This window comes from Polynucleobacter alcilacus (assembly GCF_018881545.1).
Taxonomy (GTDB): Bacteria; Pseudomonadota; Gammaproteobacteria; order Burkholderiales; family Burkholderiaceae; genus Polynucleobacter; species Polynucleobacter alcilacus.
Genome location: NZ_JACVQD010000001.1, coordinates 729478 through 784108, shown reverse-complemented (window position 1 = coordinate 784108; position 54631 = coordinate 729478). Strand labels below are relative to the sequence as shown.

Below are 54631 nucleotides of genomic sequence, written 5' to 3'. Positions count from 1 at the left end.
CCAGCTTTGTATGCAAAATTAATCTATGACCCTGGAACAGACTTTATACCGATCGGTATGGTGACAGATGTACCCATGGTATTGGTTGCACGAAAAGACTTTCCCGCAGAGACGTTACAGGGATTTATCGATTACGTCAGGGCGAACCCTGGCAAGATCAACTTCGCCAACGCCGGTATTGGCTCAACAACCAATTTGTGCGAATCCTTAATGAAGTCCACGCTGTCAGCCTCCTGGACCTCTGTGTCATACAAGGGCACTGGACCGGCTTTGAATGATTTATTAGCAGGTCAAGTGGATGTGATCTGCGATCAACCAGCGAGTACTTTGCAACATATTCGTGCTGGTAATTTAAAAGCCCTTGCGGTGGCTAGTAAAGACAGAATTAGCTCTATGCCTACTACTCCTACCTTTAGTCAGTCCGGAATTCCTGGCTTTCAATTAACTGTATGGCACGCTTTATACGCACCTAAGGATACCCCGAAGGCGACCGTTGATCGATTGACGAAATCATTAAATAATGCCCTTAAGGATCCTTTATTGATTCGCCGTTATAGCGAGATGGATGCCTCTGTTGCAGGCCCTGAAACCGCAAATCCTACTTACACTTCCAAATTCCTACTGTCGGATATAGAGAGGTGGAAGGTAGCGATGAAAAATGCCGGTATTAAGCCCCAATAAAATGGCTATGGTCGGCCTATGCGATCAATTTAGTGCAACTACCCCAGAAATAATATTGATTGCCATTGCCAGTAAGGTTGCGTTGAAGATAAATGCAATCATGCCTTGGACCATCACTAAATAGCGCATTCTAGAGCTGGCAATATTCACATCAGCCGTTTGGCAGGTCATACCAATCACCATCGAGAAATACAGAAAATCTACATAGGTTGGTTTTAATTTCTCTGGAAAAATTAAAGCAGGTTTTTTTGTTTTCTCGAGGTCTTGATAATAAGCTTGTGCATAGTGCAGCGCGAATGCTGTGTGAACTAATAACCAAGAAATAATATAGGTGAGCAAAACCAAGGCGATGCTTCTAATAGGCTCTGTCATCGTTGGCGATTTAATGTTAGAAAGAATGATCACAATCGCTACTAAGCTGGCAACTGAAGCTAGTACGGTGATCAGTAGGATGATGGGTGCGCCATCATCTTCTTTTTGAGAAAGACTAAAGATGTTTTCTTCATTTGAGAAATACATCATGGAATAAGACAGTAGGAGATATAAGCTACCTGCAATACTCCAGGAGAGGGTCAGGCGAACTGGAAGTGAGGGGGCGGTTGAGAACAAGAAAAAAGCGGCAGTACCTGCAATACAGATAATCAGGAGTCGAAAGCTAGCGCTAATGTGATGCCAGTGCTGGGTCCAGTGAATGGTTTTCATAGGCATAATCATAGACGCTTAAGGATGTTCAGGGGGTGTTCACCTGTGATCAAAGAAAAATACGTGAAGTAAACCAATAGGAGAAAGTATTGCGAACGAATATACGGAATTGGGGGCTGGTAGTTGGTCTTTTATTGATCGCCGCAGCTTGTGTTGCCGCATATCTAATGACAATTCCCCCTGAAGCTAATGTTTCAGTATTGGGTGCAATTTCATACTGGGCTTAGTGAGGCGGTTCCTGTGCTGAGTGATTTTGGTGACTGACCCTGAAATCTACTGGTTTTCCTCTATAGAAACCCCCTAAAACGAGAGTAGATTGGAAGGTGTCTTCACTATCTGAGAGGGTCTACATGAGTAAGAATCCATTTAATGTTAGTTCTATGCCCAATCAGCAGAGGGCCATAGATGCGACGAAGGTAGCGGGGCGTATCGCTGCAGAGAGCGCACAAGCGATTGCGCAGATTAATCAACAGGCTACCCAAGAATTGGCTACGCTGATTCAGAAGCGGGTTTCTGATCTCATGAAAACCCAAGATCCCCGTTCGGCCTTTGAATACGTTCATGCCGAAGTATTGCAAGATGCTGCAAAAGAAGTAACGCATTACCATCATCAGTTACTTGAGGTTCTCAAAACGGGTAATAAGGAGCTTGCAGATATTGCTGAGGCGATGATTCAGGAATCTAAGGCGGACCTCATCCACTTTGTGAATGATGCCACTAATAACGCACCCATCGGTAGTGAAGCCTATGTCTCTGTGTTCAAGACTTCATTTAATAATGCGCTCCAAAATTTCGAATTGATCCGCGCTACGATGGTGGACTCATTTGCGAATTTTGAAAAAAGCGTTGAGAACGTCAATAATCTTGCTAATCCTAAAGGGGTTAGCAAAAAGTAGCCTTAGTATTTCTTTTGGAAATCCAGGGCGGTTTGAATGGTTTGAAAATGGATATCAACTGTGGATCCAATTTCCTTGCCGTAGCCGCCCGCCATGGAGACAGCTACCGGCAACTTTCTGTCCAGTGCGTACTTAAATACTATTTCATCTCTCAGACGCATACCTTCTTTGCTGAGCTTCAGCCTACCCAATCGATCGCCCTCATGAGGGTCGGCGCCAGCAAGATAAATCACAAAGTCAGCCTTAAATCGTTCGTGTAGGGTATTTAAGGACTCGGTAAGGGCCCTTAAATAAGCATGATCATCACACCCATCTGCAAGCCCCAAGTCTAGGTCGCTCACTTCTTTTTTAAAGGGAAAGTTATTTTCTCCATGGATCGATAGGGTAAAAATCGAAGCATCATTTTGCAGAATAGATGCCGTACCGTTACCCTGGTGAACATCCAAATCGATGATGGCAAGCTGCAGTTTTGAGCTAATTTCTTTTTGCAGTGCTCTAGCTGCAATCGCAGAGTCATTAAAAACACAAAACCCGCTACCCATGTCACGATAAGCGTGATGGGTGCCACCCGCCAGGTTTATGGCAAGCCCTTCTTCAAAGGCGATCTTTGCAGCAGCGACAGTTGCGCCTGCGGAGCGTCTCGAGCGTTCCACCATTTTTTCGCTCCAGGGAAAGCCGATCTCTTTTTGTTCTTGAGAAGACAGTTTTCCTTCGATCACTTTGATGAGATAGCTGGGATCATGCGCATAAAGAATCTGGGTGTCGCTTGCAGCGGGTGCTTCAATTAGTTCTACCCCATTTAAATCACTGACTAAATCCCGCAAGCGAGAATATTTCTCCATCGGGAAGCGATGTCCTGCTGGTAAAGGTAAAACAAAGTGGTCTGTATAAAATGCTTTCAAACTTCACTCGAATATTGCTTCAAAACATCTAATGCGACAGTTTCTAAAGCGTGGATATGAGTACTTTCTAATTTAATCAGTGGCGCACAATTCGCGCTGGCAGCTTCGACCCAGCGATTAATGCACAGACACCATTGATCGCCAGCAACTAGCCCCGGAAATTGATATTCAGGTCTAGGGGTAATGAGGTCATTTCCTTTTTCTAGGCTAAATTGCAAAAATTGCTTTGTCACTACCGCACACACGAGATGACTACCGACATCTTCCTCATTTGTTTTGCAGCAGCCGTCCCTAAAGAAGCCGGTGAGGGGGTCAAAGGAACAGGGGATTAGGGGTTCACCAAAGACATTTAAAGCCACTTCTTTTTGCATAAAAACCTTTAATAGAGTTGTCATCAGCCAGTTTATTCAATAAGGCTTAAACTTGCACGGCAATGAGCCAGCTTGAAAAATTAACTCTGTTCTACGACGGAACTTGTCCTTTGTGTCAGGCGGAGATTCTGTTTTTGTCCCGCAGAAGCCAGGCTGATCAACTCGCCTTCGTAGATATTCATTCTGCGCTCTTTGATCCCGAAAAAATTGGGGTTTCCTGTGATCAAGCCTTGGCAGCAATGTATGGACAATTTGCCGATGGCACCCTCATACAAGGGGTTAGCGTCTTCCCGGAGGCTTATCGTCGCGCTGGGCTACCTTATCTAGCATGGGTCTTTTCTCGAAAAGCCTTACAACCTTTATTGCAGGTAGCCTATCGGTTTTTTGCAAAAAATAGACATGCGATTTCGAGACTATTTGGCCCGACAGCTTTAGGATTAGTTAAAGCTACATCATCTAAGGGTAGTAAATGACCTTTCTCAAGATGCCGATGGCAGTGCTTGCCATGTTTTATCTCACCACAACGATTGGCTTTGCTCGTGACTTTGCCAGTATGGACCCCGCAATGAATTCTGCGAAGCTACAGGGTAGCGGCAAATTAACTTGGTGGGGTTTTCATATTTATGATGCTTCCTTTTATCGATCGGGCAATTTATCTTCTTCTGAATTTGCATTAGATATGCGATATCACAAATCGTTTACTGGTGTTTCTATTGCCAATCGCACTGCCGATGAGATGAAGAGAATTGGCACATCTGATATGCAAGCGGCCCTATGGGGCAAGGAGCTTGCTAGCTTTTTGCCTGATGTCGAATCTGGCCAGACGCTGACTGCCATTTATGCTCCCAAACAAGGGACTACCTTCTATTATGAAGGCAAGAAAATTGCTCTTATACCGGGGGTAGATTTTTCAAAAGCCTTTTTTGGGATTTGGCTTGATCCTAAAACGAGCGCCCCAAAACTCCGGGCTGAATTATTAGGGCAAAGTTGCCCGCCACCCCTTTTTAATGAGGCTTGTTAAGTGAATAGATATTTTTCAACTAGATTGATCGCGACTATTTTTTGTGGCGCTTTGTTATTGGCTTGTTCTGGTCCTCAAGTTCAACAATATGCTAACGAAAAGCCGAATTTGGATTTGAGTGAGTATTTCTCAGGAACCATTGATGCCTATGGCATATTTACTGACCGTAATGGTGAGGTTAAAAAACGCTTTACGGTACTCATTAAAGCCAATTGGGAAGTAGTGAATGGCAAGAAAGTGGGTACCTTAGATGAGCGCTTTGATTACTCAGACGGTAGCAAGCAAAAGCGCATATGGAAGCTCACAGAACAATCCCCTGGAAAATATATTGGCACCGCAGATGATGTCGTGGGCGAAGCCCAGGGCGACTCCGCAGGAAATGCCCTGAATTGGACCTATACCCTAGCGCTGCCAGTGGACGGCACCATTTACCATGTCCAATTCAATGATTGGATGTACCTGGTAACCCCCAAAGTGATGATAAATAAAGCCAGGATGAGTAAGTTCGGGTTTGACCTAGGGGAGGTCACTTTGAGCTTCTATAAGCGCTAAGCATAAGTCTGTATTTTGTGTCACACTTTCTCTCAAGGCGCCTGAGACCGCCACAACAACCTAGGAGATCAATGTGAATACAAATTTAAAGAGAATATCGATTGGACTATCCGCGCTTGGATTGCTTTCATTAGTGGCTTGTCAATCTATGGAGCAAGGCACAGGTCAAAAAGCCAGTGCCAATCTAGAACCAAGATCTGGTTCGCAAACCAAGGGTGAAGTTATTTTTGTTTGGCAAGGCAGCGACGTTTTGATTAATGGCAAATTTTCTGGTTTGAAGCCAAATGCTGAGCAAGGATTCCATGTGCATGAAAAAGGCGATTGTTCTGCTCCAGATGCGATGAGTGCAGGTGGACATTTCAATCCTGAGACTAAAGCACACGGTATGCCAAATAGTGGCATGAATCATGCCGGAGATTTACCGAACATCAAGTCAGACGCCAATGGTAATGCCACTTATACGGCAAAGTTACATGATTTTGCTGTAAATACTGGGCCAACCGGAATCGTTGGACGTTCAGTGGTGATTCATAGAGATCCAGATGACTATAAATCTCAGCCAGCAGGGAATTCAGGTCCGCGTATTGCGTGCGGCCTAATCAAGTAAATTAAATAAGGGCATGCAGGGACATCAATGAGAATAGAAGATAGCGATCCAGCAAGACACGCTGGAATTGAATATCCAATGGAAGTTGGAGCCCCTGTATTTGCCCCTATTAAGGTAGTTGAGGAAAAAGATAAGGCAGTTAATGTTGCGCGCCAGAATGCAAAGCAAGAATATGAACGCATCATGGAGCAGGCCGAAGTATTAATGAAGCAAGCGCGTGCTCTGCAAGCTAGACTAGATGCAACAGAGATGGTGCATAGCGCAAAATTTAGTTTCAATCCCATTCATGGCAAGATCTACCATCTGTATTACGACAGCAGAAATGCAGTGAACGTATTAATCCAGAACGGGCCTCAAGAGTGGAGTTGTGGCGTACCCGATGCCTGGACTTACTCTATGGCGGTCAAGAAGTTGGGCGACAGCACATGGGCAGTCATAGAAGAAGAAAACGCCCTTACGGTATGATGATTTTTCCCATTAAAACAAATATAGGTGAACTGTGACAAAAGCTCGAGTAGTCAGTCTTTCCGAACTGGGAAGCGCGGATGTAATTAAATTAATTGATAAAGAGCTAGCTGCTCCAGGCAAGGGGGAAGTCCAAATTCGTCAAACCGCGGTGGGATTCAATTTCATTGATGTGTACCAGCGTTCAGGAGTTTATCCCCTAGAGATGCCTACCGGCTTAGGCCATGAAGCTGCTGGTGTGGTTGAGGCTGTGGGTGAGGGTGTCAGCAATCTAAAAGTAGGCGATCGCGTTGTCTATATGAATGCCGGTATCGGTGCTTATGCGAGCGCCCGCAATGTTTCTGCTGAAAAAGTAGTGCCATTACCTAGCGATGTTTCTGATGAGGTAGCTGCTGCTGTTTTCTTTAAGGCGATGACTGCGCAGTACTTGGTACAAAAAACTTACAAAGTAAAAGCGGGCGATATAGTCCTGGTTCATGCGGCCGCGGGTGGCGTTGGTCAAATTTTGGCTGGCTGGGCAAAAGCCTTAGGTGCATTTGTGGTTGGTACTGTCGGATCGCAAGCAAAAGTTGTTGCTGCTAAAGAAGCGGGATGTGATGCGGTAGTAGATTATTCAAAACCCAATTGGGTTGAAGAGGTGATTAAAGCCACTGGCGGTAAGAAAGCAAACGTAGTTTATGACTCGGTTGCCAAAGATACTTTCCTCGGATCATTAGACTGCGCTGCGCCATTTGCTACGGTTGCGCTATTTGGTGCTGCTTCTGGGCCTGCCCCAGAAATCCAACCTGAGATCCTGAATAAAAAAGGATGTTTATTTTTAACTAGACCCTCAGTATTTCCGCATAACGCCACATCTGCACTCTTGCAAGAAAATGCCCGCGCGGTATTTGATGCTATCGCAAAAGGCTATGTCAAGGTGCAAATTGGAGCGAAGTTCCCACTAGAGCAAGCTGCAGAGGCACATCGTGCAGCTGAAGGCAGAAAAGTTTCTGGTGCAATTGTGATGATTCCTTAAATCACAATATTAAGTTGCCAAAATCATTTATTACTAGATATCCTTTTTGAATCCTATTTCGCCCATAGTGAGGGAGCAACTTGCTCCTCATGGCGTTCTTTCTGCCGCAGTGTATCTTGGCAACTTTTTGTTAGTTACTGGTCGCTCTCCAACTGGCGAGCCTACTGGTATCGCACCAGATATTTGCCGCGCAGTTGCTGAGCGTTTAGGTGTAGAGCTAAATCTACTGGGGTGTGACGCGCAGGAAGAGGTTGTTGATTCTGCTGCTAGCGAGAGATGCGGCATCGCCTTGGTGGGGTCGGATCCAGCACGCGCTCAAAAGGTGACATTCACCCCGGCCTATGTTGAGCTTGAGGCAAGCTATTTGGTTCCTGCAGATTCACCTATACAAGAAGTATCCCAAGTAGACCAGCCTGGAATCCGGATTGCCTCCTTCCATAAGAGTGCCTACGATCATTGGCTACAACGTAACCTGAAGCATGCCACTTTAGTGCATGCGGATAGCGTTCGTGCGAGCAATGAATTATTTGTGACAGAGAAATTAGATGCTTTGGCCGGTTTAAAAACGGGCCTTGTCACTGTCTCTCAAAATATTCCTGGATCACGTGTACTGGATGGTCAATTTACTGGGATTCAACAAGCCATTGCCACCAAAAAATCCCATTTGGAAGCCATTGCATTTTTAAGTGAATGTGTCGAATATTTCATTGCTACAGGTCTAGTTGCTGCATTAATCAAAAAATATCAGGTACAGGGTTTATCTCCTGCACCTCTCCATAAAAAACCTTAGAAATCAAATATGAATCCATTTGTACTAACGTTTATTTTAGGCTTTGGACTTCTAGGTCATCAAGATGTATTTGCTCAGACGAACAATTACCCCAACCACCAAATCAAGATCATCTCTCCATTTGCCACTGGTGGTATTGCAGATGGTTTTTCTCGGATCATTGCGCAGGGCCTAAGTGAATCTTTTGGTCAGCCAGTCATTGTTGAGAACAAAACTGGCGGCGGTGGCAATATTGGCGCCGATTTTGTTGCTAAATCACCTGCTGATGGTTACACGCTCATTATGGGCAGTATTGGTACCCATGCAGTCAATCCCTTTCTTGTAAAGAACATGCCTTATGACCCGCTCAAGGACTTTGTGCCGGTTGTATTTGTATTAGATGCAGAGGGTTTATTGGCTGTGAATCCGAGCCTTCCAGTGAAAAATGTCAGTGAGCTTATTACCTATTTAAAAGCCAATCCTGGCAAAGTTTCTTATGGCTCAGGAGGTATTGGAACTGCAAGTCATTTGGCGGGTGAGCTCTTTGTGATGACCACTAAGGTCGATATGGTCCATATTCCATACAAAGGGAATGCATTGGCAATTACGGATTTAATTGGTGGGCAAACTCAGGTGATGTTTGCCACGATGCCAACGATTCTTCCCTATGTGAAGAGTGATAAGTTAAGGGGTCTTGCGGTGACAGGTGCAGGTAGGGATCCATCCATGCCAGATCTGCCGAGCATCAGCGAAACACTTCCTGGATTTGATGTCAAAAACTGGATTGGCTTATTTGCGCCAGCTGGAACACCGCCAGCTGTGGTGAAGAAGTTGCATGCTGAAGTGAGCAAAATCATGCAGCAACCCTCAGTGCAAAAAAAGCTAGAGTCAGAAGGAGCCAAGTATTACGCTATGAGTCCTGAAGCGTTTGGTAGCTTCCAAAAGAAAGAAGCAGTCCGTTGGGGCAAAATTATTAAAAGCGCTGGTATTCAGCCGGATTAGACAGTGCCACTGGAAAAGGGCGCGATTGCCTTCTCCGCTTATAATTAGCTAAGCAATTGAATTAAAAGAGAATATTCCTTAAATACCCCTTTTTTGACGTTTGACAGCCCCTAAGGGCTCTTGGACAATGCCTGAGGTGGTTTGATTCAAGCCATTAGCCTTCATGACAGACAATATTTCCTCGGCCTCCAGAAACTCAGACTATGCGCTTGAAGCGCGTGGGCTTACTTGTGTTCGGGGTGAAAGACAGTTATTTGCAGATCTTCATTTGCGGCTTAGTTCCGGCAATTGTCTGCATGTTCGTGGCGAGAATGGCGTCGGCAAAACCAGTCTATTGCGCCTCTTAACTGGCCTATCCAAACCAGAAGCCGGTCAAGTCTTATGGTGTAAGGAGTTGATTACATCGAATCCATTGGCCTATCAACGGGCTCTTTTATTCTCAGGTCATCGAGATGCCCTGAAAGATGATCTCACTGCCCTAGAAAATTTGCAGATGTATGCTGCACTCGATGATGTGCCTTTGACTCAAGATAAAGCCTTATCAGCGCTTTGGCGTTTTGGTCTTCGTGGTCGAGAGGATTTACCGGTGCATTGCTTATCGGCTGGACAAAAGCGTAGAGTCATCATGGCGCGTATGCTTACCCGCCAAGCTAATTTGTGGATATTAGACGAGCCTTTCAATGCGCTTGATACCCAGGCTGTAGAGGAGCTACAAAATTTAATTATTGAACATCTGCAATATGGAGGGCTAGTTGTTCTAACCAGCCATCAAGAGATCAATATTCCCAATGTACAGGTCTTAGATTTATGAGCGCCATGCTTGCCATTGTCCGCAGGGATTTGCTTTTAGTGATGCGCCGAAAGAGTGAGGTATTGACTGCACTCTTTTTCTTTGTAGTTGTGACGAGCTTATTTCCTTTGGGGATTGGGTCTGATGCGGCTTTATTACGAAAAATTGCGCCTGGAGTCATTTGGGTTGCTGCCTTGTTATCGACTTTATTGGGCTTGCATCGTATGTTTGCTGCAGACTATCTAGATGGTACTTTGGAGCAATTAGCCTTATCACCACGGCCAATGGTGTTATTAGTGGCCGGCAAGATCGTTGCGCATTGGATAGTATGTGGTTTGCCTCTAGTGTTATTAGCCCCGATTATTGGGATTCAGTTTGATTTAGACGCCAATTCTTTATATGTATTAATGGGAACGCTGTTGTTAGGTACGCCTGTACTTTCTTTATTGGGCTCTATTGGAGCCGCGCTCACCCTTGGAGTTCGGGGGGCTAGCGTATTGTTGAGTTTATTGATTTTGCCTTTATATATTCCCGTGCTGATTTTCGGTACGGGGGCGGTGTATGCCAATAGTGTGGGTCTAGATACATCCGGACACTTTTCTTTGTTAGGGGCCTTATTGATTTTGTCCTTAGCATTTGTACCTTGGGTAAGTAGTGCTGCTGTAAAGATTGCGATTGAATGAGCCAAACAAATAATTCCTCCTTTTCGAATAACCGCTTGATCAACTGGTTCAGACTTTCAAGTCCGAGTACTTTTTACCCGCTTGCTGGAAAGTTAATTCCTCTTTTTTGGGCGCTCTCCTTAGTTTTTGGCGCTGCTGGTTTATGGGTGAGTTTTTTTGTGGCACCTGTTGATGCAGTTCAGGGTCAGGGCTATCGCATTATTTTTATCCATGTGCCCACTTCCTGGATGTCGATGTTTATTTATCTCATGATGGCGGCATGGGCTGGCCTAGGCCTCATCTTTAATACCCGTCTATCGGCAATGATGGCACAAGCCCTAGCGCCAGTAGGTGCTTGGATGGCGTTTCTGTCTTTGTGGACTGGAGCCTTTTGGGGCAAGCCGATGTGGGGTGCATGGTGGGTTTGGGATGCGCGCTTAACTTCAGAGTTAATTTTGCTATTCCTGTACTTAGGATTTATTTCTTTACAGGCTTCGATTGATAACCCCAGAAGGGCAGATAAAGCAGGTGCCATTTTGGCTTTAGTCGGTGTAATTAACGTGCCTATTATTTATTTCTCAGTTAAATGGTGGAATACCTTGCATCAAGGGGCGTCAGTTTCTTTAACCAAAGCTCCGGCAATGGCTCAAACCATGCTTTGGGGAATGCTTTTGATGACTTTGTGCTTGTGGATGTATTCCATTGCAGTTGCCTTAATGCGGGTTCGTACCCTCATTCTTGAGCGTGAATCTCATGCTGATTGGGTGCGACAATTAAGCGAGGTAAAAAACTAATGTGGAATAGCCCGGCTGAATTTTTTGCAATGGGAGGCTACGCACTTTATGTGTGGAGTAGCTTTGGAGTTTGTGCTTTGATTTTGCTCTTGGAACCTTTAACTATTCGTGCTCGCTTTAAGGCAATTGTGCGTAGGCTCAAGCAAGAGCAGTTAGCAGAGCAGTTTGATAAAGAAAGTGGTAAGTGAAGCCTAGACATAAACGCGCCTTAATTATTATTGCTGCCTTAGCGGCGATTGGGATTGCTGCGCTATTAATTTTGAATGCATTGAATAGCAATATTGCTTTGTATGTCACGCCTAGTGAGGTTGCTGCTGGTAAAGCTCCGCAAGGTCAGGCTTTTCGCATAGGCGGGATGGTAAAGGATGGATCCTTAAGGCGTGATGGCCTAACAGTCCATTTTGTGATTACTGATCTTGTTAAGGATATTCCAGTTGCGTATACAGGTATTCTTCCGGATCTATTTAAAGAGGGTAAGGGCGCTGTGATTCAAGGTCGTATGGATGCTCAGGGAGAATTTATTGCAAGCGAAGTCCTTGCTAAGCATGATGAAAACTATATGCCTCCTGAGGCAAAGCATGCATTAGATCAAGCAAAAAAAAATGGAAGTAACAATGGAAGTAACAAATGATTCCTGAGTTTGGGCAATACGCATTAATTTTGGCGCTCTGTGTTGCGTGCATTCAGGGAGTGCTTCCGCTAATTGGCGCTCATCAGGGTCGTCGTGAATGGCTGGTATTAGCCAGACCCGCTGCCCAAACAGTTTTCTTCTTGCTCGCAATCGCTTTCGGAATCTTAGCGTGGAGTTTTTACATCAATGATTTTTCGGTACTTTATGTGGCCGAGCATTCTAATTCGCAGTTACCATTCATTTATCGACTGGGTGCAGTCTGGGGCGGACATGAAGGTTCGCTTCTATTATGGATTTTCTTATTAAGCACTTGGACGATTTTGGTGGCACAACTCTCTAAAGCATTAGATGAGTTTATGGTTGCTAGGGTGATTGGGGTTCTGGGGCTAGTCAGCAGTGGACTCCTCCTCTTTGTAATAACAACCTCCAATCCATTTACGCGCTTATTGCCTGCAGCGCAAGATGGTCGTTCGCTAAACCCGCTTTTACAAGACCCTGGTTTGGTATTCCATCCACCAATGCTTTACATGGGTTACGTAGGCTTCTCAGTGGCATTTGCCTTTGCAATTGCATCTTTACTTTCCGGCAGATTAGATGCTGCTTGGGCGCGCTGGTCACGCCCCTGGACCACTGCGGCCTGGGTATTTTTGACGCTCGGTATTGCTCTAGGTTCTTGGTGGGCCTATTACGAATTAGGTTGGGGTGGTTGGTGGTTCTGGGACCCCGTTGAGAATGCCTCCTTTATTCCATGGCTTGTTGGAACGGCTTTACTGCATTCTCTAGCAGTAACTGAAAAACGTGGCGGCTTTAAGAGCTGGACCGTATTGTTAGCCATTACAGCATTTTCTTTATCCCTGCTGGGAACTTTCTTAGTACGCTCAGGCGTTTTAACCTCTGTTCATGCATTTGCCACTGACCCTAGGCGCGGGGTTTTTATTTTGGTTTTCTTGGTATTAGTAGTTGGCTCTTCATTGGCCTTATACGCATGGCGTGCTCCTAAGAGTACGATGGGCGGAAAATTTAGCTTGAGCTCAAGGGAAACGTTGATTCTTTTGGGCAATGTCTTCCTAGTAGTCTCGGCTGGTTCGGTATTACTGGGGACTTTGTACCCTTTATTAATCGATGCGCTTCACCTTGGAAAAATTTCTGTAGGCCCACCGTATTTCAATAGCGTATTTGTGCCCATCATGATTCCTTTATTGGTGTTAATGGGCATTGGCCCTTGGACGAATTGGAAAAATACCAATCTACTTGCTGTCATCAAACGCTTGTGGTTAGCTGGTCTAGTGGCCTTGCTTGCTGGTATTTCAATTCCATTAGTTATGGGTGAATTTACTTGGCTAGCTGGAATGGGTTTCTTGCTGGCTTGCTGGGTCATTGCTTCTGGTTGCTTACAGCTTGTTCGTCAGGCTAAAGTTGGAAAACCTACCCGTTCATTTATTGGTATGCAATTGGCGCATCTTGGTATTGCTGTCTTTGTGATTGGCGTCACCATGGTTGGTGCTTACCAAGAAGAAAAAGATGTACGTATGTTGGCGGGTGAAACAGTTTCTGTAGGTGGGTATCAGATTCAACTGCAAAGTGTCAACAAAGTACCTGGGCCAAATTATGAGGCTATGCGTGGGACGTTCTTATTATCAAAAAATGGCCAACTAGAAGCAACAATGTATCCAGAAAAGCGGAGTTACTTTTCTTCTACGATGCCGATGACTGAGGCAGCTATTAATGCCAGCTTAACTCGGGATATCTATGTTTCTCTTGGTGAGGAATTGGGTGATACATCGTGGGCCGTGCGCGTGTACTACAAACCGTTTGTAGATTGGATCTGGGGCGGCTGCCTCTTGATGGCATTGGGTGGCATTTTCGCTATTTCCGATAAACGTTATCGTATTAAGTTAAAAAAACAGGCCACATGAAAGCCAAATTTTTAATTCCTCTACTTCTGTTTATTGTGCTCGTTGTCTTTTTGGCAATTGGCTTAAACCGCGATCCTCATGAAGTGCCATCACCATTGATTGGTAAGGCAGCCCCCGTGTTTGAGATTTCGCAGTTGGGGGAGATAAATAAGTCTTTTTCTCCGGCCAGTATGAAAGGCCAAGTCTGGATCTTGAATGTCTGGGCCTCTTGGTGCGTCGCTTGTCGTGAAGAGCATCCGGTGCTCGTGGAGTTGGCTAAGTCACAAGTGGCGCCACTGATAGGATTAGATTACAAAGATAAGCGTGAAGATGCTCTAGCGATGTTGGCAAAACAGGGCAATCCGTATTTACTTTCTGCGTTTGATGCCGATGGTCGGGTTGGCATCAATTACGGTGTTTATGGAGTACCAGAGACCTATGTTATCGATCAGCTTGGCGTGATTCGTTTTAAGCATATTGGGCCTATTACTATTGATCTTCTGAATCAAAAAATATTTCCCCTGATAAGTGAGCTTAAGAAATCATGAAACAGATTTACTTAATTATCCTTTGTCTTTTGAGTTTAGGGGTGTCTGCAAAAGATGCCGCTCCTTTAGCTGATGATCCACAAACGGAGCAACGCTTAATCAGTATTTCTGAAGAAATGCGTTGTTTAGTTTGTCAGAATGAATCTCTTGCAGGTTCTCGCTCTGACTTGGCTAATGATCTGCGTCGAGAAATTAGAACTCTTATTAAAGAGGGTAAGAGTGATGATCAAATTAGGGCATTTATGGTTGAGCGCTATGGCGATTTTGTCTTGTACCGCCCACCCGTTAAACCGATCACTTGGCTGTTGTGGATTGGGCCTTTTGTAATTCTTCTGATTGGCATAGCAGGCTTGTTAATGTATCTGCGTCGGAGAAATAGCCTTATTCCAACTACCGCTCTATCTGATGCTGATAACAAAAAAATTGACACCTTACTAAGGAATAGTAGCGTTGAGGAAGAGGGTAATACATGACCATGTTTCTAGTCCCGGCAGTCCTCTTGTTAATCTTGGTGATGGTATTGCTTTTACGCCCGTTTATTTTTCCAGCAAAAGTTGAGGCTACTTCCAGACGTCAAATGAACGCTGCTATTTATCGTGAAGAGCTCGATAAATTAGAGGTAGAGCGTGCTTCCGGCTTAATTCAGGCAGATGACTATGAGATTTCTCATGCGGAGATGCGTCAACGACTTTTCCAAGATACCAATGAGGAAGATGATCGCTCTGTAATGGGGTCTACTAAAAAAACGATTATTGGTCTCTGTGTATTTATTGTGTTGCTGTCTTCAGGGTTGTATTTTTATTTGGGTGAAGCCCCTGGGGTCATTGCAAGCAATGCCGAGCAACCATTGTCACGCGAAGGTGTTGACAAAATGGTTGCTGAGTTTGCGGCCAAAATGGAAAAAGACCCAAGTAATTTTAAGGGGTGGGCCATGTTGGCTCGTTCGTATCGGATCTTAGGTCGGAACGAAGATGCTGCTAAAGCCTATGAACGTGCAGGCAGCTTTATAGACACAGATCCACAGCTCTTAAGTGATTACGCAGATGTCCTTGCCGCCAATGCCAATGGCAACTTTGCCGGTAAACCGCTTGAACTTATTAATCAAGCCTTAAAGCTAGACCCAAATAATTTGATGGCGCTCTGGCTATCAGGCACTGCCTCATACACTTCTGGCAATTACAAGGCTGCGGTACAGACTTGGGAGAAACTTGCAAAACAAATCCCGCCAGGAACTGATGAGGCCCGCTCATTAGAAGGCTCAATTGCGGAAGCGCGGATTAAAGCGGGTCTGCCATCAGTCAGTCCAAGTGTAGTTAGCGGTCAAAGTATTAGCGGCAAGATCGAGTTATCTTCTGATTTGAAGTCGAGGATTAAGTCAGGAGATATCGTGATGGTAATTGCTCGTAAACCTGGTGAACGGATGCCAGTAGCAGTCCTCAAAACTACCATTACTGATTTCCCGATGAGCTTCTCACTGAATGACTCCTTAGCGATGAATCCCAGTGCACCGCTTTCGCAGTTAGCGGAGGTATCTATTGAAGTCAGAATCTCCAAAACGGGAATGGCAAAACCTGAAGCAGGGGATTTAATTTCAAATCCGCAAATAGTTAAAGTCGGCGCGAATAATGTTCGACTCTTGATTGATCAAGTTCGCCAGTAAGCTGTTTCTTTTTTAGCCTCTACCAACAAAAGGCATATTGGTTGCCATGATGGTCATCGAAAGAATATTACTCTCGAGAGGTAGTTGCGCCATATGGAGCACGGCTTCACCAACATGGTCTACGTCCATACGAGGCTCTACCTTAATCGATTGATCTGCTTGTAGGATGCCAGCAGCCATCCGTTCAGTCATCTCAGTAGCAGCGTTGCCAATATCAATTTGACCGCATGCAATATTAAATGGGCGACCATCCAATGCAATGGTTTTGGTTAAACCGCTAATGGCATGTTTAGTTGCCGTGTAAGGCGCGGACATGGGTCGTGGTGCATGTGCGGAGATCGAGCCGTTATTGATTATTCTGCCGCCTTGAGGGGACTGCGCTTTCATCATGCGAATCGCTTCTTGCGAACATAAGAATGCACCACATAAATTAGCGTTTACTACATTCATCCACTGCTCATATGTCAGATCTTCCATTGGAATGGCTGGAGCGCCCATGCCAGCATTATTGAAGAGCACGTCGATACGAGCAAATTTAGTAGTCAATGCTGCAAAGAGTTTTTTTACTTCCTCTGGTTTACCCACGTCGCAGGCAACAGCAAGACAGTTTTCATCTGTACCGCCAATGACAGAAATTGCCAATTTGAGTCGGTCAAGATTTCGGCCAGTTAAAACGACCTTGTAACCACCTTTGAGTAGCGCTTTAGCAGCTGCTTTGCCGATGCCAGTTCCTGCGCCCGTTACTAGGGCTACTTTAGTGTCTGCTGTGTTCATAGTCATTTTTGGGGTTAGAAAGGCTTTATCTTATCTTGGTTTATTCGGCGGGATTTGAATCTACGCCGATTGCTAGCCTGGGGGCATAATGCATTAAATAAACGCGACAATTATGGGTGTTTAAATTGGTTGAATCAATGTAGGGATGGAACTTAATATGAGAATCACTCAATATATCCTCGGAGTCATTTGCGCCTTAGCTGCTTTTCAATTGGCTGCGCAACCTTATCCCAATAAACCGATTGCTTTAGTGGTGCCACAAGCTGCTGGCGGAACAAATGATATTGTTGCCCGTCTAATCGCACCTGCTTTTGGGGAGTCGATCGGCACAGCCATTATTGTTGAGAATAGACCTGGAGCGGGTGGCAATATTGGTACACAAAGTGTGGCGCGTGCACCTAAGGATGGTTATACCTTGCTTCTCACTATTAATAGTGCTCAGGCAATTAATCCCGCTTTGTATAAGAACCCGGGATTTGATCCGATCAATGATTTTGTGCCCTTGTATTACATTGGCGCAACGCCTTATGTTTTGGTTTCTCCGCCGGGATCACCTTATAAAACTTTGGCTGATGTTGTTGCAGCTGCCAAGAAAAAACCCGGCGAGCTGTCCTATGCTTCCGCTGGTAATGGCACCATCAGTCACTTGCTTGGCGCCATGCTAAATACCAGCGCTGGAATTGAGATGCAACATATTCCTTACAAGGGTGTAGCTCCTGCGATCAATGATGTATTGGGAGGCCAAGTTCCTCTCGCTTTCGCTAGCCTGCCTTCGGCATTAACTTACATTAAGGCTGGCAAGTTACAAGCCATTGCGATTAGCTCTGCTAAGCGATCTAGTGCAGCACCAGAAATTCCAACCATTGCTGAAACCTACCCTGATTGTGTGGGAGAGGTTTGGGTCGCCACATTTGCTCCTATGGGGGTGAGCGCAGACGTCATTAAGAAGAACCAGGTAGCAATGGATAAAACCATGAGCCGGGCAGATGTGCGAGAAAAGCTGATTGCACAGGGTTTAGATCTGAGTCCGGTCCCACCCGCTAAGCTCGGCACTCTTCTCAAGGATGAATTGGCTAAATGGGTAAAAATTGTGAAGGCTTCGGGCGCTCAGCTAGATTAATGCTAGTAAGCGTATTGCCCTAAAATACCGCTATGCCTAATGCCCTTTTAGCACCTCCACTCACTCCGGTCAAAGAGCTCGCTGGAGCTTTGCGTACCGATGGTTATGTAGTGGCTTCTGCTGAATCGGTTGCCGAGATTAGCGGACTCTCTCTTGGCGATTTACAAGGCTTAACCCCGTTTTGGGAAGGCTTGCCTCGCGACCCTTATTTGAAAGATGGGGGACGTTACCGTTTTCGCCGTCATGCGAGTTATGAGATTAAGGGTGAGCAACTCCATTTAGTACCGCATCGTGCGCATTGGCAATCAGTGAATTACAACGCATTGCATGGTGGTATTGAGCGCTGGTTTGAACCCGTTCAAGAAAAATTATTGAATGACCCTGCGTGGCAAGCTGTATTGATGGGTATTGCACATTTACTAAATAGTTTGAAGCCAGTCACCACTTGGTTTGTAGAAGCGCATCAGTTCCGTATTGATACAACCGATGGTATAGGTCGACCAACCCCTGAAGGTGCGCATCGTGATGGTGTCGATTTTGTGGCAGTGTTCTTATTGAATCGCGTTGGCATGAAAGGCGGCGAGACCAGAATTTTTAATGCCGCTGGCTCAGCTGGCTTGCGCTTTACTTTGGCACAGCCATGGTCTTTATTGCTCATGAATGATGAGCGTATGATTCATGAATCCACACCGATTCAGCCGCTGGGTGATTATGGTTATCGCGATACTCTCGTGCTCACTTATCGGTCGAGTGGTTTTCAGGACTCACCCAACCGCAGCCAACAATAAGATGGCTCATTGAGACGGCTTATTCTGGTTCGATACCAGCTTCTTTAATAGCCTTTGCCCATTTTGCAGTCTCTAATTTAATTTTTTGACCTAGCGCCTCTGGTGTACCGGGTTGGGTTTCAAAACCCATTGCAGAAAAGCGCTCAATCACGTCTTTTGATTTTGCTGCGTCATTGATTGCTTTATTGAGTTTGAGAATCGCCTCTTTTGGCATATCAGCAGGACCAAATGCGGCAAAGAAAGCAATCAGCTCATATCCCTTGATACCAAGTGCTTCATTAACAGTAGGTAATTCTGGAATGGCGGGAGAACGTTTTAATGAAGTGACTGCTAGCCCGCGGATTTTGCCAGCCTGCACTTGGGGTAAGGTCACTCCAAAATCGGCTGTAAACATATTGACTTGACCGCCAATCACATCGGTCATGGCATTGGGCCCACTCTTATAAGAAACGCCCGTCATTTTGATATCTGCAGCACTGGCTAGCATTTCTGAGGAAACTCGTTGCGATGTACTCGCATAAGCAAAAGTCATTTTTCCAGGATTTGCTTTCGCTAAGGAGACAAATCCATTGAGTGATTTTGCCGGCACCTCATTATTGATGGTAATGATGAGCGGTGCAGAACCAAAGTAGCCAATCGGAGTAAAGGCAGTATCTTGGTTATAGGGCAGATTTTTTACTAAACTTTTGAGAGCAGCATTCGTACTATTGGTACCAAATAAAATGGTGTAGCCATCTGCTGGAGCTTTAGCAACAAAATCAGCACCAATGAGCCCATTGGCGCCGGGCCGATTTTCAATCACCACTGGTTGACCTAAGAGCTCAGACATCTTGACAGCAAAGGCACGACCAATTTGATCTGTCGTGCTTCCAGGCGCAAAAGGAACGATCGCTTTGATGGGTTTGGATGGGTAGTTATCGGCCATAGTCAATGTACTACCAAGGCCGAATAGAAGAGCGGCACAAGCTTGTACAAAGTACCTTGGAATCTGTTGATTTTTCATACTGTCTCCGCCTTGTTTTTGTTAGTGTAGCGGGTCTTGAGGCTTTAGGGCGAGTAGAATGGGCTCACGTTTTAAATGACACCTTATGCGCTTTCGTTCGGCTGCTTACACCCCTCTGATGCTCATGGCACAAACCTGTGCTTTATTGGGCTTTGCTTGCTATGCTGTCGTGCTGACAGTGCTGCAGGAAGAATGGCATTTAAGTAATCTCCAGTCTGGTTTAATTGCCAGCGCATTTTTCTTTGGCTATATGTTAGCTGTCCCTTTAGCGACCGCTTTGACTGATCGAGTAGACGCTCGCAAGGTATATTTGATCGGTGGGCTATCGGCGACTTTCGGCCTTCTAGGGATGGGAGTCTTTGCTAATAACTTTTGGACTGCCTTAGTTTTTATGGCGATCAACGGAGCAGGGCTAGCGGGTACCTATATGCCTGGTCTCAAAATACTATCGGATCGTATTCAGTCTGGAGAGCTTACTCGACACATTGCTTTTTATACCGCCTTCTTCGGTATTGGTACGGGCTTCTCTTATTTATGCTCTGGCTGGATCTTGGAGGCCTTGGGTTGGCGTTATGTATTTGGTTTGATTGCCTTAGGGCCGTTTACTGCTTTTTTGATTGTTTGGTTATTCATCGCACCTCTACAACATGACAAGTGGCAGGGGCCAATCCGCATTCGCTTGCATGATCTATTTCCAGTAAATAAATGGAAATTGGTATTGCAAGATAAAAAAGCCTCTGGATTTATCTTTGGTTATACCGCCCATACCCTTGAGTTATTTGCCTCTCGAAGTTGGATCGTAGCCTTCTTTGCATTTTGTACGATCACTACTGGCGAAACATTTTTCTTGGCAGCAACGACTTTATCTGGCGTGATTAATTTCTTTGGTGTGCCTGCTTCAATTTTAGGAAATGAAATTGCCCTGCGAGTAGGGCGTCAAAAGTGGGTATGTATAGCAATGCTGACTAGTGCAGTCATGGGTATCGCGCTAGCTAGCTCTACTGGTCAATCCTGGTGGCTGATTGTTGCTCTAGCCGTTGGGCATGCTATTTTTATCATGGCGGATTCTGCAACCTTAACTGCAGGCTTGGTGATTAGTGCACAAGAAAATATGAAGGGTGCAGCAATGGGCTTGCATTCTTTAATGGGCTTTGGCGGCGGTTTATTAGGCCCAGCAATTTTTGGTTTTGTATTAGATATTTCTGGTTCACGCTCTTCCCAAGTTGCCTGGATATGGGCGTATGCTGCCATAGTCATATGGGGCGTGCTGTTTGTGATGTATGAACGGCGTAATGGTTGGATGCGTAAAGCTAGGACATGATCTCTGCTATGAACAAGAAAATCACTTTATCTTGTTACCATTGCTTCAGTGAGATCGCCCCAGATGAACTGATTGAGTCTAAACTCAATGGCGTTAGTCGCCCATTTTGCTGCTCTGGTTGTATGGCGATTGCGCAAACGATTCATGGTGAAGGTCTAGAGGTCTTTTATACGCGCCGAGTGCAATCTGGTGAGAAGCCTGCAGCCTACTTGGCCCTGAATGAAATCCCAGACAAGCTAAAGCCTTATGACGACCCTTCACTGCGAGGCCGTTTTACTCGCCCCCATGGAGATTCTGGTGATCTAGAAACCACTTTGCGTTTAGAAAGAATTCGGTGTGCTGCCTGTGTGTGGCTATGCGAACAACACTTACGCCGCATCGCTGGCGTAAAAGATGTGCAAATCAATTACGTGACACAAAAAGTCATTGTGCGGTTTTCTCCAGATAGTACGAGCCTAGCAAGATTGCTTTTTGAGATTGAGCGCATTGGTTATGAGGCTTGGCCCTTTGAGCCTTCCTTAGCGCTAGATAGAGCCAAGAAAGAAAGACGGCAGTTACTCACCAGATTGGGAGTAGCGCTGCTCGGCATGATGCAGGTCATGATGTATGCGTGGCCTTCCTATACGGGTGCAGATATTACGCCAGAGTTTGATCGCTTGTTAGGCTGGACAAGCTGGGTACTCACAGTCCCGGTAATGGTGTATTCAGCAGGACCCATCTTTCAAGCTGCTTGGCGTAGCGTAGCGTCCTTCAAGAAAACCCATCTGTTGGGGATGGATGTTCCGATTGCTCTCGCTCTCGCATTGGCTTTTATTGCCGGAACGATTAATTTAATCACTGGCTCAGGCCCCAGCTATTTTGATTCCATCACGATGTTCGTCGCATTCATCTTGGCAGCACGGTATGTGGAGTTATTGGCAAGGCAAGATGCGCAGGGCGGGGCAGAGGCGCTCGTAAAACAATTGCCCGCTACCTGTGAGCGTGCCTTTAATTACCCAGCTTCGCAAGAAATTGAAGTAGTGCCAGTCGTCAATTGCAAACCAGGTGAAATACTTCGCGTATCTCCTGGAGAAGTCGTTCCTGCCGATGGCATCGTGATTGAAAATGCTAGCGCCTTAGATGAATCTTTGCTAACCGGTGAATCAAAACCGGTTGAGAAAAAAATTGGCGATCGCGTTTATGCAGGTACGCATAACATTCTGAATCCGTTGTTCATGAGAATTGACGCAGTGGGGCAATCTACCCGCATTGCCGGAATTGCTTCCTTGTTAGATCAAGCACTACTTGCAAAACCAGTGATGGTGAGCCTAGCAGAGAAGTGGGCTGCCTATTTTGTTGCATTCTTATTGCTAAGTGCATTTATTTCCGCAGTAGTTTGGTGGTACTTTGATCCAAGTCGAGCTTGGACAGTGTTAGTTTCGGTATTGGTGGCGAGTTGTCCTTGCGCTTTATCGCTCGCAGTGCCAACAGCGATGGCAGCCGCACAAGGTGCAGTAACCAAATTAGGCTTACTGATTGTGCGTGGCCATGTGATGGAAGGTTTAGTGAAGGCTACGGATCTGGTATTGGATAAGACTGGCACTTTAACGATGGGTCAACCAGAGTTACAAGAAATCATCCATTTGCGATCAGGCTATCACCGTGAAGATGCGCTTGCCTTGGCTGTGGCGTTGGAAGCTGGTCAAAGGCATCCATTAGCCCTTTCTTTATTACGCGCATCACAGTCAGAGAATTTAGTTATTCCAGAATTACTTGAGCCAGTCATCAATCAATTGGGGAAAGGCTTATCTTCAGGGGTATATCGCTTGGGGAGTGCAGCTTGGGTTGGCGTTCAGCAAGATGCGCAGGTGGGGCAATATGGCCAAGTCCATTTAGCAGATGAGCAAGGACTGATCGCGAGCTTTATTTTCTTAGACACACCACGACCAGGCTTAGAGCAATTATTAAAGACCGCAAGATCAAGAAACATCACTGTACATGTAGTTTCTGGTGATGATCCCGCAACGGTGGCTTGGTGGGCTCACCACGTTGGTATTCAAAGTTATCAAGGGGGCTGCACTCCTGAAGATAAATATGAATATATCCAGGCCTTACAAAAACAAGGTCGTGTGGTCTGGGCAATTGGTGATGGCGTGAACGATGCTCCCTTATTAGCGCGCGCAGATATTTCTATTGCGGTTGGTGCTGGTGCCCCACTAGCAGCTGCAGGTGCGGATGCTATTCTGACTGCAGTGTCATTGGAGCCTTTAGCCAGAACATTGGCTCTGGCAGATAAGACTCAAACCATCATTAAAGAAAATTTATTATGGGCTTTGGTATATAACCTACTGGCGATTCCGGCTGCCATGATAGGTTTGGTAAATCCATGGGTAGCCGGTATTGGGATGTCTTTATCCTCGCTTGCAGTGACTTTAAATGCATGGCGTTTGCGAAAAGCTTAGACTATAGCGATGGAAAGCTTATTTCTACTTATCCCTATCTCCCTAGTTTTGGTGGGCCTCCTCGTTTGGATTTTTAGCTGGTCCATCAAAAGTGGCCAGTTTGACGACTTAGAGGGCCCAGGCCAGGCAATTTTGATGGATGACGACGTACCTAAGCCCCATATAGTTAGCGAACACCCTCAAAAGTAGATCTATTTCTACTGAGTTCATCAGAGGTAGTAATTCTTCTTCCGGTTGAGCCCTATTTTGGCCTTCCCTTTTTGATATAGATCAAATCCCCCTCAAAGCCTTACTTTGATAATCAATCCAGTCATTTGGATTATGTCGTTTGGTCACAAAAAAGGAGAAACCATGGGACTTACCGTGGGGAGTAATCAAGATACCTTCAATTACAAGGTTGTCAGTCAATTTGCCATCGTCACTGTGCTCTGGGGAATTGTTGGCATGCTCGTGGGAGTTATTCTTGCAGCCCAGCTCATCTGGCCAGAAATCACTTTTAATATTCCTTGGCTGAGCTACGGTCGCTTACGTCCCTTACATACCAACGCGGTGATATTTGCGTTTGGTGGCTCAGCGCTGTTTGCAACATCCTATTACATTGTTCAGCGCACGTGTCAGGCACGACTTTTTTGCGACAAATTAGCCGCATTCACCTTCTGGGGTTGGCAAGCGGTAATCGTATTAGCAGCGGTAACCTTGCCATTGGGTATTTCTACTTCCAAAGAGTATGCAGAGTTAGAGTGGCCAATTGATCTTCTCATTACTGTTGTATGGGTTGCATATGCTGTAGTTTTCTTTGGCACCATCATGAAGCGCAAGACGAAACATATTTATGTTTCTAACTGGTTCTTCGGCGCATACATTCTGACGATCGCCATTCTCCATATCTTTAATAACTTAGAGATGCCTGCTAGCCTATGGAAATCCTACTCTGCTTATGCTGGTGTACAAGATGCGATGGTTCAATGGTGGTATGGCCATAACGCTGTAGGCTTCTTCTTGACTACCAGCTTCCTAGGCATGATGTACTACTTCATTCCTAAGCAAGCAGAGCGTCCAATCTATTCCTATCGCTTATCTATCGTCCACTTCTGGGCTTTAAACTTTACCTATATGTGGGCAGGCCCACATCACTTACAACACACTTCCTTGCCAGACTGGACCCAGTCTTTGGGTATGGTGTTCTCATTGATTCTGCTCGCTCCATCATGGGGCGGCATGATCAACGGCATCATGACTTTATCTGGTGCTTGGTATAAATTGCGCCGTGATCCTATCTTGAAGTTCTTAGTCGTTGCATTGTCCTTCTACGGTATGTCAACCTTCGAAGGTTCCATGATGTCGATTAAGACTGTGAACAGCTTGTCTCACTACACAGACTGGACTATTGGTCACGTGCATTCAGGTGCCTTGGGTTGGGTTGCCATGATTACGATTGGTTCTCTCTACTACCTGATCCCACGTTTAGTTGGTCAACGGGATATGTACAGCACGAAGTTAATCGAAGTCCATTTCTGGATCGCAACCATCGGTGTCGTGATTTACATCGCTGCAATGTGGATTGCGGGTGTGATGCAAGGTTTGATGTGGAGGGCATTTGAGCCTGATGGAACTTTGACTTACAGCTTTGTTGAGTCAGTTAAAGCGACTTATCCTTTCTATGTGATTCGTTTATTAGGCGGACTGTGCTATTTAGGCGGTATGTTGTTGATGGCTTACAACGTATACAAGACAGTTATTGGTAAAAAATTCATTGACGCTGCTATTCCACAAGCGTCTATAGCGGCTCACTAAGGAGAAGAAAATGTCTAGTGAAAATAAATTCTTTTCCCATGGAACACTTGAGAAGAACGTTGGCTGGCTAATTATTGCAACGATAGTAGTGGTATCCATTGCCGGTTTGGTTCAAATTGTTCCCTTGTTTTTCCAACATACCACCACTGAGCCTAGTCCAGGTGTTGTTCCATACACTGCATTGCGTTTAGCGGGCCGTGATATTTATCAGCGCGAAGGATGTGTCGGTTGCCATTCTCAGCAAATCCGAACTCTGCGTTCAGAAGTAGAGCGTTACGGCCCTTACTCTTTGGCTGGCGAGTCTGTTTTCGATCATCCATTTTTATGGGGTAGCAAACGCACTGGCCCAGACTTGGCGCGTGTTGGTGCCCGTTACTCAGATGCATGGCACCAGATTCATCTCAATAATCCCCGTGATGTCGTTCCTGAGTCCAATATGCCTGGATATCCTTGGTTAATGAAGAATGCCGCAGACGCATCTTCCATCCAGTCCCATATGGTTGCGATGCGTCGTTTGGGTGTGCCTTATACCGATGAAGATATTGCCAATGCTCCCAAAGAATTAGAGGGTAAAACTGAAATGGATGCATTAGTCGCTTATCTCCAAGGCTTAGGTATTTCACGTCGGTATATCACCGTTGATGAAGTTGTGGCGAAGTAATTAATTAATACGATAAAAATCAAATGGAAATGATCACACCTTATCTCTCTGCATTTTCAACAGTCATTGGACTCACCTTTTTTGTTGGGATTGTCTGGTGGGCTTGGTCTCCTAGCAGGAAGAAGGCTAATCAGGAATCAGCTGAACTTCCATTTGATCTTCCCGATGAATTCAGTAAGGACAAATCATGAGTGACTTTTTTAGCAGCGGTTGGAGTACTTACATCGCACTCGTTTCATTGATCGGTATTTTTTGGTGTATCTGGCTTTTAGCTTCTGTTCGTAAGACAAAGGTCATTCTTGGGCCAGATGGTCAAGTGACAGATACTGGTCACGTATGGGATGGGGATTTACGTGAATTAAATAATCCATTGCCACGCTGGTGGATGTGGATGTTCTTGATCTCTTGTATTTTTGGATTGGTCTATCTCATGCTTTATCCAGGATTAGGATCTTATCCAGGCATCTTGGGTTACAGCACTGATGGTGCGTTGATGAGTTCAATGACCACTGCAAACGATGAGCTTAAGCCTGTTTATGCTAAGTATGTAAAGATGGATATTGTGCAAGTTGCGGCGGATCCAAAAGCGCGTGAAATGGGGCAGCGCTTGTTCTTGAATTCCTGTGCACAGTGCCATGGTTCTGATGCAGGGGGCTCTAAAGGCTTTCCGAATTTGACGGATCGTGACTGGCTTTACGGTGGTTCACCGGAGAATATTAAGACCACTATTACTAATGGTCGTAGTGGCGTGATGCCTCCATTCCCACAATTAGATAGTAAGCAAATTGTGGATGTTGCCAATTACGTTCGCAGCCTTTCGGGTTTGCCAGCTGACGATATTAAGGCGGAGCGTGGGGCTGAAGTATTTAAAGCCAATTGCGTAGCGTGTCATGGCACAGACGGCAAGGGCAATATTGCTTTGGGCGCACCGAACTTGACCGACAAGACCTGGTTATATGGCGGTTCAGAGGCAACTATTGTTGAAACGATTACCAAAGGTCGTATGGCAATGATGCCGGCTCAGGATAAAGTGTTGAGCCCTGAAAAAATTCAGTTGTTGACTGCTTATGTTTGGGGTTTGTCGAATAATCAGCAGCCAGCAGCAGCGAAGTAAGTAGTGCCGAGTCATTCGCCGGGTGGAAAACCTGTTCCGATTGAAGTAATAGAGGAATCTTTATACGAGGTCCGGCGCAAGATTTATCCGCGCTCGGTATCTGGCCTCTTTGCCCGCTGGCGCTTCGTTCTTATTTTTGCCACCCAGCTACTGTTTTACGGCTTGCCATGGGTGAATTGGAATGATCGCCAGGCTGTTTTATTTGATTTAATTCAGCGCAAGTTTTATATCTTTGGTCTCGTGCTCTGGCCACAAGACGTGATTTATCTCACGCTCTTATTAATTCTGTCTGCCTTAGCTTTATTTCTCTTTACTGCAGTCGCTGGACGTCTATTTTGCGGGTATGCTTGCCCACAAACGGTATATACCGAAATCTTTATGTGGATTGAACGTAAGGTCGAAGGTGATCGCTTTGCACGCATTCGTTTGGACGGGGAAGAGTGGCCCTGGGGCTTCAAAAAATGGCGCTTGAAGATCACCAAGCATTTTCTTTGGCTTCTCATCGCATTCTGGACGGGCTTTACCTTTATTGGCTACTTCACCCCAATTACCACCCTAGGCTCAGCCTTAATCCATTTATCTTTGGGACCTTGGCAGACTTTCTGGCTGTGTTTCTATGGCTTTGCTACTTGGGGTAACGCAGGATTTATGCGTGAACAGGTTTGTAAATACATGTGTCCCTATGCGCGCTTCCAAAGCGTGATGGTGGATAAAGATACTTTCTTAGTTACGTATGACAAAGTCCGTGGCGAGCCAAGAGGTAGCCGAAGTAAATCGGCAGATCATAACTCTCTAGGATTGGGCGATTGTGTTGATTGCAGTATTTGTGTACAAGTATGTCCAACGGGTATTGATATCCGTGATGGCCTGCAATATATGTGTATTGGTTGTGGTGCTTGTATAGATGCCTGCGATCAGGTGATGGAGAAGGTGGATTATCCAAAAGGCTTAATTCGCTACACCACTGAACGTGCGATTGAAGATCAAGAATCGAATCAAAGTGCCATGCGCCATATCCTGCGTCCTCGGGTTTTGATCTACACAGCATTTATTACGGTATTAGCATCCGCTTTCTTGATATCTTTAGTTACGCGGAATCCATTACGCGTGGATATTATGCGAGATCGCGGTGCCTTGGCGCGTGAGGTTGAGGGTGTTCGAATTGAAAATATTTATCGCATTCAGATTATGAATGCCTCTGAGCATTCCATGAAGGTACAAGTAAAAGCTACTGGTTTGGATGATTTGAAGATCCTAAACTCTCAAGGTAAAGAAATCACCATGATTGATGTTAGCCCAGCTAGTAACCAGTTGCTCCCGATTAAAGTGAGCACTACTATTGGCCAAAATGATCCTGGAAATTACCCAATTTATTTTGATGTAAGCGCGCAAGAGCTTGATGGGGACCATTCAATCACGAGAACTCGTAATGAAAAATCGAGTTTCTTTATTCCCCGTTAAGATGGTACACAGTGGAGAGGATTCCTATGACAGAACAGCACATTAATAAGTCTTGGTGGAAACAGTTGTGGCCATGGCTATTGATTAGCGGTCCAGCGGTAGCGATGATCGGCTGCATCATTACCATTTATTTGGCGATCAACCTACATGCTGACAAGCCTTTACGCGATGGTATAAATAAGCAAGGCTTAAAAGTCGAGCAACTCAAAGATGCACAGGCTCCAAAATGAAATACCGCCTCTTGATCTGGATTTTGTGGCCATCATTTTTAGTGGCAGGCATGGGGGAAGGCTTGCTATTTACAGTGATTCATCCACAAGACCTTTTGTTCTTTGGGCATCATCCTGACATTTCAGATGAAGGTGTTTACACCATTGGCTTCTTTGTAATTTGGATCTTCTGTGCGATTTCTAGCGCCTTAACCGCCTATATCTTGCCTGGGATTGAAGCGGCTGATGGGAAAGAGAACGACCGCGGTTTAATTTAAACCTGTTTGATTGGTGTTTCTACAGCGCAGCCATGTCTGTCAGGATTGGGGATACCAGCTAGCTCATACAGACCATCCATATCAATCAATTTAATGTGACGTTGTTTAATCTGAATCAGGCCTGATTCTGCAAAGCGCGAAAGCATGCGACTTACTGTTTCAATCTGGATGCCTAAGTAACTACCAATTTCAACGCGGCTCATCCGTAAATCAAATTCATTATTGAGATAGCCGCGCGCAGCCAAGCGTTGCGATAGGCTTAATAAGAATGCTGCCAATCTTTCTTCAGCACGCATGGTGCCAAGAGAGAGGAGATGACGTTGATCTTGTGTCAGCTCCCGACTCATAATCTTATGGAATTGATTTTGGAGAACAGGAATCTGACGCGCCAAATCTTCAAAGGCATCATAGCGAATAATACAAACTTCACTTTCTTCTAAAGCAATGGCGTCGGATTGATAGTGACCTTCTCCAATTCCATCAAGTCCTAATATTTCACCAGGTAGATGAAAGCCAATCACTTGTTGACGACCGTCCTGTAGACAGTATTCTGTTTTGAGTGTGCCAAAGCGCACGCTGTAAACCGAAGTTAAAGGATCACCATGGCGATAAAGGCTTTCTCCTTTTTGGAGATGGACCCGCTCTTTTACAAGGGTGTCTACTTGTAAAACTTCACTACTACTGAGCCCCACTGGAAGGCAAAACTGACCCAACACGCAGACTGAGCATTTGCTGGTAGGGGAGTCGGTAGGTTTGTAATTCATATTGAGTCAATACTATGAGTGCAGTTTATGCTATTGCTATGGATATCAGCACTTTTACCTATCTTTTATGTAAGCAATGCTAACTACGAGCTTGCTCTTGGCGGTGTTTCTGGGCGCTTTAGTTAGCGGCTGGCACTGCGCCTTGATGTGCGGTGGCATTGCGGCTGCCATAGAGCGTCCAGGGGCCCTAGAGATGCCATTAAGGTCTAAATCTGAGCTTTTTTACCTACAGGTAGTAATGCATTTTGGGCGGATTAGCACTTATGTCCTATTGGGAGCCATTGCCGGCTTGATGGGGGTCGTGGTTTGGCAACAAAATCTGCTTCCTATCCAACGCCCCTTATTTGCTATCACCTCGCTGATTCTCATTTTGATGGGCTGGCGTTTGTTAAGGCAGGGTAAATCCACAGGGGTTCTTGGCGGAAAATGGCTAAGTAGCAAAATTGCGGGCTATTGGGCTAAGCATTTGGGCCAAATGGCTAGCGGACCTTCTCGCTGGTTTAGCGGCATGCTTTGGGGTTTAGTGCCTTGCGGTTTGGTCTATAGCGTATTACCGCTCGCATTTTTATCCGGCGATGTGGCAACTGGTGCAGCCTTGATGTTCGCCTTCGGCCTAGGTACTTTGCCCAATCTTTTATTGATCTCTAAATTCTCTGCGGCGCTTACTCAGTTTGGGCATTATGTCTGGGTACGCTATTTAGCTGCCGCATTATTGTTTACAGCTGGCGGGTTTGGTTTGTATCGCGCTTGGTTATTGCCAGATGCATTGCTAAAAGGTGGATTCTGTATTTCTTAAAGAGTTAAGAAGAAGTCGCCGCTGCTATTCCGGAGATTAGGTCGGGGTAGAGGCAATCTTGCGGTAATTTTTCGAGGAAGCCGCTCCGCTCTGCCATTTCATAGGGCTGATGATCTAAGCCGCAGATGATTAGCCTGACATTGTGCACTTTACAAAGGTGGGTCAATTCGGAAATGGTTTCCATGCCAGAGGTATCAATGTAAATGACATTCTTCAGATCGAGCAATAAAGTTTGAGAGGGTAAGTTCTCTTCAATGGTTTCTAAGAGTTTGACCGCACCAAAAAAGATGGCACCATAAATTCGGTAGGCATCAATTTTCCCTTTGAGATTATTTAGTGCAGGATAAATTTTTGCTTCTGCAATTTCGCAGCGAGAAAGACTGGAGATGCGGTAAATAAAAGTAATAAAGGCTGAGAGTAGACCCACTTCTACGGCAACTGTGAGATCTAGAATCACAGTCAACAGAAAAACACTCAAGATAGTAATGCGATACGGTAGCCGAAATTGTTTGAGATCAATAAACTTTCGCCACTCACCCATATTCCAAGCGACATACATCAAGATTGCTGCAAGACTTGCCAAGGGAATGTTTTTAGCGAGAGGCGCCGCAAATAACACAATCGCTAATAAGGTGAGCGCATGGACAATCCCAGAAATAGGGGTACTCGCCCCACTTTCTACATTGGTGACTGTACGTGCAATCGTGCCTGTTGCCGGCATACCGCCAAAGAAAGGGGTGACTATATTTGCAACACCCTGAGCCATCAACTCTTGATTGGAATCATGGCGATCATGAATGAGACCGTCGGCAATCCGGGCGCAAAGCAAGGACTCAATGGCTCCCAGTATGGCTAAGGTAAGGGCAGGAGCCACCATATATTGTGCAGTACCCCAACTTACCGGTATCCATTCAAAGCTCGGCAGAGAAGAAGGAATGCCACCAAATTGACTGCCGATAGTATCTATTGGTAAATCCAAAAGAGTAGTAAAGACCGTTGCCAGAATCATCGCAATCACGGTTCCTGGTATGTGATGCAAAAATCCTAGACGCTTTTGAAAGAGTCTCCAGAAAATAATGATGCCCAGACTGCCACATGCGACAGTCAGTGCAATCGGATTGAATGTATCGGCGGCGAGATAGAGCGCTTGGACTGCTTGGAAAAAATGGGCAGGCATTTTCTCAATTTGGAGCCCAAAAAAATCTTTGATTTGCGATAAGCCAATCAAAAAGGCAATGCCATTGGTAAAGCCAATAATGACTGCGATGGGTATAAAGCGAACTAGGGTGCCAAGACGAAAAGCCCCCATGAGTATTAAAAATACTCCTGACATCGCTGTTGCTAGTAATAGGTTAGAAACCCCATAGCGCTCAACAATGCCATACACGATCACAATAAAAGCCCCTGCAGGCCCACCGATTTGTACGCGGCTGCCCCCCAGTAGCGAGATCAGTCCGCCAGCAATAATCGCAGTAAAGATGCCGGCTTCTGGTTTGAGTCCGCTAGCGATGGCAAATGCCATTGCTAAAGGGAGCGCCACAATACCGACAGTTATTCCTGCCAATACATCTTTGACAAAGAGAGTTTGGTCATAGCCCGCAAAAGTCTTGAAGAGTTTGGGTTGAAAAAACATTGGGGCTTTGGAGGTGGGGCTGTATCTATTGCTAGGACAGTCTATTTCCAACCCAGTAAGCAAATCCTGCTGTAAGTGCGGTTACAAAACTTCCCCAAGCAATATCTACCAATGCCAGACGAGTTGGAAAATCTCGGATGACGGCTAGATTAGTCAGGTCATAGGTCATATAGCAAAATAGGCCAAAGAGGGCGCCATATTGCAGTGCATATAAAAGAGATTGCTTTGAGAGGGCGGGAATGATGACAAAAATACACACGCCCAAGGCATACAGCAGATAGAAGGCGAGACCAGCAATAAGTTTGGGCTCACTTGCCATCAGATCACCCATGTCATTGCGATATAGGTTTTTAGCGATGCCTAAGAGCCAAACTAAATCAATTGCGATCAGCGTAACGAGAAACGAAAGATAGATGCCAGCATACTTGAGCAATTAAGTTATCCTTTTGAGCTTTAATAGACCAATAATAAGCATTATGATGGAAAGTACAGATTTCTAGTTCAATTTAAAGGGAGACAGTATGTTCAAGCATTTATTGGTGCCAGTAGATGGTTCAGATATTAGTAAAAAGTCCTTGAAAAAGGTGGCTGAGCTTGCAAAAGCAGATGGCGCTTCAGTGACCTTGGTTTATGTTTCTGATCCCTTGCCGCCAATGGTGTACTCCGATAGCACAATGGGTTATGGAATTACTCAAAAGGACCATCAGAAGGTCTGCGAAACCTACGCTAAAGATGTTTTCAAAAAAGCGGCAACTGCTCTTGGGTCAGGCATCACAACCAAGACCTTGCATATATCTAATACCAATTTATCTGAAGGTATTTTAGATGGCGCCAAAAAATCTAAGGCTGATGTGATTGTCATGGCTTCCCATAAGCGCACCGGCATTAGCGGGCTTTTACTGGGTAGCGAAACACACGAGGTGATTGTGCATACGAAGCTACCAGTATTGGTGCTTGGTTAATACCATCTCAGACTGAAAGACTGGGGTCCATCTGGACCCCTTTTTTTATTTCTATTCCATCTCATCTATTAGAAAGTAGGTCAGTTTTGTTTGATGGGGCTGCCCAGTAATAGAATTTCTCTCGTAAGTTGGCCGCTTTCGTTATCGCGCATAGACCATAAATCGAGTTGAGTCTTAGGGGCGTAAGGATCGACATAGATGCCATTTTTTCTGAGCTCAAAGTGTAGATGAGGGCCGGTAGATCTTCCAGTTGAGCCTACATAACCAATCTCTAATCCGCGACGCACATCATTACCTACTTCTAATTCAACGTTGTAATTACTTAAGTGGGCATAGTAGGTAAGATAGTTTCCGGGGTGTTCCAAGATAACTAAATTCCCAAAAGCACCGCTGTAACCAATATGGGCCACCTTCCCGTTGGCAACGCTAAAGATCGGTGTACCAATTGGGGCTGCATAATCAATTCCCATATGGGCGCGATAACGTTGTTTAGCCGGTGTTGCCTGCACGGTTGGAGCCTTATTACTTACGCGTTTGCTAGAGGAGACGCGTACGTTTCCTACTCCCCGTGAGATACGGCGATAGCTTAGCGGGTTAGTCCAAAACGAGCGCTCGAGAGACTCCCCGCTACCGGTAAAAAACCCTCCAGGGATCTCATTGCGATCTACCCAAAATGCGCTAGCAAATACCTCTTTATTAGTGGGATCAATAATTTCGGCAGCCCAAATTTGGGCCCATCTCTCGCGGTCACCAAAATCCACGATCAGGCGCACTACGCTATTGGAGTTCTCAAGCGAGTTATTTTCTTCTGGATAAATTTGCTTAATCAAAGAATTGAGCTCCCAAACCAATTCGACTGGAAGCCTATCTCCAACTTTACGCTGGTCATACAACACATCGCGCAAGGGAATACGAATCTCTGTGAGATTTTTAGATTCATTTCTGAGGTAGTCTTGTTGAATCAAAAAACCACCAAATGCTGATGGAGTAAAAGTCCAAACCTCGGTTTTGCTATCTTGAATCGGACCATTCATGATGCTAAGGGAATCAAAGCGATTACGACTTCCAAATGCGGCTGCGTATGGAATACATTCCCCACGCATGCGGTCAAAAAAGGTCTTAGTTTGGTTTTTAAAGAACTCAGATAGTTGTGGATTACTAATGCCAATGCTCTTTGGTAAGTTATCTTCGTTAAAGTTACGACGCATGCACCCTTGAACTACTCGGTAGTCCAAGTTTCCGGCGCTATCAAGCACGAGCTCATCAGGATCTTTGCGCTGAAAGAGTGCTGGATTTAGGCTATTGGTTTTTGATGCTCCACTGGCCGCAGGATCTTTGAAACCCCCAGGCTTGCTAGTCTGCACAATCACTTTTTTGCGTACTGGGTTAGTTTGGGCATTGGCTGTAGTAACTAACCCTGCGAGCAGGCTAAGACAAGTGCAGCCAATCAGAATGAGAGCCCCTCTCGAAAAGAGCGAGCGACAAGTTACTTTTTTATTCACCACGTAATTATCTAATAATGTTGCTTCTAATGCCGATAATTATGCTGTAGCGCAGCAAATTAAATCTAGCCTTGGTCTGGCGCAACCTTAAGCACTGCAAATGCCGCTTTTAAGCGTTCTTCATAATTCTTTTGAATGATGTCCGCCTCTTCTGCACTCCAACTTCGAAATCCAGCGCCTTTAGCAATGCCAGTTTTGCCACTTTTTACTAAGTCAGTGACGCAAGTAGGTGGAGTAGAGATATTAGATAAGGTGGGATAGATTAGCTCTGCAGCTAGGGCCATTCCTTCCCATCCAGAAATTTCTTTCTGCGTCATTGGGCCAACAGCGGCGTAACGAAAACCAAAGCTATAACGCACTGCCGTATCAATATCTTCTGGTGTAGCAATTCCTGCTTGTACCAGAGAGAGCGCTTCTCGCATTAAGGCATGTTGAATACGGTTTGCTAAAAATCCTGGAATATCTTTTTTTACCAACACCGGTTTTTTGTCATGTGCTTTATAAAACTCACAAACCTGATTCGCAATTTCAGGGCTCGATTGCTTACCTAAGACAATTTCTACCAGGGGGACAATATGGGCTGGCATGAAATAGTGGGTATTGAACATTCGATTGGCGGTGGCAAGATCTTCAGCTATATCACTTATTGGAAATCCCGAGCTATTGCTGCCAATAGGAATATGAGGAGGGACCCGTTGATCTAAATGTGCAAAGATCGCCTTCTTGAGGTCTAAGCGCTCCGAGACAGTTTCAATGATCAAATCCGTATCAGTCCAGTCGTTCCACTCAGCAATACTGCCCGCCAACAATTGACCACCTAATTTGGACCATTGCGCATTCGTAGAATTGGCACAGACTTTGATTGCATCGAAACAGGCCTCCGCTTTAGCTTGGGTACGCCCCAGGATGACGATATCTGTCCCATGGGCCAGAAACCCCCCTGCAATGCCTGCCCCCATTGTGCCCGTCCCTATTACGACAACTTTGCTCATAGCTAGTCCACCCATTGAAGAATTAATCACTGAATTATTCCTTATTCAGACTAATGCCTAGTATTTAATTTATCGATACAATAATTTTTTAAAATAAGGAGTCTAGATGCCGATTATCGAATCTGTGCAGGTTGCCACAGCAGTAGTTCCTTTAGATAAGGTCACTTCATTTTCTACTCGAACCGTAACCGAGCGCCACTACTGTTTGGTTAAAGTGCGCGCTAAAGATGGCAATGAGGGCATTGGCTTTTGTTATGTAGGTAGCGCTGGCGGTGATATTGCCAAGCTTGCTGTAGAACAATTACTAGCCCCAAAACTCATTGGTCAGAATAGCCATCGTAGCGAGGGTTTGTGGATGGAGATGTATAACGATTCGATTTTGCAAGGACGTTCTGGCGCAGTCATGCGTGGTATTTCTATATTGGATACAGCACTTTGGGATTTGAATGCCCGATCAGTTGGCTTGCCCTTGCATCAGTATCTCGGTTGCGTAGTGGATGATCGCGTACCTGCCTACGCAAGTGGGGGCTATTACTTGAAAGGTAAGACCCCTGCCATGCTCGGCAAAGAAATGGAGTCTTACGTTAAACAAGGATTTAAAGCAGTGAAGATGAAGGTTGGCCGCTTATCGCCAGCTGAAGAAGAGGCTCGCGTTAAAGCTGCTCGCAAGGCAATTGGTGATGACATTTTATTGACCCTCGATGCAAATAACGCTTGGCGAGATTTGCCTACTGCGCTAGAGTACGTGCGTCGCTTCGAGGCTTATAACCCCTATTGGATTGAAGAGCCATTCTCACCAGATGCGATTGATTTGCATGCGGCTTTAGCCCGCTCAACAAAAATCAATGTTGCAACAGGAGAGATGGAAGCAGGGCGCTGGCGTTTTAGAGAATTGATCGATGCAGGTGGCGCTATTATTTTGCAAGCAGATGCTGCAGTATGTGGTGGTATTACCGAGTGGCGCAGGATTGCTGCCTATGCAGATTCAAAAGGGGTGACTGTCTGTCCTCATTGGATGCATGATCTCCATGCACCATTAGTTGCCGCCACCCCAAATGCACGCTTTGTAGAATTCTTTTTAGATGACCAAGTGCTTAATTTCCGCAGACTCATTAATAAGCAGCTTACCTTTAAGAATGGTGACTTAATCTTGCATCAAACTCCAGGATTGGGATTTGAATTCGATGAGGCCGCCGTGAAGAAGTACGCTGGTAAAGCTGCCTGGACGAAGATTGTCTAGATCTTTGAGAGATTGCGTTCAAATTGATAAGGCCCGCAATTGCGGGCCTTATTACTAGATCAATGAGAATTAAGCTAACAATCAATCTAAATGGGTTTGCGATTTAGCTTTAAGTGAGTCATTGTTTGGGTGAGTAGGACTAAGCCAAAGCCAATGAAACCAAGCAGATCAGCTTCTGTTGAGGGATAAGCTAAAGCAACCCCAGAGACGACCATGATGACGCGCTCAAAGGTTTTGGTTTTCTCAATAAACCATCCTTGTAGACCACCAGCTAAACAGATAATTCCCACTACTGCAGTAAATGAGATCCAAGCAATCTGCATCCAATCAGCCTGCTCCAAGGCGCTACTGGATCCCATTAAGAGCAAGCTGACACCAGACTTGTCTAATACGAACATGAATGGCACCAGAATCGCCGGTGCTACATACTTCCAAGTTTGTAATGTCGTTTTATACGGATTGCCCTTACATATCGCTGCTGCTGCAAATGGAGAGAGGGCAGTCGGCGGCGAGACTTCTGAAAGAACAGCGTAGTAGAAGATAAACATATGGGCAGCAAAAGCTGGTACACCTAAGTTAATTAATGCCGGAGCAGCAATCACCGCGCAAATAATGTAAGACGCCGTGACAGGCACTGCGAGGCCAACGATCCAGACGATTAAAGCGGTAAAGATAGCAGTGAGTAAGAGTGATCCACCTGCATACTGAATGACGATCGAGCTAAATTTAAGACCGAGCCCTGTTAAGGTCACTGTGCCAACAATCAAGCCAGCACCCGCGCAGGTAGCGGCAATTGCCAAAACCCCTGTTGAGCCTGCAGCAAGTGCTTTTGTGAGGTTGGAGTTAAATAAGCCAGAGAAGATGGGTTCTTTGCCTTTAAACCAAGCCCAAGGAATGATGGCTGTATCTTTGCGTAGCATGCTGGAGAAAGCCGACACCACCGTTGCCCAAAATACTGACATGACTGGTGAGAAACCAAACATCATGAACACTACAATTGAAATAAGAGAAAAGAAATGGAACCAGTATTTTTTGGTGAGCTCCCATGCACTTTCTGCGGATTCAAAATGAATGTGCTTCATACCGTATTTGCGCACATCGATTTCTACCATGACAAATAAGCCAAGATAAAACAGGATGGTTGGAATAGTTGCCATCAGCAATACATCCAGATACGAAATCTTGAGGAAGTCTGCAATCAAGAATGCGGCTGCGCCTAGAACTGGTGGCGAAATAATGGCACCTAGGCCCCCGGCAGCTAATAGACCACCAGCGGCATTCTTTTCGTAACCCACCTTCTCTAGCATTGGCGCTGCAACAGATCCTACAGTAACAGTAGTAGCCACTCCAGAGCCAGACGGACCACCCATCAAGAAGGAAGACAACACAATGGTTCTGCCAACGCCGGAAGATTTACCGCCCATAGCCGCAAAGGAGAAATCAATAAAGAACTTACCTGCGCCAGTAAATTGCAAAAAGGCGCCAAAGATCGTGAATAGAATAATTAAGGTGGCAGATACATCGACCGCAGTCCCATAAATGCCCTCAAGCGTCATATACATATAGCCAACCAAACGAGAGAGGTCATATCCTTTATGAGTCCATGGTGCTGGGAGGTAATTACCAAAAAGGGCATAGAGCAGAAACAAAACAGTAACCGAAACTAATACCAGGCCATTGGTTCTTCTCACGCTTTCCAAAATGAGTAGGATGAGTCCAATACCAATGATGACGTCGGTTGAATTTGGCGCAGTATTTCTGTCCATGAAATCATCGCCACCAGCCAGAATGTAATAAGCGATCGCAACTGATCCTATAGCAAATAGTACATCCCAAAACATGAGGCGATTTTTAAAGCGGGCTGCAATCGGAAAACTTAGGAACACTAAAAATAAGACTAGAGCAACGTGAATGACCCGCAGTTGGTGAGTTGGAACAATCGAATAGGCGGCATAGAGATGAAACAAAGACATACCCACTGCAACCAAGGTAATAAATGTAGCCAAAAGCCCTTTGTAGTCATTGGAATCGCCCTCCTCTTGCTTAATGAAGGCATCCAGCTTTTCTTGGGTTTCGTTATCGATTACGTTTTGGTTCATATCTCAGCCTATTTTTATATTTCTATAGCGCAATAATGCAGAAGGGGTGAGATTCACTCACCCCGATAAAGCTTAGTTGACTTTGATACCTTTTTCTTTAAAGTATTTCAATGCGCCGGGATGATAGGCAACTGGCGTCGCATTCGCTTTTTGATTTTCTAGTTTTACATTCCTATATTCGGCATGTGAACGAACTAGCTCAAGTTGATTATCAAAAATAGCCTTGACAATTTTATACGCCTCATCATTCGGCATATTGGCATTGACAACGAGGATGTTGGCAACGGCAGCCACATTATTATCTTTAGCCATACCACTATAGGTCTGCTTGGTAATCACCGATGGAAAATACAAGTTTCCATATTTTTTATTCATGGCAGGAACTTCAGCCGATGTATCTACCATGACAATTTTCATGCCAGGACTATTGGCTAAGTCTGTAACGGCTGCTGTTGGTAAACCGCCGACCCAAAAAAATGCATCAATCTTGCGGTCTTTTACCGCATTCACAGACTCAGCAACACTCAAGCGTTCGCGTTTAACATCTTTATTAGGGTCAAGACCAGCTGCTTCAAGTAGACGAAATGCCATCACTTCAGTTGCGCTACCTGGTGCTCCAGTACTAACACGTTTACCCTTGAGGTCACTCATAGTTTTAATGCCTGTAGATTCAACTGTAGCGACATGCATGAGGTTTGGGTAGAGTATGAGTAAGGTGCGAACATCAATGGGCTTATCTTTAAACTTGTCAGCACCAGTTTGAGCATCTTTTGCTGCATCTGCCATGGAAAAACCAACATAGGGATTGCCAGTACCTATTAGCTTTAAATTATCAACAGAGCCCCCTGTAACTTCAGCAGTTGCTGACATTCCCGGTACCTTGCTTGAAAGTACTGCTGCAAGACCACCACCCATTGGGTAATAAACGCCACCAGTACCACCAGTAGCAATTGAGATATTTTGTGCATGAGCACTAGCGCATAAAAAGCCGAGTGATAAGGTAATGATTTTGAATAGTTTCATTTTGTCTCCTATTTATCTCTTGAAGATTTTGAATTACAGACCTGGCATGCTGAAATTAATTGCTTTTAACTCACTCAATAACATGGCTTGTTGGTCAGCACTCAACTGCACTAGTGGTGGGCGTACTCTTAACCATTCGGGATCATTGCTGTAATGCGCCACTGCGGTTTTCATGCCGGCAATCATTTGATATTTAGCAAAAATTCCGCGTATTTGATCTAAATCTGCTTGGCGTTCATCAGCATCAGACTCTCTCCAGTGTGTCGCTACGTCAGCAATTGCTTTTGGATTGACGTTTGCAGTCGCAGAAATACAGCCAACGCCACCAGCACGTAAGGTACGCATCAGAAATGTTTCACTACCTGCATAGACACGGAAGCCCGAGTGAGCCAATAGCTTAATGACAGATTCTGTGTATTCCCAATCACCAGAGCTATCTTTCATACCAACTACAGTTTTTGGGTACTCTTTTATTAAGCGTTCTAGTAGTGCGAGACTTAAATTGATTTTGGTAACAGGAGGGATGTTGTAAATATAAATTTGTAATGCTGGATTTCCAATCCTTTGAATTACTTCAGAAAAGTAGGCAAACAGACCATCATCTGTAATATCTTTGTAGTAGAAGGGTGGCAACATCAATACACCCGCACATTTATGGCTCACAGCATGGGCGGTCATTCTATAAGTGCTTTCGACAGAAGTTGAGCCAGTACCGGGCATCATATGCTCTGGGTTTAAGCCGCCTTCAATCAGTGCGGTAAGCGTATTCATCTTTTGTGTGGCTGACATCGAATTTGCTTCGGAGTTGGTTCCAAAGATTGCCTGACCAACACCATTTGCCTCTAGCCATTTGCATTGCTTGAGCAATTTTTGTGCGTCTGGAGTGCTATCTGCTTTGAACGGTGTTAATACTGGGGATAACACTGCAGGTAGAGTGGATGGAATTAAAGAAATGGTCATGCTGACTCCGTTTTAATAATGTACTTCCGAGAGAAGTGGTTGTTGTGTAAAGAAAGCTTCTAAATTATCTACCGCTAAATTGGTCATGGCTATCCGTGTTTCTGCGGTGGCGCTCCCAATATGAGGGGTTAATAAAACATTTTCAAGATGTAAAAAAGCAGTATTGGGATGAGGTTCATTGTCGAATACATCTAGAGCAGCTCCAGCGATCTTTTTATGCTGCAGTGCATCTAAAAGAGCAGTCTCGTCGACTACGCTCCCGCGAGCTATATTAATCAGGTATCCAGTGGGTCCTAGGGCCTCAAGAACCTCGGCATTAATCATTCTTTCAGTATCTGGGGTAGCAGGGCAGGCCAGAAAGAGAACATCACAATTCTGGGCTAAATCTTTAACGCTGAAATAGTGCTTATAAGGTAAGGGTTTTGGATTTGGCCCAGAGTACGCGATGGCAACTTTAAAAGGTTCAAGTCGTTTGGCTAAGTCTTGACCTATGCGTCCCATGCCCGCAATCCCCACACGTTTGCCTGCTAGGGTGGTGGTCAGCTTGAATGGGGCCTGAGACCATGCGAGACTTTTGACGTATTCCTGAGATTCAGGGAGGCGCCGCAGAAGTCCAAACATCATCCCTATCGCTAATTCACAGACAGCATCATTTAGGACGCCCGGAGTATTAGTAGCCTGAATGCCATGCTGCTTTAGGTAAGCCAAGGGTAGGTTGTCGTAGCCCACGCCACAAGTAGCTACTAGGTGGATGCTCGGAATTTGTTTTACCAAAGCTTCAGGCAGCTTGGTATTGGAGCGAATCAAAATCGCCTCAAAGTTTCCGGCTGGCGCTGGAGCTTGGGGATCTAGATGGCGGGTAGGGGTAAAGCGTCGATCTATTTCCGCCTGCATCATTTCAGGGAAATGGCCGACCTGTAGCACCGAATTGACGGGGATCATGTCTCACTATGTTTTTTATTGGAATAATGGTCTCATTGTATGTGGATTTTTAGATAAAAGTCTGTCCCTTTAGGAGAATTTGTCATGTTGTTTACCCCAGCTGAAACCAAAGTAGTCATTGTCGGCGGTGGCACGATGGGGGCCGATGTTGCTGCAGTTTGCGCGCGAGGGGGCTGTGCCGTCCAGGTGGTTGAACTGACTACTGAGCGCCGAGCCTTATTACCGGATTACTTTGTGAATACCATGACTGAACTCGGTTATGAGCATCGTATTCATCTTCTAACGGTCGCTGGCACATTAGAAGAGGTTGATTGGTCTGATATCGACTTGGTAATTGAGTGCGTTCCAGAGCGTCTCGATATCAAACAGGAATTATTTGCCAAGCTGGAAAAGTATGCAAAACCGGAAGCAGTCTTAGCAAGCAATAGCACTAGCTTTCCGATTAGCCAAATTGCAGCTGGATTGAAAACAGCGGCTCGCATGATTGGTTTACATTTCTTCATGCCAGCCCATTTGGTTCCCTGTGTAGAGGTTGTCTATGGTGAAAAAACGTCGCCGATGGTTGGCGAAAGCCTATCAAGATTAATGACTGCCTGTGGCATGGTTCCCGTAACGGTCAAAAAAGATTTACCAGGATTTTTGGCAAACCGATTGCAGCATGCCTTATCGCGTGAAGCCTTCTCCATGGTAGATGCAGGTATTTGTAGCCCCGAAGATATTGATAAGGCGGTACGTTTTGGTTTTGGCTTTCGGTACATTGCAGCTGGCCCAGCAATGCAGAGAGATCATGCGGGACTGGAGATTCATGCTGCTGGTGGAACTACCATTTACCCCTCTTTAAATAACTCGTCCACTATTGCAAAGTGCCTAAGCGAACGCGTAGCCAGCGGAAAATTTGGCATGAAAACAGGAGAAGGTTTTTATCCTTGGACTGCAGAAACAATTCAGGCAGAGCGCAAGCGCTATCAAGAGGCTTTGCGGGAGGGTTTAAAAATCATTCAAAAAGACTTGCCGGAAATTCAATAAGACTTTGCTTTATCCTTAATGCATGAAGAAAATAATACGTGTTTGGGATTTACCTATTCGGCTATTTCATTGGCTATTGGTGTTCTGCATTGTTGGCAGTTTGATTAGTGTCAATCTTGGCGGTAATGCAATCGAGTGGCATGCCCGTTTTGGGTATTGCATTTTGACCTTACTGTTATTTCGGCTCAGCTGGGGTTTCATTGGCTCTAAGCATGCACGTTTTACATCATTCTTTCCAACGCGCCAGGGTTTGCTTAATTATCTTCAAGGTAGGGGGCCTCAATATCTAGGACACAATCCCTTGGGAGCACTTTCGGTATTTGCTTTATTAATAGCCTTAAGTGTTCAAGTAGCTACGGGTTTATTTGTCGATGATGAGATTGCTTTTCAAGGCCCATTCGCCAAATATGTATCGAATGCAACCGTATCACTTCTATCCAGTATTCACGAAGGCAATCAAGTGGTGATTTACAGCTTGATTGCAATCCATATTGCTGCCATCGTTTATTACCAGAAATTCAAGGGAGAAAATCTTGTGAAGCCCATGTTAGACGGTGATAAAGAAATTGACCCAAGCCAGGAAGCAAATTACTTGCCTTCGGACTTGGGTCATGCCTCCAAGGATGGGGCTCTACAACGTGGAATAGCGCTGTTTTTGTTGAGCGTGATCGCGGTAGTGGTCGGCTACCTGATTACAAAATAAATTAGCAATACTTTCAGAATTACTTCTTCCTAAAGTCATCATGGCAATTCTTGCAGCTTGCCCCTGTAGCGCCAAAGGCTTTCTTAATACTTTCCAAGTCGCCAGATTGAGCGGCTTTATTTAAATCGACTGCAGCCAACTGCATTTTTTCAGAAGCCGCTTTGAACTTGGCGCTATCTGACCAGATATCAGACTGTGCTTTGCCGCCTTCAGTACCCGGTCCGAATGCCTGCCATGGCAAAGTGGACATCATCGCCACAATAGCGGCGTTCTTTGCAAGCTCATCTTTGTTGTAAGGGGCCTCACCTTTTACAACGGCACTAATTTTTCCAAAGGAGTTGCCCATCACTGTAAACACACTTTGACGATACTTAATGGCATCTTCGGGTTTTTGAAACTGAGCAAAAGCAACACCTGCACCAATAGCTAGAACTGTTGCGGTACCCGCTAAAATTATCTTGTTTAATTTCATATCAAACCTCTAGTAAGTAGTTATGTAAGGGGGGCTAAATCATTGGAAACTCAAAAACAGCATACCTCATATAGATGTCCTTTGTTTTACCTAGGCCCCGAAGATCATCTGTAGTGGAATCGTGAAAAGATAGAGTATCCATTTGAAGAAAGCCATCAAGGGCTCCATCCACAGACTGCCGATGATTCCAGTGAAGACTAGCGCCAGAACGATAAAAAATCCCCAGGGCTCTAGTTTGCCAAGCGCAATTGATTGTCGGGCTGGAAGCAGGCTGGAAAGAATCCGGCCCCCATCAAGCGGAGGTAGTGGAAAGAGATTAAAAACGAGCAAGCCAATATTCCAGGAAATTCCCGCTTGCGACATGGAGATAAGAAACTTTTCTTCGACTCCAAATCCCATTAGGCAGATGAGCAATACCGCCCAAATCAGCGCTTGAATAAAGTTAGACCCAGGACCGGCTAGAGCGACCCAAATTGAGTCAATTCTGGGGTTTCTGAGGCGTCCAAAATTCACAGGTACTGGTTTTGCATAGCCCACCAGAAATGGAGATCCGGTAATTAGGAGCACCAAGGGAATAAGGATAGTGCCAACGGGGTCTATATGCTTAGCCGGATTGAGGGTAACTCGCCCCAGCATATACGCCGTATTGTCACCAAATTGACGAGCCACATAACCATGGGCTGCTTCATGAATCGTAATAGCGAAAATTAAGGGAATCGCATTAATTGCGACAGCTTGGATAGAATAGTCAGTAATCATGGCAATATGATATCCATAGGAGCAAAAAAGTGACTGACGATAAGAAACCCGACCCAAAGAACCCGGCTAAACCATTAGTGGCTAAGCCGCCAGCACGTCCACCAGTCCCCAAAGGCCCATCTGGCCCAGCCGGAAGGCCTCAAGCAGGCTTTGGGGGCGGAAAAGGCATGATGCGCAAGGCCGGTCGCGGACGATAGTGGATAATTACCTCACTAATTAATGTATTTACAGAGGATTTAGCATGAACGAATGGCATAACGAATCTAAAGAAGAAATTAACAAAAAGATCATTACTTTGGTTGTGATGCTAGCCGCCGCTACAAGTCTGGCGATTTTGTTTGCATTGGTAGCAGCTCATACTGGTTTCGTATTCGGCTAATTCGCATTAATGACTAGCCAGCGCCAACCTGCAGTTTTCGCTGGCCATGGCAGTCCTATGTATGCTATCGAGCCTAACCGTTACACCACGGCTTGGGCTGATCTCAGTAAATCGTTCAAGCGGCCCGATGCCATATTGCTCATTTCGGCGCATTGGGTAACCCGAGGAGTATGGGTCACCGCGATGCCAAAACCTAAAACGATTCACGACTTTGGTGGCTTTCCGCAGGAGTTGTTTGAGATTGAATATCCAGCGCCTGGAAGTCCCGCGCTAGCCGATCGTGTTCAAGAATTATTAAATGTCCCCATTGTTCTTGAAGAGAATGAGTGGGGCATTGATCATGGCGCATGGTCTGTTTTGAAGTACATGTATCCAGCAGCAGATGTTCCAGTGGTGCAACTCAGTCTAGATGGTTCCATGTCAGCTCGCCAGCATTATGAGTTGGCTAAGCAATTGCGCCCTTTACGTGATGAAAATATCCTGATTCTATCAAGCGGTAATGTAGTGCATAACTTGCGGACTATTCATTGGCAGCAAGACGCAGAACCTTATCCTTGGGCTAAAGACTTTAACGATTTTTTTGTATCTCAAATTCGCGCTAATCATCATGAACCATTGATTGACTGGGAGAAGTATGGTGACTCAGCGCATTTATCTGTCCCCACAGCTGAGCATTATTGGCCGGCTTTATATGCCCTTGCATTACAAGAAGAGGGTGAGCATGTCAAAATCTACACTGATGGTATCGAAATGAGCTCCATTAGCATGCTCGGCTTTTCAATTCAATAAATCAAGATTATGTGGCCATCTATTTTCGCAGTCTTTTTTGGTGCCGGTTTCGGCGCCCTATTAAGAACGGCCTTTAATTTCTTAATGGCAGGAACCGCTTCAATTATTCCTTTGGGTACTTTGATATCCAATCTAGTCGGTGGCTACCTGATTGGTATTGCTATTGCCTTCTTCGGAAATAATCCAAATCTCTCGCCTGAGTGGAAGCTTTTTGTAATTACGGGTTTTCTTGGCGGTTTAACGACCTTCTCTAGTTTTTCTGCTGAGGTAGTTGTGATGATGCAGCGTGGAGAATTTACCTGGGCATTAGGTACAGCACTGCTGCACCTTGTTGGCTCTTTAGTTTTAACCTTCTTAGGTATTCTGACTTATCAAGCGCTGAAGTAAATCTTATTCTGGTTTGATGTTAGCGATTTTGACTACAGCGCTCCATTTAGCCGCTTCTGATTTGATTAATGCTGCAAATTCTGCTGGACTACCACCACCAATTTCATTGCCCTGCGAGAGCATTAATTCACGTAGCTGAGGATCTTTAAGGGCTTCGTTGGCAGCCGCATTTAATTTATCAATGATTGCCTTTGGGGTACCTTTTGGCACGATCAAACCTTGCCAATTTAGAACTTCTACCTTTGGATAGCCCAGTTCTGCAAAGCTAGGAACATTCGGTAGTAATGGCGAACGTTTTTTGCTGGTAATGGCGATGGGACGAAGTTTGTCTGCTTTGATGTTCGGTACGGCTGAATACATTTGGTCAAACATGAGGTCAACGTTACCCGCCATGAGGTCTGTGAGTGCAGCTGAGCCACTCTTATATGGCACATGAATCATGCTGATGCCTGCATTGAGTTCAAATAACTCAGCAGATAGCTGATGACTTCCACCAATACCTCCCGATGAAAAAGTCAAAACACCTGGCTTGGCTTTTGCAGCATTCACAATATCTTGAATTGTTTTATAAGAAGAGTTTGGGTTGACTACGAGAACGAGCGGGCCCTTTTCCACCAACATCACAGGGCTTAAATCGGTTTCAGGGTCGTAACGCAAATTGCCGAATAAGGTTTTATTGACTGCCATGGGGGCGAAGTTGCCCATACCAATGGTGTAACCATCTGGTGCAGCGCGCGCAACGAACTCCGTGCCAATATTGCCGCCAGCGCCAGGTTTATTATCAATCACAATTGACTGTTTCAGAAGGACACTCATTTTTTGAGCAATCTGGCGACTACGTGAGTCAGCGCTGCCACCAGCTCCATAAGGCACGATGAAATTAATGGGTTTATTGGGGTAGTTAGTCTGCGCAAAAGACATGGGACTGAAGACGACCCCAAAACCTACTAGACAAATAAATAAGCCTTTTAACGTTCTCATTTTTATCCTCTGAATACTATTTAAATAAATCCCAAGACACCCAATACTCCACCAATGACGATGAGATAAAGAGGGTGCCAACGCGTAAAGTAGGTAATCGCGATTGTGCCAATCGTCAATAGGTGTGCCGCAATACTGTGATTAATCTGTACCGCAATACCCCATGCAGCGGCCAATACTAATCCAACCGCGAGTGCACCAGCAGCGTACTGAATCACTTGTTGTTTTTTCTTATCCCGTAGATTCAGGATAGTGCGTTGCAAGAAAAAGATCATGATGGACGAAGGCCATGCGATTGCAACAGTGGCTATTACCGCCCCAAGAACGCCGCCCACATTCCAGCCAATGAGTGTGACGGTCATGAGGTTGGGACCCGGCGCAGCCTGAGCAATCGCAAAATAGTCGGCAAAGGTTTGTGTATTAATCCAATGTTCTTGATTTACAGAGAGATCATATAAGGCTGGCAGGAGGGCATTAATGCCACCAAAGGCCACTAGCGAGAAAGCGGAAAGCTTTACAAAGAGACTGGCTAAGGTGCTGATCATCGATTGGCTTTCTTGCGAGCAAGAAAAAATGCCAAGGGTGATGCCAGCAACACCACCCAGCCCAAGCCTAGCTGAAAGTAACTCGCTGCTAGCACTGTAAAGAGAATCACAATGAGCATCGGGGGATAGTTTAATTCGGAACACATCATCTTAAAACCGGTGCTCGCAATCAGGCCAACTCCCACTGCTGAGATGCCGCGTAGCATCCCCTGCACCATCGGCATGTAGCTATAGTGCTCATACAGCATGCCTAGCAGGATCACTAAAGCTACCGGACCTAAAGTGAGCCCTAGTACTGCGGCTAGAGCCCCAGACACTCCAGCAAAGCGACTGCCTACACAAACGGCGAGATTCACAATATTAGGTCCAGGAACAATCTGACAAATACCCAGCATCGCACTGAATTCTTCTGAGGTGAGCCATTTTTCTTGTTCAACGATAGTGCGGCGTGCCCAGGGCAAGACGCCCCCAAAACCTGACATGCCAATCTTGCTAAACCCGATAAACAGTTGCTTGGGGGTGAGTGTTTTCAAAATTATTGAGGCTTATTAAGGTTTAAATGGGTGCGGTGCAGGTTTGTTTTCCAACCAGGCTTCTAGAGCCTCTGTAATACCTTTAGAGAATGCTGCAAAAATTGGTTCCGCAATAAATCCAAGATGGGGTGTCACCAAAAGATTTGGCGTGTTACGCAAGGGATCTGTTTCTGGGAGGGGTTCGACATCAAAGACATCGATAGCTGCCTGTCCTGGTCTGCCAGCAGAGAGTGCTTTTTGTAGATCGGTCATATTAATCAAGGCGGCACGTGAGGTGTTGACTAAAATGGCGTCGGGGCGCATCAAAGCCAATTGATCTGCACTGATAAGTCCTTTGGTTCCGGGGCCAGCAACTAAATGCATGGTGACGATTTTTGAAGTCTTCAGTAACTCTTCAAGGCTCACTGATTTCGCGTTTTCAGCAGCAGCACGCTCAGGAGTCATCCGCGGACTCCACGTCACCACTTCCATACCAAAGGCTGCACCAACACGGGCAACACGACTACCAATTGCGCCAAGACCCATGACGCCTAATCTTTCGCCAGAGAGCATCGGTAAGACAGAAAGCCCATCGCGCCAACCGCCTGTAGAAATGAGCTTGTTTTCTTCGATTAGACGCTTTGAGGCTCCTAGAATTAAAGCCCAAGTGAGTTCGGCAGTAGTTTCTTTTGAGGGCCCGCCGGGTGAGCAGGCAATCGGAATATTTCTGGATAGGAGTGCGGATGCTTCAAGAGTGCCATTGCGCTCACCCGTAAACATGAAAAACTTGAGCTTCGGTAGGCGCGCAATCATTGCCTCATTAAAAGGCGAGCGGTCCCTCACGAGGGCAATGGCGTCAGCATCCTTCACTGCTTCATATAGTGCTTCATCGCGCAAAGGCTCATGATGAATGGTCAGATTGGCTTGTTGATCCAGTTTTTCCCAATGCGAGAAGCGACGCAGGGCGCGTTCGTAATCACCCAGAATGACGATGTTTGGTAATGAAGCCATAGTTATGAATACTTTCTAATCAATTTAGTCGGGAGTGCAAAGACTGAGAATTTGCTTGAGATCATAAGCTTGACCCAATTTCCATAGAACAGAAATGAGCTGGCGGGTTTTTTCTGCGCCGATGATCGGTTCTGCAAGGCTAGTAAATTTTTGCTCTAAGTTTGCGTCACTCATTGGGTTCTCAACAGAGCCGATCGCATTTTTCACGAAGATATGTACTTCTTTACCGTCTTTCAATATCGCTTTGACATCAACCGAGGCTTCGCTGATAGAGGTATCGGTTGTGGCATTTACTTTTGCTCGCAAGGCAAGCACATCTGAACGATTGACGATATCGTCTGCATATTCACCTTCACCTGCTTGGCCAAAAATCAGGCCAACAGCACAGCCGTGATACACGCTAAACTTTCCTTCAAGACCATCTTTAGGTGTTTTCTTACCAGTGAGTTCGAGCACTAAAGGATGAACGCGCAACTCAATCCGCTCAACATCTTCTGCTTTCACTCCTTGGGCGCGCAATTGCGCACACGCATCAATCGCTGGATGAATCACAATTCCGCAAGCAAAAGGTTTGTAAGTGTTGAGTGAAATTTCAAATGATTTTCCAAGCTCACGATCAATCTCCGACCAATCACACTTGGTTGAGACAGTTTGCATATAACCACGACCCGCTTCGAGTGCTTTAGGGCTGGCAGTAAATCCGTGTTTAGCCAAGAGCGCAGAAAGTTGCCCCGCACGTGCAGCGCCACCTGGGTGGAATGGTTTGGTCATCGTGCCAAATTGCTCACGCATACCAACTGGTTGAGAGGCAGCAATACCTAAGGCCATAGTTGTTTTTTGAAGATCAAGGCCCATTAGGCGTGAACAAGCTGCGGCGGAACCAAGCATTCCGGTAGAGCCGGTAATATGCCAGCCACGGTGATAGTGATCTGGGTACATTGCGTTACCTACCCGACAAGCAACATCAATCCCCAAGACGAGGGAGTCAATGAGTTGACGGCCGTTGGCATTGGTATGTTCTCCTAGTGCCAGAATGGCGGAGGCAACTGGACCAGCAGGATGGATTACCGTCTTTAGGTGAGTATCATCAAAGTCAAAGGTATGTGAACTGATGCCGTTAATTAAAGCAGCGCCACCCATATCCACTTTATCTTTACGTCCCAAAATACTGGCTTGAGGTGCTGGCTGAAATTCACGAATAGCAGCTAATGAAGATTCAACGCTTTCATGATTTGCTGCACCGATAGCGCAACCGAGCCAATTTAAAAATGTCCGATGTGCTTCATGTTCTACCTCAGCTGTCCATCCCTGACTTGGATGTGAGGTAACAAACTCAGCCAATATCTTGGTGACGGGAGGTGCATTAAGATCCGCTGCTGCGGCAATCGCGTGGGACATGAGATTTCCTATGATGAATATTGAATGATAAAAGGTGTGATGAGGATAGATTTAGTCAATTTCGATATGGCGGTCTTTAGCTACTTTTGCCCAGCGTGCAATATCTTCTTTGATGTAGTTGGTAAATTGTGGAGGCGTCATTGGCATCAGCGTCATCGCTTCACTGGTCATTTTTTCTGAGAAGTCCGGTAAGGCAAGTACCTTATTGAGCTCCATATTTAATTTTGCAACAATGGCAGGTGGAAGATTAGCTGGGCCAACTAGGCCGTACCATTGCTGGCCATCAAAGCCGCTGTAACCCAGCTCTTTGAAGGTGGGAATGTTCGGTGCAGCTGAGCTGCGTTTGGCCCCAGTAACAGCTAAGCCACGCACGCGATTGGTGTTGATATAGGGTAAGGCAGCAAAGAGGGTGGGGAACATGGCTTGGGTTTGCCCAGCCAATAGGTCAGTATAGGCAGGACCTACCCCACGATAGGGCACATGGACCATGAAAATACCGGCAGCCAATTTGAATTGCTCCATGCCTAGGTGAGTGAGTGTGCCGGGGCCTGCAGAGCCATAACTTAATTTAGCAGGATTTTTTTTAGCGTACTCGATAAACTCTTTGAGATTATTAATGGGTAATTCGGGATTAATAATGAGTACGTTCGGTGTTGCGCCAATCATGCCAATGGGTGTGAAATCTTTGATTGCATCGTAAGGTAACTTGCGAACTGCTGGATTAGTCCCATGAGTTCCTACGTAAGCAATCATTAAGGTGTAGCCATCTGCTGGTGCTTTGGCTGTGGCTTGAGAGGCAATAGCACCGCCACCGCCCCCCATATTTTCTACAACGACTGTCTGACCAAGCGAACGTGAGAGTTTTTCTGCCACGGCGCGCGCAATATTGTCTAAACCCCCACCTGCCGCTACAGGGGCTATGAGCTTAATGGGTTTGATGGGGTAAGCAGGGGCCGCAGACTGAGCCTGAACACTTAAGCTAATCAGCGCTGTTGCAAAGGCAATAAAGGAGGATAAAAAAATCGGCTTTGGCCGATTGGAAGCTTTAGACATATCTCTGGTCCGGATGATTGTTTTTTTAATGTGCTGCTTTGAAGTAAGTTTACTATTGATAGCAGATCTATTTTGACTAAGGAAACCTCATGATTTTGGAACATTGCAACCTAGAAATTGACCCGGCCAAGCAGAAGGAGTTTGAGGAGGCTATTTTGAGAGGCGTAGACACAGTAATCTCAAAGGCAAAAGGTTTCCGTGGCTATAAGGTAAACCATAGCCTCGAAAGCCCATCGCGCTATTTGCTTCTGATTTATTGGGATAGCTTAGAGAACCACACGGTTGATTTTCGCGGTTCAGCAGCGTTTGCTGATTGGCGTGCAATCGTTGGACCTTTTTTTGTTAAACCCCCTTTTGTGGAGCATATGACTCTAGTGGGTAAGTCTGCTTGATTTGGGTCTAACCCGCTTTGAGTTTTTTCCGGATGGAGTTCTCAAGCGGAATCGAATCCAGGTTGGGCTCAAGGGCTTCGCGCTCATCAAATACAAAACAAGTGCCTTTGTAATGCGCAGAGCCAACTTCTTCGAAGTATTTCAAAATCCCACCTTCTAGTTGATAGCTGTGTTGCAAGCCGATTTCCCGCATATAGAGGCCCGATTTCTCACAACGGATTCCGCCGGTACAAAAACTCACTAGAGTTTTGTCCATTAACGCTTCCTTATGGGCACTAATTGCTTGTGGAAATTCAGTAAACTTTTCAATATTGAAATGTAGGGCATTTTCGAATGTGCCGTAATCGACTTCAAATGCATTACGGGTATCCACCATCAGCACAGGGCGACCCAAGTCATCTGAACCACGATCAAGCCATTCCTGGAGCTTCTTCGGGGAAATGAAATTCGCACGGCCTTCTTCAGGTCGAATCGCGGGGTGATTCATGCGAATAATTTCATTTTTGAGTTTGATCAGCATCTTTTTAAACGGCTGATCTTCTGACCAACTTTCTTTTGCTTCAAGGGATTTGAAGCGGGGGTCCGCCCGGAGCCAATCGAGAAAGCCCCGTAACTCAGACTCTTTTCCGGCTAAGAATAGATTGATACCTTCACCAGTAAGCAAAATCGTGCCTTTTAGTTCTCGGCTATTGCATTCACTCAGCATTTTGGCGCGCAACTCTGGCAGTCCATCAAGACTGACAAATAAATAGGCGGCAATATTTAAAATCGAATTCATTTTTTTTCTCTTCAGGCTACCCCAGCATTATCGAGCAAATAGGCCATGGGGGTGGTAATCTTGAGGTCTTAACTAAAGGAGACAGTCCATGCGGTTTTTAGTAAAAATGGCCAAAAGAGCCTTATTTATAGCGATATTAGCTATGGGAGCCAGCTGCGTTGTGATGGCTCAATCTGGTGGCGTAGGAACTTGGCCAAGCCAAAAACCCATCCGCCTGATTGCTGTTTTCCCGCCTGGTGGATCTGTTGATCAAGTCGCTCGTGTTTTGGCACCCGCCTTGCAAGCTGAATTAAAGCAAAACGTCATTGTGGAAAACATCGGGGGTGCTTCTGGTGTCATTGGTACTTCAGCGATGACAAGAGCTGACCCGGATGGGTATACCTTTGCGGTGGTATTTGATACCCATGGTGTGAATCCTAGCCTAAAAGACAAACTCCCCTATGACACGATTAAGGATATTGCGCCTGTCATTTTGGTGGGCACTTCCCCGATGGTTCTGGTGGCAAGTAAGAATTCTGGTATTACGAGCTTTAAGCAATTGGTGGAAATGTCTAAAGCAGGTAAGCCATTTAGTTATGGCTCGATTGGTATTGGTAGCTTGGGACATTTAGCGATGGCCCGCTTAGCCAAGCAAGCAGGATTTGATTGGAATCACATTCCTTATCGCGGCGGCGGCCCTTTAATGCAAGATGTTTTAGGCGGACAAGTACAACTAGCCATCGGCTCAGAATTTTTGGTGAAACCCCATATTGAGAGTGGTGGCGTGATTCCTTTGGTCATTACGACATCTAAAAGAGTGCCAGGCTTACCAAATGTGCCTACGGTATCTGAAAGTGGCTTCCCGGGCTTTAATGCGCCTGCTTGGTGGGCAGTCCTAGCTCCAGGTAAAACCTCACCTGCGATTGTGGATTCAATGAACAAGGCATTGAATAAAGCATTGAAAACGCCAGTAGTTGCTGAGAAGTTTAAATCTCAAGGCATTGAAATTGTTGGTGGTACCCCTGAAACCGCTCGTGAATTTATTGGTAAACAAATTGGTATTTGGGGCAAGTTTGTTATTGAGAACAACATTAAAGAAACCAGTCAGTAGAGAGTGGATATGTCTGAACGTTTAATTCCTTATCAGCCAATCGATTTAGCAGAGCCAGCGGAACTGGTTGCTGCTATTCGTCAAAGACGTGGCGGCCAGTTCATTAATCTGGATCGGATGCTTTTACATAGTGTGCCAATTGCAAAAGGCTGGAATCATTTTATTGGTGAGATTCGTAACAACCTTTCTTTGAATCCTAAGCTACGTGAGTTGGCCATGTGTGGTGTCGCGGTACTCAATGGCGCTGAGTATGAGTTTTTTCATCATGCGCCTCCTTTTATCAAGGCGGGGGGGACTGAAAATCAAGTTCAAGGTCTACGTTTAATTGGTCAGGAAAATTTCCCCAGAAATACATTCACTCAAACTGAAAATGATGCCGTCGATTTAACGTTTCAGATGACTCGTAATATCAAAGTTGACCCTGAGTTAATGAAACGCTTGCAAAAAGAATTGGGTAGCACCGATACAGTAGAGTTGGTGACAGTGATTGCTGCTTACAACATGGTGTCACGTTTC

General features: G+C 45.5%; 66 protein-coding genes (2 of these 66 running past the window's edge). 43 read left to right on the top strand and 23 right to left on the bottom strand.

Features of this window, described 5'->3' with window-relative positions; all coding sequences use genetic code 11:
• On the top strand, window positions 1-681 hold the 3' portion of the coding sequence (locus ICN45_RS04050; RefSeq protein ID WP_216173491.1) for a tripartite tricarboxylate transporter substrate-binding protein. It extends 288 nt beyond the left edge of the window; the window shows 681 of its 969 coding nt (coding positions 289-969); its start codon lies off the left edge, out of view; it ends in the stop codon at window positions 679-681.
• A 24-nt stretch (window positions 682-705) separates the two neighbouring features.
• On the opposite strand, the gene ICN45_RS04045 is transcribed toward ICN45_RS04050, so the two are convergent.
• Window positions 706-1383: a DUF1345 domain-containing protein gene (locus tag ICN45_RS04045; protein WP_216173488.1), complete on the bottom strand. Its 678-nt coding sequence runs from the start codon at window positions 1381-1383 to the stop codon at window positions 706-708.
• 350 nt (window positions 1384-1733) lie between these two features.
• Between ICN45_RS04045 and ICN45_RS04040 the strand changes: the two genes are divergently transcribed.
• On the top strand, window positions 1734-2279 hold the full coding sequence (locus ICN45_RS04040; protein WP_216173485.1) for a phasin family protein: 546 nt from the start codon (window positions 1734-1736) through the stop codon (window positions 2277-2279).
• A 2-nt stretch (window positions 2280-2281) separates the two neighbouring features.
• Here the strand turns inward: ICN45_RS04040 and ICN45_RS04035 are convergent, their stop codons facing one another.
• Window positions 2282-3181, bottom strand: coding sequence for a histone deacetylase family protein (locus ICN45_RS04035; RefSeq protein ID WP_216173482.1), 900 nt, complete (start codon window positions 3179-3181; stop codon window positions 2282-2284).
• A complete protein-coding gene (locus ICN45_RS04030; RefSeq protein ID WP_255531079.1) occupies window positions 3178-3576 on the bottom strand; it encodes a DUF2237 family protein in 399 nt (132 codons plus the stop codon). The genes ICN45_RS04035 and ICN45_RS04030 overlap by 4 nt, the downstream gene beginning before the upstream one ends.
• 38 nt (window positions 3577-3614) lie before the next feature.
• On the opposite strand from ICN45_RS04030, the gene ICN45_RS04025 reads away from it, so the two are divergent.
• The 17 genes from ICN45_RS04025 to ccmI all read left to right on the top strand — a co-directional run bounded on the left by ICN45_RS04025 (window position 3615) and on the right by ccmI (window position 15963).
• Window positions 3615-4025, top strand: a complete 411-nt coding sequence (locus ICN45_RS04025) for a thiol-disulfide oxidoreductase DCC family protein (RefSeq protein ID WP_216173478.1) — start codon at window positions 3615-3617, stop codon at window positions 4023-4025.
• Complete coding sequence (locus ICN45_RS04020) at window positions 4022-4573, top strand: chalcone isomerase family protein (RefSeq protein WP_216173475.1); 552 nt, start codon at window positions 4022-4024, stop codon at window positions 4571-4573. Before ICN45_RS04025 ends, ICN45_RS04020 begins: the two co-directional genes overlap by 4 nt.
• Window positions 4574-5125 carry a DUF3833 domain-containing protein gene (locus tag ICN45_RS04015; RefSeq protein ID WP_216173472.1) on the top strand — a complete coding sequence of 184 codons (552 nt, stop codon included), beginning with the start codon at window positions 4574-4576 and terminating at the stop codon, window positions 5123-5125.
• 73 nt (window positions 5126-5198) lie between these two features.
• The gene (locus ICN45_RS04010) at window positions 5199-5732 is read left to right on the top strand and encodes a superoxide dismutase family protein (RefSeq protein WP_216173469.1); all 534 of its coding nucleotides are present in this window, start codon (window positions 5199-5201) and stop codon (window positions 5730-5732) included.
• A gap of 27 nt (window positions 5733-5759) precedes the next feature.
• Window positions 5760-6197 (top strand): DUF2452 domain-containing protein, encoded by a 438-nt coding sequence (locus ICN45_RS04005; protein WP_216173466.1) that lies wholly within the window; start codon window positions 5760-5762, stop codon window positions 6195-6197.
• Window positions 6198-6231: 34 nt separating this feature from the next.
• Window positions 6232-7212 (top strand): quinone oxidoreductase family protein, encoded by a 981-nt coding sequence (locus ICN45_RS04000; protein WP_216173463.1) that lies wholly within the window; start codon window positions 6232-6234, stop codon window positions 7210-7212.
• Between the two features lie 46 nt (window positions 7213-7258).
• Entirely contained in the window at window positions 7259-8002 is a 744-nt protein-coding gene (locus ICN45_RS03995; RefSeq protein WP_216173460.1) for a transporter substrate-binding domain-containing protein, read from the top strand.
• Window positions 8003-8011: 9 nt separating this feature from the next.
• Window positions 8012-8983, top strand: coding sequence for a Bug family tripartite tricarboxylate transporter substrate binding protein (locus tag ICN45_RS03990; RefSeq protein ID WP_216173457.1), 972 nt, complete (start codon window positions 8012-8014; stop codon window positions 8981-8983).
• 163 nt (window positions 8984-9146) lie between these two features.
• Complete coding sequence (gene ccmA / locus ICN45_RS03985; RefSeq protein ID WP_216173455.1) at window positions 9147-9794, top strand: cytochrome c biogenesis heme-transporting ATPase CcmA; 648 nt, start codon at window positions 9147-9149, stop codon at window positions 9792-9794.
• Window positions 9791-10456 (top strand): heme exporter protein CcmB, encoded by a 666-nt coding sequence (gene ccmB / locus ICN45_RS03980; protein ID WP_216173452.1) that lies wholly within the window; start codon window positions 9791-9793, stop codon window positions 10454-10456. The genes ccmA and ccmB overlap by 4 nt, the downstream gene beginning before the upstream one ends.
• Complete coding sequence (gene ccmC, locus ICN45_RS03975; protein WP_216173449.1) at window positions 10453-11229, top strand: heme ABC transporter permease CcmC; 777 nt, start codon at window positions 10453-10455, stop codon at window positions 11227-11229. Before ccmB ends, ccmC begins: the two co-directional genes overlap by 4 nt.
• On the top strand, window positions 11229-11417 hold the full coding sequence (gene ccmD / locus ICN45_RS03970; protein WP_216173446.1) for a heme exporter protein CcmD: 189 nt from the start codon (window positions 11229-11231) through the stop codon (window positions 11415-11417). Before ccmC ends, ccmD begins: the two co-directional genes overlap by 1 nt.
• Window positions 11414-11860 (top strand): cytochrome c maturation protein CcmE, encoded by a 447-nt coding sequence (gene ccmE, locus ICN45_RS03965; RefSeq protein ID WP_216173443.1) that lies wholly within the window; start codon window positions 11414-11416, stop codon window positions 11858-11860. The genes ccmD and ccmE overlap by 4 nt, the downstream gene beginning before the upstream one ends.
• Window positions 11857-13776: a heme lyase CcmF/NrfE family subunit gene (locus ICN45_RS03960; RefSeq protein ID WP_216173440.1), complete on the top strand. Its 1920-nt coding sequence runs from the start codon at window positions 11857-11859 to the stop codon at window positions 13774-13776. The genes ccmE and ICN45_RS03960 overlap by 4 nt, the downstream gene beginning before the upstream one ends.
• A complete protein-coding gene (locus ICN45_RS03955; RefSeq protein WP_216173438.1) occupies window positions 13773-14303 on the top strand; it encodes a DsbE family thiol:disulfide interchange protein in 531 nt (176 codons plus the stop codon). The genes ICN45_RS03960 and ICN45_RS03955 overlap by 4 nt, the downstream gene beginning before the upstream one ends.
• Window positions 14300-14776: a cytochrome c-type biogenesis protein gene (locus tag ICN45_RS03950; protein ID WP_216173436.1), complete on the top strand. Its 477-nt coding sequence runs from the start codon at window positions 14300-14302 to the stop codon at window positions 14774-14776. Before ICN45_RS03955 ends, ICN45_RS03950 begins: the two co-directional genes overlap by 4 nt.
• A complete protein-coding gene (gene ccmI / locus ICN45_RS03945) occupies window positions 14773-15963 on the top strand; it encodes a c-type cytochrome biogenesis protein CcmI (RefSeq protein WP_216173434.1) in 1191 nt (396 codons plus the stop codon). Before ICN45_RS03950 ends, ccmI begins: the two co-directional genes overlap by 4 nt.
• Window positions 15964-15975: 12 nt before the next feature.
• Here ccmI and ICN45_RS03940 read toward each other — a convergent pair whose 3' ends face one another.
• On the bottom strand, window positions 15976-16737 hold the full coding sequence (locus ICN45_RS03940; protein ID WP_216173432.1) for an SDR family oxidoreductase: 762 nt from the start codon (window positions 16735-16737) through the stop codon (window positions 15976-15978).
• Between the two features lie 157 nt (window positions 16738-16894).
• Here ICN45_RS03940 and ICN45_RS03935 point away from each other — a divergent pair, with 157 nt between their 5' ends.
• Complete coding sequence (locus ICN45_RS03935) at window positions 16895-17857, top strand: tripartite tricarboxylate transporter substrate binding protein (protein ID WP_216173430.1); 963 nt, start codon at window positions 16895-16897, stop codon at window positions 17855-17857.
• Window positions 17858-17889: 32 nt separating this feature from the next.
• Window positions 17890-18645: a 2OG-Fe dioxygenase family protein gene (locus ICN45_RS03930; RefSeq protein WP_216173428.1), complete on the top strand. Its 756-nt coding sequence runs from the start codon at window positions 17890-17892 to the stop codon at window positions 18643-18645.
• Between the two features lie 19 nt (window positions 18646-18664).
• Here ICN45_RS03930 and ICN45_RS03925 read toward each other — a convergent pair whose 3' ends face one another.
• Window positions 18665-19648 carry a Bug family tripartite tricarboxylate transporter substrate binding protein gene (locus ICN45_RS03925; protein WP_216173423.1) on the bottom strand — a complete coding sequence of 328 codons (984 nt, stop codon included), beginning with the start codon at window positions 19646-19648 and terminating at the stop codon, window positions 18665-18667.
• Between the two features lie 85 nt (window positions 19649-19733).
• On the opposite strand from ICN45_RS03925, the gene ICN45_RS03920 reads away from it, so the two are divergent.
• From ICN45_RS03920 to ICN45_RS03875, 10 genes are all read left to right on the top strand, one after another.
• Window positions 19734-20969, top strand: a complete 1236-nt coding sequence (locus ICN45_RS03920; RefSeq protein ID WP_216173420.1) for an MFS transporter — start codon at window positions 19734-19736, stop codon at window positions 20967-20969.
• Between the two features lie 8 nt (window positions 20970-20977).
• On the top strand, window positions 20978-23410 hold the full coding sequence (locus tag ICN45_RS03915) for a heavy metal translocating P-type ATPase (RefSeq protein ID WP_216173418.1): 2433 nt from the start codon (window positions 20978-20980) through the stop codon (window positions 23408-23410).
• Between the two features lie 9 nt (window positions 23411-23419).
• The gene (gene ccoS / locus ICN45_RS03910; RefSeq protein ID WP_216173415.1) at window positions 23420-23599 is read left to right on the top strand and encodes a cbb3-type cytochrome oxidase assembly protein CcoS; all 180 of its coding nucleotides are present in this window, start codon (window positions 23420-23422) and stop codon (window positions 23597-23599) included.
• 162 nt (window positions 23600-23761) lie between these two features.
• Window positions 23762-25204: a cytochrome-c oxidase, cbb3-type subunit I gene (gene ccoN, locus ICN45_RS03905; protein ID WP_216173412.1), complete on the top strand. Its 1443-nt coding sequence runs from the start codon at window positions 23762-23764 to the stop codon at window positions 25202-25204.
• Window positions 25205-25214: 10 nt separating this feature from the next.
• Window positions 25215-25865 (top strand): cytochrome-c oxidase, cbb3-type subunit II, encoded by a 651-nt coding sequence (gene ccoO, locus ICN45_RS03900; protein WP_216173409.1) that lies wholly within the window; start codon window positions 25215-25217, stop codon window positions 25863-25865.
• Window positions 25866-25888: 23 nt separating this feature from the next.
• Complete coding sequence (locus ICN45_RS03895; protein ID WP_216173406.1) at window positions 25889-26056, top strand: cbb3-type cytochrome oxidase subunit 3; 168 nt, start codon at window positions 25889-25891, stop codon at window positions 26054-26056.
• Window positions 26053-26979 (top strand): cytochrome-c oxidase, cbb3-type subunit III, encoded by a 927-nt coding sequence (gene ccoP, locus ICN45_RS03890; protein ID WP_216173403.1) that lies wholly within the window; start codon window positions 26053-26055, stop codon window positions 26977-26979. Before ICN45_RS03895 ends, ccoP begins: the two co-directional genes overlap by 4 nt.
• Window positions 26980-26982: 3 nt before the next feature.
• Window positions 26983-28440 (top strand): cytochrome c oxidase accessory protein CcoG, encoded by a 1458-nt coding sequence (gene ccoG, locus ICN45_RS03885; protein ID WP_216173400.1) that lies wholly within the window; start codon window positions 26983-26985, stop codon window positions 28438-28440.
• Window positions 28441-28466: 26 nt separating this feature from the next.
• Window positions 28467-28670, top strand: a complete 204-nt coding sequence (locus ICN45_RS03880) for a FixH family protein (RefSeq protein ID WP_216173397.1) — start codon at window positions 28467-28469, stop codon at window positions 28668-28670.
• Window positions 28667-28927 (top strand): hypothetical protein, encoded by a 261-nt coding sequence (locus tag ICN45_RS03875; RefSeq protein ID WP_216173395.1) that lies wholly within the window; start codon window positions 28667-28669, stop codon window positions 28925-28927. Before ICN45_RS03880 ends, ICN45_RS03875 begins: the two co-directional genes overlap by 4 nt.
• Here the strand turns inward: ICN45_RS03875 and fnr are convergent.
• Complete coding sequence (gene fnr / locus ICN45_RS03870) at window positions 28924-29691, bottom strand: fumarate/nitrate reduction transcriptional regulator Fnr (protein ID WP_216173393.1); 768 nt, start codon at window positions 29689-29691, stop codon at window positions 28924-28926. The two genes, ICN45_RS03875 and fnr, sit on opposite strands and share 4 nt — an antisense overlap.
• Before the next feature lie 76 nt (window positions 29692-29767).
• Between fnr and ICN45_RS03865 the strand changes: the two genes are divergently transcribed.
• Window positions 29768-30487 (top strand): sulfite exporter TauE/SafE family protein, encoded by a 720-nt coding sequence (locus ICN45_RS03865; protein WP_216173390.1) that lies wholly within the window; start codon window positions 29768-29770, stop codon window positions 30485-30487.
• Between the two features lie 4 nt (window positions 30488-30491).
• Here ICN45_RS03865 and ICN45_RS03860 read toward each other — a convergent pair whose 3' ends face one another.
• Together ICN45_RS03860 and ICN45_RS03855 are read right to left on the bottom strand one after the other, a co-directional pair.
• The gene (locus ICN45_RS03860) at window positions 30492-32120 is read right to left on the bottom strand and encodes a SulP family inorganic anion transporter (protein WP_216173387.1); all 1629 of its coding nucleotides are present in this window, start codon (window positions 32118-32120) and stop codon (window positions 30492-30494) included.
• Window positions 32121-32151: 31 nt separating this feature from the next.
• A complete protein-coding gene (locus tag ICN45_RS03855; protein ID WP_216173384.1) occupies window positions 32152-32553 on the bottom strand; it encodes a DUF2177 family protein in 402 nt (133 codons plus the stop codon).
• 88 nt (window positions 32554-32641) lie between these two features.
• On the opposite strand from ICN45_RS03855, the gene ICN45_RS03850 reads away from it, so the two are divergent.
• On the top strand, window positions 32642-33082 hold the full coding sequence (locus ICN45_RS03850; RefSeq protein ID WP_216173381.1) for a universal stress protein: 441 nt from the start codon (window positions 32642-32644) through the stop codon (window positions 33080-33082).
• Window positions 33083-33162: 80 nt separating this feature from the next.
• Here the strand turns inward: ICN45_RS03850 and ICN45_RS03845 are convergent, their stop codons facing one another.
• On the bottom strand, window positions 33163-34584 hold the full coding sequence (locus tag ICN45_RS03845; RefSeq protein WP_216173379.1) for a M23 family metallopeptidase: 1422 nt from the start codon (window positions 34582-34584) through the stop codon (window positions 33163-33165).
• 65 nt (window positions 34585-34649) lie between these two features.
• Entirely contained in the window at window positions 34650-35591 is a 942-nt protein-coding gene (locus ICN45_RS03840) for a 3-hydroxyacyl-CoA dehydrogenase NAD-binding domain-containing protein (protein ID WP_216175618.1), read from the bottom strand.
• Between the two features lie 91 nt (window positions 35592-35682).
• Between ICN45_RS03840 and ICN45_RS03835 the strand changes: the two genes are divergently transcribed.
• Window positions 35683-36816, top strand: a complete 1134-nt coding sequence (locus tag ICN45_RS03835) for a mandelate racemase/muconate lactonizing enzyme family protein (protein WP_216173376.1) — start codon at window positions 35683-35685, stop codon at window positions 36814-36816.
• Window positions 36817-36902: 86 nt separating this feature from the next.
• Here ICN45_RS03835 and ICN45_RS03830 read toward each other — a convergent pair whose 3' ends face one another.
• From ICN45_RS03830 to ICN45_RS03815, 4 genes are all read right to left on the bottom strand, one after another.
• Window positions 36903-38915: a TRAP transporter permease gene (locus ICN45_RS03830; RefSeq protein ID WP_216173373.1), complete on the bottom strand. Its 2013-nt coding sequence runs from the start codon at window positions 38913-38915 to the stop codon at window positions 36903-36905.
• Between the two features lie 72 nt (window positions 38916-38987).
• Window positions 38988-39938 carry a TAXI family TRAP transporter solute-binding subunit gene (locus ICN45_RS03825; RefSeq protein WP_216173371.1) on the bottom strand — a complete coding sequence of 317 codons (951 nt, stop codon included), beginning with the start codon at window positions 39936-39938 and terminating at the stop codon, window positions 38988-38990.
• Between the two features lie 33 nt (window positions 39939-39971).
• Window positions 39972-40898: a dihydrodipicolinate synthase family protein gene (locus tag ICN45_RS03820; RefSeq protein WP_216173368.1), complete on the bottom strand. Its 927-nt coding sequence runs from the start codon at window positions 40896-40898 to the stop codon at window positions 39972-39974.
• Window positions 40899-40910: 12 nt separating this feature from the next.
• Window positions 40911-41840: a 2-hydroxyacid dehydrogenase gene (locus ICN45_RS03815; protein ID WP_216173365.1), complete on the bottom strand. Its 930-nt coding sequence runs from the start codon at window positions 41838-41840 to the stop codon at window positions 40911-40913.
• Window positions 41841-41924: 84 nt separating this feature from the next.
• Here ICN45_RS03815 and ICN45_RS03810 point away from each other — a divergent pair, with 84 nt between their 5' ends.
• Entirely contained in the window at window positions 41925-42866 is a 942-nt protein-coding gene (locus ICN45_RS03810) for a 3-hydroxyacyl-CoA dehydrogenase family protein (protein WP_216173363.1), read from the top strand.
• Window positions 42867-42888: 22 nt separating this feature from the next.
• Window positions 42889-43569: a cytochrome b/b6 domain-containing protein gene (locus ICN45_RS03805; RefSeq protein WP_216173360.1), complete on the top strand. Its 681-nt coding sequence runs from the start codon at window positions 42889-42891 to the stop codon at window positions 43567-43569.
• A 19-nt stretch (window positions 43570-43588) separates the two neighbouring features.
• On the opposite strand, the gene ICN45_RS03800 is transcribed toward ICN45_RS03805, so the two are convergent.
• Window positions 43589-44041: a c-type cytochrome gene (locus tag ICN45_RS03800; protein ID WP_216173358.1), complete on the bottom strand. Its 453-nt coding sequence runs from the start codon at window positions 44039-44041 to the stop codon at window positions 43589-43591.
• 90 nt (window positions 44042-44131) lie between these two features.
• Complete coding sequence (locus ICN45_RS03795; RefSeq protein ID WP_216173355.1) at window positions 44132-44800, bottom strand: site-2 protease family protein; 669 nt, start codon at window positions 44798-44800, stop codon at window positions 44132-44134.
• 29 nt (window positions 44801-44829) lie between these two features.
• Here ICN45_RS03795 and ICN45_RS03790 point away from each other — a divergent pair, with 29 nt between their 5' ends.
• From ICN45_RS03790 to crcB, 4 genes are read left to right on the top strand one after another with little or no spacing between them, the layout of a single operon-like run.
• Window positions 44830-44997 (top strand): hypothetical protein, encoded by a 168-nt coding sequence (locus ICN45_RS03790; protein ID WP_216173352.1) that lies wholly within the window; start codon window positions 44830-44832, stop codon window positions 44995-44997.
• A gap of 44 nt (window positions 44998-45041) precedes the next feature.
• Window positions 45042-45179: a hypothetical protein gene (locus ICN45_RS03785; RefSeq protein WP_216173349.1), complete on the top strand. Its 138-nt coding sequence runs from the start codon at window positions 45042-45044 to the stop codon at window positions 45177-45179.
• 9 nt (window positions 45180-45188) lie between these two features.
• Entirely contained in the window at window positions 45189-45968 is a 780-nt protein-coding gene (gene ygiD / locus ICN45_RS03780; RefSeq protein ID WP_216173346.1) for a 4,5-DOPA-extradiol-dioxygenase, read from the top strand.
• Between the two features lie 9 nt (window positions 45969-45977).
• The gene (gene crcB / locus ICN45_RS03775) at window positions 45978-46355 is read left to right on the top strand and encodes a fluoride efflux transporter CrcB (protein WP_216173343.1); all 378 of its coding nucleotides are present in this window, start codon (window positions 45978-45980) and stop codon (window positions 46353-46355) included.
• Window positions 46356-46358: 3 nt separating this feature from the next.
• Here the strand turns inward: crcB and ICN45_RS03770 are convergent, their stop codons facing one another.
• Genes ICN45_RS03770 through ICN45_RS03745 form a run of 6 tightly spaced genes read right to left on the bottom strand, consistent with a single transcriptional unit; the run spans window position 46359 to window position 51855 of the window.
• Window positions 46359-47336, bottom strand: coding sequence for a Bug family tripartite tricarboxylate transporter substrate binding protein (locus tag ICN45_RS03770; protein WP_216173340.1), 978 nt, complete (start codon window positions 47334-47336; stop codon window positions 46359-46361).
• Window positions 47337-47356: 20 nt separating this feature from the next.
• On the bottom strand, window positions 47357-47881 hold the full coding sequence (locus tag ICN45_RS03765; RefSeq protein WP_216173337.1) for a chromate transporter: 525 nt from the start codon (window positions 47879-47881) through the stop codon (window positions 47357-47359).
• Window positions 47878-48414, bottom strand: coding sequence for a chromate transporter (locus ICN45_RS03760; RefSeq protein WP_216173334.1), 537 nt, complete (start codon window positions 48412-48414; stop codon window positions 47878-47880). The genes ICN45_RS03765 and ICN45_RS03760 overlap by 4 nt, the downstream gene beginning before the upstream one ends.
• 15 nt (window positions 48415-48429) lie before the next feature.
• Window positions 48430-49404 (bottom strand): D-2-hydroxyacid dehydrogenase family protein, encoded by a 975-nt coding sequence (locus tag ICN45_RS03755; protein WP_216173330.1) that lies wholly within the window; start codon window positions 49402-49404, stop codon window positions 48430-48432.
• 24 nt (window positions 49405-49428) lie between these two features.
• Window positions 49429-50802, bottom strand: a complete 1374-nt coding sequence (locus ICN45_RS03750; protein WP_216173327.1) for an MmgE/PrpD family protein — start codon at window positions 50800-50802, stop codon at window positions 49429-49431.
• Window positions 50803-50853: 51 nt separating this feature from the next.
• On the bottom strand, window positions 50854-51855 hold the full coding sequence (locus tag ICN45_RS03745; protein WP_216173324.1) for a Bug family tripartite tricarboxylate transporter substrate binding protein: 1002 nt from the start codon (window positions 51853-51855) through the stop codon (window positions 50854-50856).
• Window positions 51856-51944: 89 nt separating this feature from the next.
• Between ICN45_RS03745 and ICN45_RS03740 the strand changes: the two genes are divergently transcribed.
• Window positions 51945-52247 carry an antibiotic biosynthesis monooxygenase family protein gene (locus tag ICN45_RS03740; protein ID WP_216173322.1) on the top strand — a complete coding sequence of 101 codons (303 nt, stop codon included), beginning with the start codon at window positions 51945-51947 and terminating at the stop codon, window positions 52245-52247.
• Window positions 52248-52254: 7 nt separating this feature from the next.
• Here the strand turns inward: ICN45_RS03740 and ICN45_RS03735 are convergent, their stop codons facing one another.
• Window positions 52255-53025, bottom strand: coding sequence for a sulfurtransferase (locus ICN45_RS03735; RefSeq protein WP_216173319.1), 771 nt, complete (start codon window positions 53023-53025; stop codon window positions 52255-52257).
• Window positions 53026-53113: 88 nt separating this feature from the next.
• On the opposite strand from ICN45_RS03735, the gene ICN45_RS03730 reads away from it, so the two are divergent.
• The gene (locus ICN45_RS03730; protein ID WP_216173316.1) at window positions 53114-54115 is read left to right on the top strand and encodes a tripartite tricarboxylate transporter substrate binding protein; all 1002 of its coding nucleotides are present in this window, start codon (window positions 53114-53116) and stop codon (window positions 54113-54115) included.
• Window positions 54116-54124: 9 nt separating this feature from the next.
• On the top strand, window positions 54125-54631 hold the 5' portion of the coding sequence (locus ICN45_RS03725) for a carboxymuconolactone decarboxylase family protein (RefSeq protein ID WP_216173313.1). The gene runs 45 nt beyond the window's last position; only the first 507 of its 552 coding nucleotides appear in the window; its start codon is at window positions 54125-54127; its stop codon lies beyond the right edge, outside the window.

What these genes read in the sequence shown, in the direction of transcription:
- ccmI (WP_216173434.1), top strand. Translation starts at nt 14,773, where the DNA reads ATGACCATGTTTCTAGTCCCGGCAGTCCTCTTGTTAATCTTGGTGATG.
- ICN45_RS03925 (WP_216173423.1), bottom strand. Translation starts at nt 19,648, where the DNA reads ATGAAAAATCAACAGATTCCAAGGTACTTTGTACAAGCTTGTGCCGCT.
- ccmB (WP_216173452.1), top strand. Translation starts at nt 9,791, where the DNA reads ATGAGCGCCATGCTTGCCATTGTCCGCAGGGATTTGCTTTTAGTGATG.
- ICN45_RS03785 (WP_216173349.1), top strand. Translation starts at nt 45,042, where the DNA reads ATGAACGAATGGCATAACGAATCTAAAGAAGAAATTAACAAAAAGATC.
- ICN45_RS03795 (WP_216173355.1), bottom strand. Translation starts at nt 44,800, where the DNA reads ATGATTACTGACTATTCTATCCAAGCTGTCGCAATTAATGCGATTCCC.
- ICN45_RS04025 (WP_216173478.1), top strand. Translation starts at nt 3,615, where the DNA reads ATGAGCCAGCTTGAAAAATTAACTCTGTTCTACGACGGAACTTGTCCT.
- ccoO (WP_216173409.1), top strand. Translation starts at nt 25,215, where the DNA reads ATGTCTAGTGAAAATAAATTCTTTTCCCATGGAACACTTGAGAAGAAC.
- ICN45_RS03895 (WP_216173406.1), top strand. Translation starts at nt 25,889, where the DNA reads ATGGAAATGATCACACCTTATCTCTCTGCATTTTCAACAGTCATTGGA.
- ICN45_RS03755 (WP_216173330.1), bottom strand. Translation starts at nt 49,404, where the DNA reads ATGGCTTCATTACCAAACATCGTCATTCTGGGTGATTACGAACGCGCC.
- ICN45_RS03860 (WP_216173387.1), bottom strand. Translation starts at nt 32,120, where the DNA reads ATGTTTTTTCAACCCAAACTCTTCAAGACTTTTGCGGGCTATGACCAA.
- ICN45_RS04045 (WP_216173488.1), bottom strand. Translation starts at nt 1,383, where the DNA reads ATGAAAACCATTCACTGGACCCAGCACTGGCATCACATTAGCGCTAGC.
- ICN45_RS03800 (WP_216173358.1), bottom strand. Translation starts at nt 44,041, where the DNA reads ATGAAATTAAACAAGATAATTTTAGCGGGTACCGCAACAGTTCTAGCT.
- ICN45_RS03950 (WP_216173436.1), top strand. Translation starts at nt 14,300, where the DNA reads ATGAAACAGATTTACTTAATTATCCTTTGTCTTTTGAGTTTAGGGGTG.
- ICN45_RS03955 (WP_216173438.1), top strand. Translation starts at nt 13,773, where the DNA reads ATGAAAGCCAAATTTTTAATTCCTCTACTTCTGTTTATTGTGCTCGTT.
- ICN45_RS04005 (WP_216173466.1), top strand. Translation starts at nt 5,760, where the DNA reads ATGAGAATAGAAGATAGCGATCCAGCAAGACACGCTGGAATTGAATAT.
- ICN45_RS03930 (WP_216173428.1), top strand. Translation starts at nt 17,890, where the DNA reads ATGCCTAATGCCCTTTTAGCACCTCCACTCACTCCGGTCAAAGAGCTC.
- ICN45_RS03825 (WP_216173371.1), bottom strand. Translation starts at nt 39,938, where the DNA reads ATGAAACTATTCAAAATCATTACCTTATCACTCGGCTTTTTATGCGCT.
- ICN45_RS03835 (WP_216173376.1), top strand. Translation starts at nt 35,683, where the DNA reads ATGCCGATTATCGAATCTGTGCAGGTTGCCACAGCAGTAGTTCCTTTA.
- ICN45_RS03820 (WP_216173368.1), bottom strand. Translation starts at nt 40,898, where the DNA reads ATGACCATTTCTTTAATTCCATCCACTCTACCTGCAGTGTTATCCCCA.
- ICN45_RS03940 (WP_216173432.1), bottom strand. Translation starts at nt 16,737, where the DNA reads ATGAACACAGCAGACACTAAAGTAGCCCTAGTAACGGGCGCAGGAACT.
- ICN45_RS03850 (WP_216173381.1), top strand. Translation starts at nt 32,642, where the DNA reads ATGTTCAAGCATTTATTGGTGCCAGTAGATGGTTCAGATATTAGTAAA.
- ICN45_RS03865 (WP_216173390.1), top strand. Translation starts at nt 29,768, where the DNA reads ATGCTAACTACGAGCTTGCTCTTGGCGGTGTTTCTGGGCGCTTTAGTT.
- ccmC (WP_216173449.1), top strand. Translation starts at nt 10,453, where the DNA reads ATGAGCCAAACAAATAATTCCTCCTTTTCGAATAACCGCTTGATCAAC.
- ICN45_RS03840 (WP_216175618.1), bottom strand. Translation starts at nt 35,591, where the DNA reads ATGGGTGGACTAGCTATGAGCAAAGTTGTCGTAATAGGGACGGGCACA.
- ICN45_RS03990 (WP_216173457.1), top strand. Translation starts at nt 8,012, where the DNA reads ATGAATCCATTTGTACTAACGTTTATTTTAGGCTTTGGACTTCTAGGT.
- ICN45_RS04040 (WP_216173485.1), top strand. Translation starts at nt 1,734, where the DNA reads ATGAGTAAGAATCCATTTAATGTTAGTTCTATGCCCAATCAGCAGAGG.
- ICN45_RS03960 (WP_216173440.1), top strand. Translation starts at nt 11,857, where the DNA reads ATGATTCCTGAGTTTGGGCAATACGCATTAATTTTGGCGCTCTGTGTT.
- ICN45_RS03915 (WP_216173418.1), top strand. Translation starts at nt 20,978, where the DNA reads ATGAACAAGAAAATCACTTTATCTTGTTACCATTGCTTCAGTGAGATC.
- ccoN (WP_216173412.1), top strand. Translation starts at nt 23,762, where the DNA reads ATGGGACTTACCGTGGGGAGTAATCAAGATACCTTCAATTACAAGGTT.
- ICN45_RS03740 (WP_216173322.1), top strand. Translation starts at nt 51,945, where the DNA reads ATGATTTTGGAACATTGCAACCTAGAAATTGACCCGGCCAAGCAGAAG.
- ICN45_RS03830 (WP_216173373.1), bottom strand. Translation starts at nt 38,915, where the DNA reads ATGAACCAAAACGTAATCGATAACGAAACCCAAGAAAAGCTGGATGCC.
- ICN45_RS04020 (WP_216173475.1), top strand. Translation starts at nt 4,022, where the DNA reads ATGACCTTTCTCAAGATGCCGATGGCAGTGCTTGCCATGTTTTATCTC.
- ccoP (WP_216173403.1), top strand. Translation starts at nt 26,053, where the DNA reads ATGAGTGACTTTTTTAGCAGCGGTTGGAGTACTTACATCGCACTCGTT.
- ICN45_RS03735 (WP_216173319.1), bottom strand. Translation starts at nt 53,025, where the DNA reads ATGAATTCGATTTTAAATATTGCCGCCTATTTATTTGTCAGTCTTGAT.
- ccmA (WP_216173455.1), top strand. Translation starts at nt 9,147, where the DNA reads ATGACAGACAATATTTCCTCGGCCTCCAGAAACTCAGACTATGCGCTT.
- ICN45_RS03730 (WP_216173316.1), top strand. Translation starts at nt 53,114, where the DNA reads ATGCGGTTTTTAGTAAAAATGGCCAAAAGAGCCTTATTTATAGCGATA.
- ICN45_RS03805 (WP_216173360.1), top strand. Translation starts at nt 42,889, where the DNA reads ATGAAGAAAATAATACGTGTTTGGGATTTACCTATTCGGCTATTTCAT.
- ICN45_RS03765 (WP_216173337.1), bottom strand. Translation starts at nt 47,881, where the DNA reads ATGATCAGCACCTTAGCCAGTCTCTTTGTAAAGCTTTCCGCTTTCTCG.
- ICN45_RS03815 (WP_216173365.1), bottom strand. Translation starts at nt 41,840, where the DNA reads ATGATCCCCGTCAATTCGGTGCTACAGGTCGGCCATTTCCCTGAAATG.
- ICN45_RS03935 (WP_216173430.1), top strand. Translation starts at nt 16,895, where the DNA reads ATGAGAATCACTCAATATATCCTCGGAGTCATTTGCGCCTTAGCTGCT.
- ICN45_RS03750 (WP_216173327.1), bottom strand. Translation starts at nt 50,802, where the DNA reads ATGTCCCACGCGATTGCCGCAGCAGCGGATCTTAATGCACCTCCCGTC.
- ICN45_RS03880 (WP_216173397.1), top strand. Translation starts at nt 28,467, where the DNA reads ATGACAGAACAGCACATTAATAAGTCTTGGTGGAAACAGTTGTGGCCA.
- ICN45_RS03875 (WP_216173395.1), top strand. Translation starts at nt 28,667, where the DNA reads ATGAAATACCGCCTCTTGATCTGGATTTTGTGGCCATCATTTTTAGTG.
- ICN45_RS03810 (WP_216173363.1), top strand. Translation starts at nt 41,925, where the DNA reads ATGTTGTTTACCCCAGCTGAAACCAAAGTAGTCATTGTCGGCGGTGGC.
- crcB (WP_216173343.1), top strand. Translation starts at nt 45,978, where the DNA reads ATGTGGCCATCTATTTTCGCAGTCTTTTTTGGTGCCGGTTTCGGCGCC.
- ygiD (WP_216173346.1), top strand. Translation starts at nt 45,189, where the DNA reads ATGACTAGCCAGCGCCAACCTGCAGTTTTCGCTGGCCATGGCAGTCCT.
- ICN45_RS03920 (WP_216173420.1), top strand. Translation starts at nt 19,734, where the DNA reads ATGCGCTTTCGTTCGGCTGCTTACACCCCTCTGATGCTCATGGCACAA.
- ICN45_RS04030 (WP_255531079.1), bottom strand. Translation starts at nt 3,576, where the DNA reads ATGACAACTCTATTAAAGGTTTTTATGCAAAAAGAAGTGGCTTTAAAT.
- ccoS (WP_216173415.1), top strand. Translation starts at nt 23,420, where the DNA reads ATGGAAAGCTTATTTCTACTTATCCCTATCTCCCTAGTTTTGGTGGGC.
- ccmD (WP_216173446.1), top strand. Translation starts at nt 11,229, where the DNA reads ATGTGGAATAGCCCGGCTGAATTTTTTGCAATGGGAGGCTACGCACTT.
- fnr (WP_216173393.1), bottom strand. Translation starts at nt 29,691, where the DNA reads ATGAATTACAAACCTACCGACTCCCCTACCAGCAAATGCTCAGTCTGC.
- ICN45_RS03745 (WP_216173324.1), bottom strand. Translation starts at nt 51,855, where the DNA reads ATGTCTAAAGCTTCCAATCGGCCAAAGCCGATTTTTTTATCCTCCTTT.
- ICN45_RS03770 (WP_216173340.1), bottom strand. Translation starts at nt 47,336, where the DNA reads ATGAGAACGTTAAAAGGCTTATTTATTTGTCTAGTAGGTTTTGGGGTC.